Annotated in this window: 52 protein-coding genes, 1 pseudogene and 1 CRISPR repeat array (2 of these 54 running past the window's edge); of the genes and pseudogenes, 26 read left to right on the plus strand and 27 right to left on the minus strand. The window is 34.7% G+C overall.

Annotation, left to right across the window (positions count from 1 at the left end; genetic code table 11):
* A pseudogene (locus GYM75_RS07495) lies at window positions 1–2071 on the minus strand (Tex family protein) (its annotated part extends 98 nt beyond the left edge of the window); the annotation flags it as partial.
* 44 nt (window positions 2072–2115) lie between these two features.
* Here GYM75_RS07495 and greB point away from each other — a divergent pair.
* From greB to GYM75_RS07510, 3 genes are all read left to right on the plus strand, one after another.
* Window positions 2116–2598 carry a transcription elongation factor GreB gene (gene greB / locus GYM75_RS07500; RefSeq protein WP_220215358.1) on the plus strand — a complete coding sequence of 161 codons (483 nt, stop codon included), beginning with the start codon at window positions 2116–2118 and terminating at the stop codon, window positions 2596–2598.
* Between the two features lie 44 nt (window positions 2599–2642).
* Window positions 2643–3209 (plus strand): hypothetical protein, encoded by a 567-nt coding sequence (locus GYM75_RS07505; protein ID WP_220215359.1) that lies wholly within the window; start codon window positions 2643–2645, stop codon window positions 3207–3209.
* Between the two features lie 96 nt (window positions 3210–3305).
* Window positions 3306–4415: a YcbX family protein gene (locus tag GYM75_RS07510; protein WP_220215360.1), complete on the plus strand. Its 1110-nt coding sequence runs from the start codon at window positions 3306–3308 to the stop codon at window positions 4413–4415.
* 131 nt (window positions 4416–4546) lie between these two features.
* Here the strand turns inward: GYM75_RS07510 and GYM75_RS07515 are convergent, their stop codons facing one another.
* Window positions 4547–5116 carry a cell division protein ZapC gene (locus GYM75_RS07515; RefSeq protein ID WP_220215361.1) on the minus strand — a complete coding sequence of 190 codons (570 nt, stop codon included), beginning with the start codon at window positions 5114–5116 and terminating at the stop codon, window positions 4547–4549.
* 302 nt (window positions 5117–5418) lie between these two features.
* Window positions 5419–6897, minus strand: a complete 1479-nt coding sequence (ilvC, locus tag GYM75_RS07520) for a ketol-acid reductoisomerase (protein WP_220215362.1) — start codon at window positions 6895–6897, stop codon at window positions 5419–5421.
* Window positions 6898–7074: 177 nt separating this feature from the next.
* On the opposite strand from ilvC, the gene GYM75_RS07525 reads away from it, so the two are divergent.
* Genes GYM75_RS07525 through fis form a run of 5 tightly spaced genes read left to right on the plus strand, consistent with a single transcriptional unit; the run spans window position 7075 to window position 10959 of the window.
* Window positions 7075–7311 (plus strand): YhdT family protein, encoded by a 237-nt coding sequence (locus GYM75_RS07525; protein WP_220215363.1) that lies wholly within the window; start codon window positions 7075–7077, stop codon window positions 7309–7311.
* 7 nt (window positions 7312–7318) lie between these two features.
* Window positions 7319–8770, plus strand: coding sequence for a sodium/pantothenate symporter (gene panF, locus GYM75_RS07530; protein WP_220215364.1), 1452 nt, complete (start codon window positions 7319–7321; stop codon window positions 8768–8770).
* Window positions 8745–9611 (plus strand): 50S ribosomal protein L11 methyltransferase, encoded by an 867-nt coding sequence (gene prmA / locus GYM75_RS07535; protein WP_220215365.1) that lies wholly within the window; start codon window positions 8745–8747, stop codon window positions 9609–9611. Before panF ends, prmA begins: the two co-directional genes overlap by 26 nt.
* 36 nt (window positions 9612–9647) lie before the next feature.
* Window positions 9648–10655, plus strand: a complete 1008-nt coding sequence (gene dusB / locus GYM75_RS07540) for a tRNA dihydrouridine synthase DusB (protein WP_220215366.1) — start codon at window positions 9648–9650, stop codon at window positions 10653–10655.
* Window positions 10656–10662: 7 nt separating this feature from the next.
* Window positions 10663–10959, plus strand: a complete 297-nt coding sequence (gene fis / locus GYM75_RS07545) for a DNA-binding transcriptional regulator Fis (protein WP_025315996.1) — start codon at window positions 10663–10665, stop codon at window positions 10957–10959.
* 120 nt (window positions 10960–11079) lie between these two features.
* On the opposite strand, the gene rbsR is transcribed toward fis, so the two are convergent.
* Genes rbsR through rbsD form a run of 6 tightly spaced genes read right to left on the minus strand, consistent with a single transcriptional unit; the run spans window position 11080 to window position 16897 of the window.
* Window positions 11080–12063, minus strand: coding sequence for a ribose operon transcriptional repressor RbsR (gene rbsR, locus GYM75_RS07550; protein WP_220215367.1), 984 nt, complete (start codon window positions 12061–12063; stop codon window positions 11080–11082).
* A gap of 21 nt (window positions 12064–12084) precedes the next feature.
* Complete coding sequence (rbsK, locus tag GYM75_RS07555) at window positions 12085–13014, minus strand: ribokinase (protein ID WP_220215368.1); 930 nt, start codon at window positions 13012–13014, stop codon at window positions 12085–12087.
* A 55-nt stretch (window positions 13015–13069) separates the two neighbouring features.
* Complete coding sequence (gene rbsB / locus GYM75_RS07560; protein ID WP_220215369.1) at window positions 13070–13957, minus strand: ribose ABC transporter substrate-binding protein RbsB; 888 nt, start codon at window positions 13955–13957, stop codon at window positions 13070–13072.
* A 35-nt stretch (window positions 13958–13992) separates the two neighbouring features.
* Window positions 13993–14943, minus strand: a complete 951-nt coding sequence (rbsC, locus tag GYM75_RS07565; RefSeq protein ID WP_220215370.1) for a ribose ABC transporter permease — start codon at window positions 14941–14943, stop codon at window positions 13993–13995.
* Window positions 14943–16445, minus strand: coding sequence for a ribose ABC transporter ATP-binding protein RbsA (gene rbsA / locus GYM75_RS07570; protein WP_220215371.1), 1503 nt, complete (start codon window positions 16443–16445; stop codon window positions 14943–14945). The genes rbsC and rbsA overlap by 1 nt, the downstream gene beginning before the upstream one ends.
* A gap of 32 nt (window positions 16446–16477) precedes the next feature.
* Window positions 16478–16897 (minus strand): D-ribose pyranase, encoded by a 420-nt coding sequence (rbsD, locus tag GYM75_RS07575; protein WP_220215372.1) that lies wholly within the window; start codon window positions 16895–16897, stop codon window positions 16478–16480.
* 323 nt (window positions 16898–17220) lie between these two features.
* Between rbsD and GYM75_RS07580 the strand changes: the two genes are divergently transcribed.
* Window positions 17221–17964: a YebC/PmpR family DNA-binding transcriptional regulator gene (locus tag GYM75_RS07580; RefSeq protein WP_065557873.1), complete on the plus strand. Its 744-nt coding sequence runs from the start codon at window positions 17221–17223 to the stop codon at window positions 17962–17964.
* On the plus strand, window positions 17964–18452 hold the full coding sequence (ruvC, locus tag GYM75_RS07585) for a crossover junction endodeoxyribonuclease RuvC (RefSeq protein ID WP_220215373.1): 489 nt from the start codon (window positions 17964–17966) through the stop codon (window positions 18450–18452). Before GYM75_RS07580 ends, ruvC begins: the two co-directional genes overlap by 1 nt.
* Window positions 18453–18747: 295 nt before the next feature.
* On the opposite strand, the gene GYM75_RS07590 is transcribed toward ruvC, so the two are convergent.
* Window positions 18748–21960, minus strand: a complete 3213-nt coding sequence (locus tag GYM75_RS07590; protein WP_220215374.1) for an efflux RND transporter permease subunit — start codon at window positions 21958–21960, stop codon at window positions 18748–18750.
* A gap of 19 nt (window positions 21961–21979) precedes the next feature.
* Window positions 21980–23176, minus strand: coding sequence for an efflux RND transporter periplasmic adaptor subunit (locus GYM75_RS07595; RefSeq protein ID WP_220215375.1), 1197 nt, complete (start codon window positions 23174–23176; stop codon window positions 21980–21982).
* Window positions 23177–23565: 389 nt separating this feature from the next.
* Here GYM75_RS07595 and zipA point away from each other — a divergent pair, with 389 nt between their 5' ends.
* The 4 genes from zipA to GYM75_RS07615 all read left to right on the plus strand — a co-directional run bounded on the left by zipA (window position 23566) and on the right by GYM75_RS07615 (window position 27546).
* Complete coding sequence (gene zipA, locus GYM75_RS07600; protein ID WP_370632169.1) at window positions 23566–24504, plus strand: cell division protein ZipA; 939 nt, start codon at window positions 23566–23568, stop codon at window positions 24502–24504.
* A 186-nt stretch (window positions 24505–24690) separates the two neighbouring features.
* Window positions 24691–26769 (plus strand): NAD-dependent DNA ligase LigA, encoded by a 2079-nt coding sequence (gene ligA, locus GYM75_RS07605; RefSeq protein WP_220215377.1) that lies wholly within the window; start codon window positions 24691–24693, stop codon window positions 26767–26769.
* Between the two features lie 63 nt (window positions 26770–26832).
* On the plus strand, window positions 26833–27348 hold the full coding sequence (gene luxS, locus GYM75_RS07610) for an S-ribosylhomocysteine lyase (protein ID WP_220215378.1): 516 nt from the start codon (window positions 26833–26835) through the stop codon (window positions 27346–27348).
* A gap of 9 nt (window positions 27349–27357) precedes the next feature.
* Window positions 27358–27546 (plus strand): 2-hydroxymuconate tautomerase, encoded by a 189-nt coding sequence (locus GYM75_RS07615; RefSeq protein ID WP_220215379.1) that lies wholly within the window; start codon window positions 27358–27360, stop codon window positions 27544–27546.
* 142 nt (window positions 27547–27688) lie between these two features.
* Here GYM75_RS07615 and ribA read toward each other — a convergent pair whose 3' ends face one another.
* On the minus strand, window positions 27689–28294 hold the full coding sequence (gene ribA, locus GYM75_RS07620; protein ID WP_220215380.1) for a GTP cyclohydrolase II: 606 nt from the start codon (window positions 28292–28294) through the stop codon (window positions 27689–27691).
* Between the two features lie 103 nt (window positions 28295–28397).
* Here ribA and GYM75_RS07625 point away from each other — a divergent pair, with 103 nt between their 5' ends.
* The 6 genes from GYM75_RS07625 to GYM75_RS07650 all read left to right on the plus strand — a co-directional run bounded on the left by GYM75_RS07625 (window position 28398) and on the right by GYM75_RS07650 (window position 34229).
* Window positions 28398–29126: a phosphatase PAP2 family protein gene (locus GYM75_RS07625; protein ID WP_220215381.1), complete on the plus strand. Its 729-nt coding sequence runs from the start codon at window positions 28398–28400 to the stop codon at window positions 29124–29126.
* A 127-nt stretch (window positions 29127–29253) separates the two neighbouring features.
* A complete protein-coding gene (locus GYM75_RS07630) occupies window positions 29254–29559 on the plus strand; it encodes a LapA family protein (protein ID WP_220215382.1) in 306 nt (101 codons plus the stop codon).
* A gap of 12 nt (window positions 29560–29571) precedes the next feature.
* A complete protein-coding gene (gene lapB, locus GYM75_RS07635; RefSeq protein ID WP_220215383.1) occupies window positions 29572–30750 on the plus strand; it encodes a lipopolysaccharide assembly protein LapB in 1179 nt (392 codons plus the stop codon).
* Window positions 30751–30762: 12 nt separating this feature from the next.
* Window positions 30763–31545, plus strand: a complete 783-nt coding sequence (locus tag GYM75_RS07640; protein WP_220215384.1) for a YchF/TatD family DNA exonuclease — start codon at window positions 30763–30765, stop codon at window positions 31543–31545.
* A complete protein-coding gene (locus tag GYM75_RS07645; RefSeq protein WP_220215385.1) occupies window positions 31538–32647 on the plus strand; it encodes a cupin domain-containing protein in 1110 nt (369 codons plus the stop codon). Before GYM75_RS07640 ends, GYM75_RS07645 begins: the two co-directional genes overlap by 8 nt.
* Window positions 32648–32987: 340 nt before the next feature.
* Window positions 32988–34229: an MFS transporter gene (locus GYM75_RS07650; protein WP_220215386.1), complete on the plus strand. Its 1242-nt coding sequence runs from the start codon at window positions 32988–32990 to the stop codon at window positions 34227–34229.
* An 85-nt stretch (window positions 34230–34314) separates the two neighbouring features.
* Here the strand turns inward: GYM75_RS07650 and GYM75_RS07655 are convergent, their stop codons facing one another.
* From GYM75_RS07655 to GYM75_RS07670, 4 genes are all read right to left on the minus strand, one after another.
* Window positions 34315–34713: a hypothetical protein gene (locus GYM75_RS07655; protein ID WP_220215387.1), complete on the minus strand. Its 399-nt coding sequence runs from the start codon at window positions 34711–34713 to the stop codon at window positions 34315–34317.
* Between the two features lie 375 nt (window positions 34714–35088).
* Entirely contained in the window at window positions 35089–35619 is a 531-nt protein-coding gene (locus GYM75_RS07660; RefSeq protein WP_220215388.1) for a hypothetical protein, read from the minus strand.
* Window positions 35620–35757: 138 nt separating this feature from the next.
* Window positions 35758–36645, minus strand: a complete 888-nt coding sequence (locus tag GYM75_RS07665; protein WP_065557856.1) for an SDR family oxidoreductase — start codon at window positions 36643–36645, stop codon at window positions 35758–35760.
* Window positions 36646–37030: 385 nt separating this feature from the next.
* Window positions 37031–37492, minus strand: coding sequence for a hypothetical protein (locus GYM75_RS07670; protein ID WP_220215389.1), 462 nt, complete (start codon window positions 37490–37492; stop codon window positions 37031–37033).
* Window positions 37493–37963: 471 nt separating this feature from the next.
* Between GYM75_RS07670 and ilvG the strand changes: the two genes are divergently transcribed.
* The 6 genes from ilvG (at window position 37964) to GYM75_RS07700 (ending at window position 45583) form a co-directional block, all read left to right on the plus strand.
* Entirely contained in the window at window positions 37964–39640 is a 1677-nt protein-coding gene (ilvG, locus tag GYM75_RS07675) for an acetolactate synthase 2 catalytic subunit (protein ID WP_220215390.1), read from the plus strand.
* A gap of 3 nt (window positions 39641–39643) precedes the next feature.
* On the plus strand, window positions 39644–39877 hold the full coding sequence (gene ilvM, locus GYM75_RS07680) for an acetolactate synthase 2 small subunit (RefSeq protein ID WP_220215391.1): 234 nt from the start codon (window positions 39644–39646) through the stop codon (window positions 39875–39877).
* Between the two features lie 166 nt (window positions 39878–40043).
* Window positions 40044–40973 carry a branched-chain amino acid transaminase gene (locus GYM75_RS07685; RefSeq protein ID WP_220215392.1) on the plus strand — a complete coding sequence of 310 codons (930 nt, stop codon included), beginning with the start codon at window positions 40044–40046 and terminating at the stop codon, window positions 40971–40973.
* 137 nt (window positions 40974–41110) lie between these two features.
* Entirely contained in the window at window positions 41111–42961 is a 1851-nt protein-coding gene (gene ilvD / locus GYM75_RS07690; RefSeq protein WP_220215393.1) for a dihydroxy-acid dehydratase, read from the plus strand.
* Between the two features lie 2 nt (window positions 42962–42963).
* Window positions 42964–44502: a threonine ammonia-lyase, biosynthetic gene (gene ilvA, locus GYM75_RS07695; protein WP_220215394.1), complete on the plus strand. Its 1539-nt coding sequence runs from the start codon at window positions 42964–42966 to the stop codon at window positions 44500–44502.
* A 100-nt stretch (window positions 44503–44602) separates the two neighbouring features.
* Complete coding sequence (locus GYM75_RS07700) at window positions 44603–45583, plus strand: Gfo/Idh/MocA family protein (RefSeq protein WP_220215395.1); 981 nt, start codon at window positions 44603–44605, stop codon at window positions 45581–45583.
* Between the two features lie 128 nt (window positions 45584–45711).
* Here the strand turns inward: GYM75_RS07700 and GYM75_RS07705 are convergent, their stop codons facing one another.
* The 11 genes from GYM75_RS07705 to GYM75_RS07755 all read right to left on the minus strand — a co-directional run.
* Entirely contained in the window at window positions 45712–46632 is a 921-nt protein-coding gene (locus GYM75_RS07705) for an L-lactate dehydrogenase (RefSeq protein WP_220215396.1), read from the minus strand.
* A 624-nt stretch (window positions 46633–47256) separates the two neighbouring features.
* The gene (locus GYM75_RS07710; protein ID WP_220215397.1) at window positions 47257–47940 is read right to left on the minus strand and encodes a hypothetical protein; all 684 of its coding nucleotides are present in this window, start codon (window positions 47938–47940) and stop codon (window positions 47257–47259) included.
* A gap of 251 nt (window positions 47941–48191) precedes the next feature.
* Window positions 48192–48769: direct repeats of the CRISPR family, unit length 29 nt; unit sequence CGGTTTATCCCTGTGTATACAGGGAACAC.
* A gap of 1140 nt (window positions 48770–49909) precedes the next feature.
* On the minus strand, window positions 49910–50971 hold the full coding sequence (locus tag GYM75_RS07715) for a hypothetical protein (protein WP_220215398.1): 1062 nt from the start codon (window positions 50969–50971) through the stop codon (window positions 49910–49912).
* A gap of 5 nt (window positions 50972–50976) precedes the next feature.
* A complete protein-coding gene (locus GYM75_RS07720; protein WP_220215399.1) occupies window positions 50977–51186 on the minus strand; it encodes a hypothetical protein in 210 nt (69 codons plus the stop codon).
* Window positions 51187–51451: 265 nt separating this feature from the next.
* Complete coding sequence (locus GYM75_RS07725; protein WP_220215400.1) at window positions 51452–52018, minus strand: hypothetical protein; 567 nt, start codon at window positions 52016–52018, stop codon at window positions 51452–51454.
* A gap of 1 nt (window position 52019) precedes the next feature.
* Window positions 52020–52991 (minus strand): hypothetical protein, encoded by a 972-nt coding sequence (locus GYM75_RS07730; RefSeq protein ID WP_220215401.1) that lies wholly within the window; start codon window positions 52989–52991, stop codon window positions 52020–52022.
* Between the two features lie 3 nt (window positions 52992–52994).
* The gene (locus GYM75_RS07735; RefSeq protein ID WP_220215402.1) at window positions 52995–53600 is read right to left on the minus strand and encodes a hypothetical protein; all 606 of its coding nucleotides are present in this window, start codon (window positions 53598–53600) and stop codon (window positions 52995–52997) included.
* A 145-nt stretch (window positions 53601–53745) separates the two neighbouring features.
* A complete protein-coding gene (locus tag GYM75_RS07740) occupies window positions 53746–54336 on the minus strand; it encodes a hypothetical protein (protein ID WP_220215403.1) in 591 nt (196 codons plus the stop codon).
* A 391-nt stretch (window positions 54337–54727) separates the two neighbouring features.
* Window positions 54728–55420 carry a hypothetical protein gene (locus GYM75_RS07745; protein ID WP_220215404.1) on the minus strand — a complete coding sequence of 231 codons (693 nt, stop codon included), beginning with the start codon at window positions 55418–55420 and terminating at the stop codon, window positions 54728–54730.
* A gap of 182 nt (window positions 55421–55602) precedes the next feature.
* The gene (locus tag GYM75_RS07750) at window positions 55603–56262 is read right to left on the minus strand and encodes a hypothetical protein (protein ID WP_220215405.1); all 660 of its coding nucleotides are present in this window, start codon (window positions 56260–56262) and stop codon (window positions 55603–55605) included.
* 37 nt (window positions 56263–56299) lie between these two features.
* Window positions 56300–57671 carry the 3' portion of a hypothetical protein gene (locus GYM75_RS07755; RefSeq protein ID WP_220215406.1) on the minus strand. It continues 2069 nt past the right edge of the window, so 1372 of the gene's 3441 nt are visible here — the last part of the coding sequence; the start codon falls outside the window, past its right edge; the stop codon is at window positions 56300–56302.

Genomic DNA, 57671 nt, shown 5'->3' on the forward strand with positions numbered 1-57671 from the left:
GATCTTCTACAAACTTATCAGATAAGGCTGATATATGAACTAACCCATCTTGATGAACACCAATATCGACAAACGCACCAAAATTAGTCACGTTAGTTACGGCACCTTCCATAACCATGCCTACTTTCAAATCTTCCATGGTTTCGATATTATCGGCAAATTGAGCTGTTTTAAATTCTGGCCGTGGATCGCGTCCGGGTTTATCAAGTTCTTTGATAATATCAGTCACTGTAGGCACACCAAAATGGTCATCAACATAATCAACTGCTTTGAGTGAGTTTAAATATTTCGAATCACCTAAAATCTCTTTTAACGATTTATGGTTTTTATCTAAAATACGTTCCACAACCGGATAAGCTTCAGGGTGAACGGCTGATGCATCAAGTGGATTATCGCCATCCATAATACGCAAAAAACCAGCACATTGTTCATAGGCTTTAGGCCCTAGGCGTGAAACTTTTAGTAACTGCTTACGGTTAGAAAATTGTCCATTTTCATTACGCCAATTAACAATATTTTGTGCAATAACTTTATTGAGTCCCGCTATGCGAGCTAATAACATCATCGATGCTGTATTTAAATTTACCCCAACCGCATTGACCCCATCTTCTACAACAGCATCCAATTTTTTTGCGAGCTGAGTTTGGCTAACATCATGTTGATACTGACCGACACCAATTGATTTCGGATCAATTTTTACCAGTTCGGCTAGTGGATCTTGCAGACGACGAGCAATCGATACTGCACCACGTATTGATACATCCAAATCAGGAAACTCTTGAGCGGCTAGCTCGGATGCAGAATAGACCGATGCACCTGCTTCACTTACAATGACTTTTTGACCTTTGACTTCAGGATATTTTTTTTGTACATCGAGATAAAAACGTTCGGTTTCACGCGATGCCGTGCCATTACCAATCGCCACTAATTCAACTTGGTATTTAATGCATAGCGCCGCAACAATCATTGCAGCTTTATCCGCTTGCCCAGTATGCGGATAAATTGTTTCAGTTGCGACTAATTTACCCGTTGCGTCAACAACAGCAATTTTTACGCCTGTTCGTAATCCTGGATCCATTCCCATGGTAACTTTCATCCCTGCCGGCGCAGCCATTAACATATCATGCAAGTTAGCGGCAAACACATTGATCGCCTCTTCTTCCGCCTGCTCACGTAAAGTGGTCATCAGTTCGGTTTCCATGTGCATTAAAATTTTAATTCGCCATGTCCAATTAATGACAGCTTTTCGCCATTTATCTGCGGGTTGATCGTTAAAATGAATGCCTAAATGCTCAGTAATAATTTGTTCGCAATAGCTCTCTTTAGGCGTTTCTTCAAATTGCGGATCGGCGTTAAGGGAAAGTTGTAAAAAGCCTTCATTTCGTCCTCTGAACATCGCTAAAGCACGATGAGAAGGCACTTTTGAAATCAGTTCGCTTTGCGCAAAATAATCACGGAATTTTGCCCCTTCTTCCTCTTTACCTGCAACCACTTGTGAAACTAAATGTGCATTATTCCATAGATAATGGCGTACTTTAGCTAGCAATGTCGCATCTTCGGCAAATCGTTCCATTAGGATGTATCGTGCCCCATCCAATGCAGATTTAGTATCGTCAATTCCTTTTTCAGAATTAAAGAATTTTTCCGCTTCGCTATCAGGATCAAGTGATGGATTATCCCATAACGCATCGGCCAATGGTTCAAGTCCTGCTTCAATAGCAATCTGTCCCCGTGTACGGCGTTTAGGTTTATAGGGTAGATAGAGATCTTCAAGTTCAGTTTTACTGAGTGTTTGGATAATTTTTTGACTCAGTTCTGGGGTGAGTTTTCCTTGTTCCTCAATTGACTTTAATATCGTTTGTTTACGATCTTCAAGTTCTCGCAAATAACCTAACCGACTATCTAAAGTACGTAGTTGGGTATCATCTAACCCACCGGTCACTTCTTTACGATAACGCGCAATAAAAGGAACAGTGCTTCCTTCATCTAATAATTGAATAGCAGCTAAAACTTGTTCTGGTTTAACTGTCAATTCACCCGCTATAATATGGCTTATTTGATTATTTATCATGATATCTCTGTATATCTCGTCGATTAACGGAATGTAAACTTATTATGCAAAAAGCTAATTATATAACAAGAGAGGGCTACTTGGCACTCGATCGTGAATTGAAATATTTATGGAAAGAAGAAAGACCTCGTGTTACTCAAGCGGTTTCTGATGCAGCAGCCCTTGGCGATCGTAGTGAAAATGCAGAATATATTTATGGAAAACGACGATTGCGTGAAATTGACAGACGAGTACGATTTTTGACAAAGCGCTTAGAAATATTAACCATTGTCGATCCCGATCCAAGGCAAGAAGGAAAAGTATTTTTTGGTGCTTGGGTAAAACTGGAAGATGAATCCGGTCACGCGCAAATTTACCGTATTGTGGGAGCCGATGAATTTGATCCTAAAAAAAATTGGATTTCCATTAATAGTCCTGTTGCCAGAGCGTTAATTGGTCATAAAGTTGATGATGAAATATCAGTAATGACACCGAATGGAAAAGCTTATTTTTGTATTCTAAAAATTAGCTATACTCAAATAATATAATGTTATATATTGATAATTTAATCGTTAAAAAATAAAGGAATATTATGAAAAGAAAAAGAAGGTTGGTTTCTCAAAGCGTACTTTTTTTATTAATGTTAATGATGGTCGTTTCTTATTATTTTTTTAAACCTAATGATACAAAAACATTATCATCAAATAATGAATTAACGTTAAAATTTGATCATGTTGAATTTGCTAAACTAAATTCTCTCTTTACTATAATGAATAAAGATGGATTTTATATGCAGTCAGACGATGAATTCGGTCCAATTGGCTTCTATGATAAGAATTCTAAGCAATTTTATTCAGTTAATGGATCGGGTCTAAAAAGTTTTAAATTTAAAAGTAATACACCGATTAACGGTCATTACTACCCTGATTTTTCTGTTATCATTTTACCATTTGATTCTAAAACTGAAGCTGAAAAATATAAGAAACTATTGCAGAAACCACTTATTTGTAATCATACCATTGACGAATGTGAATCGATGAAAGAGCCTTATACATTAGTAACTAATGGGCATTTCGTTTTTATACTTTATACCAAAGCCGAAATGTTTAAAGAGTATATAGAAAGATACGCAAAAGTTTTACAACATCTTCCTATGTAATGATTCAATTATTTATAGGTATAATGTCTAGTGTCTATATATTAGGGTGAATTCAGTTTACAATTAAGATCACGATTACTCATCATTGAATTTATTATGATCACTGTCAGTCAATTATTTATCTATCCGATTAAATCGCTTGCAGGTATTCCCCTAAATATGTCAAATGTCATTGAAGGGGGATTCGAATATGATCGTGTATTGATGATTAGTGAACCTGACGGAACATTTATCACCGCAAGACAATTTCCTGAGCTTTTAAAACTAAAAACATCCATTGTTGATAACAATATTCTTGTTTCAACGCCTCATAATGAATCAATCACAATTAAATTTGATGAATTTACTGAAAGTAATGAACCAACTGAAGTTTGGGGTAATCATTTTACCTCTCACATTGCACCTATCAGAATTAATCAATTTTTTAGCCATATTTTACAAAAGGATGTGCAATTACGTTGGATCGGTACCAACTTAACCAGACGGACTAAACGATATCCTCAAACTGCGGTGAGCTTTGCAGATGGCTATCCTTATCTATTATTAAATGAAGCTTCGTTCAATTATTTACAACAAAGATGTTCGGAAAAGCTTGATATTCAGCAGTTTCGTAGCAACATCATCATACAAGGTGCCCTTCCTTTTGCCGAAGATGGCTGGAAAACCATCAAAATCGGCAATGTAATCTTTGATATCGTTAAACCGTGTAGTCGCTGTGTGCTTACCACTTTTAATATTGATACAGCAAAGCCGTTAGCAAATAATGAACCCCTCAATACGCTCCGCTATTTTCGTAGTGATGAGCAAGAGGCAATAGATTTTGGTATGAATATGATTGCGCGTAATTTCGGCTCGATATCAATTGATGATCCTGTCGAGATATTAGAACGACAACCAGCAAAAAAATATATTGAATTTTTTCCTAAAGATAATCAATTAAACCATGAACAATGTAATATTACTTTTGAGGGCAACACATTCAAAGGAAATCAGCAACAAACTATTCTAGAACAACTGGAACAACATAATATTGCTATCCCTTATTCCTGCAGAGTTGGAATCTGTGGTAAATGTGCAGTGGTATTGAAAGCAGGAAAAGTAGCGCCTCTCACTCAATCTGCAATAAAACACAACCACCATATTTTAGCTTGTAGTTGTGTACCTAAAGGTGATATCAACATTGAATTAGTAAAACAATCCAAATAATCATTGATTAAACCTGTTTAAAATGCGTTTTAACTTACACTATGTTGTGAACAACAAAGTCAAATCATCATAGATTAAAATTGAATTTACCTATTACTGATTTAAAATTCGAAAGTTTGGAATAAAATTGTCTAAGAAATGGCTTCTAACTTAAGGTCTGTCAACGAACTCTCATCCATTACATTTTTTTGTATTGGTGCTAGTCTATCATTCATTACTTTAATTGCTTCTGAAAAGTAAAATGTTTTATTCATTGCGACAAAAGTAGGTTGAGCAATAATACACAGTGAAGCATTTTCACCCGCTTCAACAACTAATAAAAAAACCCGTTGCCCCCCCTCTTGCATATTGACTTCAACGATGTCCGCTAATTTAGGACTATATAACATAGGTTGTTGACAAAAATACCAACTTTTTGGCATTTGAGGTTTAATGAAATTGGCAGCAACAATGGCATTAATGGATAATTCAATCTTTTGCGAGTCTGTTAATGCTAATATTTGGCAACTATCATAAAATTGATAATAGGATGTCGCATCACTCACTGAAAATGGAAATTCCTTGAAAACATCGGGAATTAGCATTTTACTGGAATAGCATGAACGAAATAACATATCGTTTGATACTTCAAGCATCAAACTATCATATTGATTATCAAAATACCAACGCCAACAATCTGTTGGTCGAAAAGCAATTTTCATTGATATGTTATCCCTCCATTAAATTAAAAAATTACATAAAAGATAACATAATTTAGGTAAAAAATAAATAAAAAAGTAAAATAAAATTTATTTAATTATTTAATTTTTAAACATTTTAAAGATCTTTATTAAGGATCCAAATGATCTAAGTTAGATCCTTTTTTTGATCTTTAGATCCAAAGTGCTGACATTAAAATTTATCATTTAATATTAATTAAATAGATTTAAGTCCCATATTGATTTTTTGACATAAAAAAAGGTGCAAATAAGCACCTTTTAATATAGCTAATAATGACGGCTTATTAGCTAGCAACATTAATTCTCTTCATATCCGTCATATAACTACGTAATTTTCGACCTATAATCTCAATTGGGTGATGACGAATTTCGTCATTGACATCACGTAATTGCGCATTATCAACGCTACCTTCAGGGATCGCTTTACCAAGATCGCCTGATTGTAACATCGGCATAAATTTTTCTTTTAATAATGGGATGGCGGCATTAGCAAAAAGATAATTACCATATTCAGCAGTATCAGATATTACCACATTCATTTCATATAAACGCTTACGAGCAATCGTATTAGCAATTAAAGGAAGTTCATGTAATGATTCATAATAAGCTGATTCTGGTAAAATACCTGACTCAAGCATGGTTTCAAATGCAAGTTCTACTCCTGCTTTAACCATTGCAACCATCACAACCCCTTGATCAAAGTAGGCTTGCTCATCAATTTTACCTTGATATTCAGCCGCTTTTTCAAAGGCTGTTTCACCCGTTTCTTTACGCCATTTTAATAAGTTCGCATCATCATTTGCCCAGTCTTTCATCATGGTTGCTGAAAACTCACCCGAAATAATATCATCCATATGTTTACGATAAAGATCGGTCATGATCACCTTTAATTCTTTAGCTAACGCATTAGCGCGTAATTTAGCTGGATTCGACAAGCGATCCATCATTAATGTAATACCACCTTGTTTCAATGCTTCAGTAATGGTTTCCCAACCAAACTGTAGCAATTTACACGCATAAGCAGGATCAACACCATCTGCCACAAGTTTATCAAAACAAAGCAATGACCCTGTTTGCAGCATACCGCAAAGGATCGTTTGTTCACCCATAAGATCAGATTTAACTTCAGCAACAAATGAAGACTGTAAAACACCGGCACGATGCCCACCGGTTGCTGCCGCCCATGCTTTAGCGATCGCCAAACCTTCACCTTTTGGATCATTTTCAGGGTGAACGGCGATCAGAGTTGGAACACCAAATCCTCGTTTATACTCTTCACGTACCTCGGTACCCGGACACTTCGGCGCAACCATAACAACTGTGATATCAGGACGAATTTTTTCGCCAACTTCAACAATATTAAAACCATGAGAATAACCTAAAGCGGCTCCCTGTTTCATCAATGGTTGTACAGCTTTTACTACCGCTGAGTGTTGTTTGTCGGGTGTTAAATTAATCACTAAATCAGCAGTAGGAATTAACTCTTCATAACTGCCTACTTTAAACCCATTTTCAGTTGCTTTTTTCCATGAAGGACGCTTTTCTGCAATCGCTTCTTTGCGTAAAGCATAGGCAATATCAAGTCCTGAATCTCGCATATTTAAACCTTGATTCAGACCTTGCGCACCACATCCTACTATTACAATTTTTTTACCCTTTAAAAAATCGGCTTCCGATGCAAATTCATCACGAGCCATAAAACGGCATTGACCAAGTTGGTGTAATTTTTCACGCAAATTCAGAGTATTAAAATAGTTTGACATTAGGATCTCCATTAATTTATTTGTCATAATCGAATTGTCCAACACTATAACTGAATTTAATTATTGCGAAAATTGATATATTTAAAAAATTATATTGCATAAAATGCAATATACTTGCTAAATGTAATGCTTTCTTTTACTCTAAGCCACTATTTAATTATTGATAAATTATTCAATATGGATACACGATATAAGCAAGCAAATAAAGAAGCTAAGCTTTCACTGTTATTAACAATTATTTATCTTCTTGGCTGGATTGTTTGTGCTTACGGCGCTAGCGATAAAACTGGCTTTTTGGGTCTTCCATTATGGTTTGAATTATCCTGCATTATGGTACCTGTCGGGTTCATTTTATTATGCTGGGTCGTTGTAAAATTTCATTTCAAAAACATCTCATTAGAACAAACTAAGTGATCAAAAAATGCATTTAGATATTATATTACCGCTAGTCATCTATCTTATTTTTGTGTTTGCCCTATCTATTTATGCTTATGTTAAACGCAAAAAAGTCAATCAATTTACCGATTACTTTATTGGTAATCGAACAATGGGGGGATTTTTGCTCGCCATGACGCTGGCGGCAACTTACATCAGTGCCAGCTCATTTATTGGTGGCCCTGGTGCTGCTTACAAATTCGGACTGGGTTGGGTTTTGCTGTCTATGATTCAAGTCCCTACTGTCTTGCTATCTCTGGGTATTTTGGGCAAAAAATTTGCCATTTTAGCTCGCAAATATAATGCTATCACGTTAAGTGATATGCTTTATGCGCATTATAAAAGTAAGATAATAGTCTGGTTTGCCAGTATAGCTTTAGTGGTTGCTTTTGTCGGTGCAATGACTGTTCAGTTTGTCGGTGGTGCTCGATTATTAGAATCATCAGTAGGCTTACCTTATAATGTCGGTCTACTTATTTTCGGTATTGGTACGGTGATATATACCGCATTTGGTGGATTTCGAGCAAGTATCTTAAACGATGCTTTCCAAGGTTTAGTGATGATCATTGGCTCAATATTACTTTTAACCGCCATTATTTATGCTGGCGGTGGATTAACGGCTATTGTTGAGCGTTTAAAAGAAATCGATCCTGCATTATTAACACCACAAGGCCCTGGCAATTTTATGGACTTTCCATTTATGGCATCATTCTGGATTTTAGTCTGTTTTGGTGTGGTTGGTTTACCGCATACAGCGGTGCGTTGTATGGCTTATAAAGACAGTAAAGCAGTACATCGGGGCATCATTATCGGTACGATTGTTGTTACAGTTATTATGTTAACCATGCACCTATCTGGCGCACTTGGGCGAGCAATTATTGATGATTTAAGCGTTCCCGATCAAATTGTCCCAACTTTGATTATTAAAGTGATGTCTCCATTAGCTGCAGGTATCTTTTTGGCTGCGCCTCTGGCTGCAATTATGTCAACTATTAATGCTCAACTGTTACAAGTTTCTTCTGTAATTATAAAAGATCTGTTTTTAAGCATTAAACCTGAAACAAAATGCAGTGATAAAACACTCACTCGAATATCGGTTGTCATTACCTTTATTTTTGGCGCATTGCTCATTTTAGCAGCTTGGAATCCACCTGATATGATAATTTGGTTAAATTTGCTTGCTTTTGGTGGTTTAGAAGCGGTATTTTTATGGCCTTTGGTACTTGGCTTATATTGGAAAAAAGCTAATGCAACTGGCGCATTATATTCTATGTTCGCTGGCGCCATAAGTTATACCCTTTTAGCCGCTTATGACATTAAAATTTATTCTTTCTATCCAATTGTGCCTTCATTAATTATTGGATTGGTTGTTTTTATCATTGCCAATAGATTTGGTAACTTAAGGAAAAATTATGCCTTGGATTCAACTCAAAATTAACACAACAAGTGATCATGCAGAAAAGATAAGTGATCTTTTGGAAGAATCGGGGGCGCTATCTGTTACTTTTCAAGATACCTATGATACGCCCGTATTTGAACCATTACCCGGGGAAACAAAACTGTGGGGTAATACTGATGTTATTGGTTTGTATGATGCTCAAACTGATTTAGACGAATTAAAAGCGATACTAAATCTTGACCAGTATTCTTATAGATTCGAACAATTAGAAGATAAAGATTGGGAACGTGAATGGATGGATAACTTTCACCCAATGCAATTTGGCAAACGCCTATGGATTTGTCCAAGTTGGCGACCAGTTCCTGATCCTAATGCGATCAATGTAATGTTAGATCCCGGCTTAGCTTTTGGAACAGGCACCCACCCTACAACTGCGTTATGCCTTAAATGGCTTGATAGTTTAGACTTAAAAGATAAATTAGTAATTGATTACGGTTGTGGTTCTGGGATTCTTGCCATTGCTGCACTAAAACTGGGTGCCAAACGTGTCATTGGCATTGATATTGATCCTCAAGCTATTCAAGCTAGCCGAGATAATGCTGAACGTAATCAAGTAAGCAATGATCTTGAGCTTTATCTGGCTAAAGACATACCGGATAATTTACAAGCCGATATTTTAGTGGCAAATATTTTAGCTGGTCCTTTAAAAGAGCTTGAACCCAATATCAATAATTTAATTAAAGCGAATGGATTACTTGGGTTGTCAGGTATTTTAACTTCTCAATCTCAAAGCGTTTATTGTGCTTATCAAGACCATTTTGTTCTTGATCCTGTTGCTGAACAAGAAGAGTGGTGTCGAATCACAGGCAAAAAAAAGTAAAAAAATGACACTACCCCCTTTTAACTTCGAGAAAAAATGCGTAATATAGCCGACCTTAATTTACTAAGCATTGGTAAAGTTACATTAAGAAATAATTTAATCGCTGCGCCAATGGCTGGAATTAGTGATAGACCATTTCGAAATCTATGCTATCAGTTTGGTGCTGGCATGACTATTTCCGAAATGTTTTTAGCTAATTCAGATGTTTGGCAAACAAAAAAATCAGCTTTGAGGATGGTTTCAACTGATGATATGGGCGTTCGAGCAATTCAACTCGTGGGTTCAGATCCAGATGAAATGGCTAAAGCAGCGGAATTTAATGTTAAGCATGGTGCAGAATTGATTGATATCAACATGGGATGCCCTGCTAAAAAAGTCAACAAAAAAATAGCTGGTTCTGCATTAATGCAGTATCCAGAGCTGATTAAAATGATTTTGCAAAAAGTTGTTGGTGCTGTTGATGTGCCAGTAACATTAAAAATGCGGACTGGATGGGATAAAAATCATAGAAATTGCATTGAAATCGCACAAATTGCGCAGGATTGCGGAATAAAGGCGATTACTATTCATGGGCGTACACGTGAATGCCTATTTGAAGGTAAAGCAGAGTATCATTCAATAAAAGCAGTAAAGGAACAGGTAACTATCCCAGTCATTGCTAATGGTGATATTTGTACCCCTGAACAGGTAAAAGATGTTTTTCAATATACGCAAGCTGATGGTATAATGATCGGCCGAGCGGCACAAGGGCGACCTTGGATATTTGAAGAAATTGCATTCTATCTAACACATGGAAAGTTACAAAAAGAAAAGACAGTTGATGAAGTTGAGCAAATCGTATTAACGCACCTTGATGAACTTTATCAATTTTACGGAGAATACAAAGGATTACGGATTGCCAGAAAGCATGTAAATTGGTATACCAAGAATTATGCTGATAGCGATCAATTTAGGCGCTTATTTAGTGTACTTAGCACCACAAGTGAGCAAGTTAAAACACTAAAAGCATTTTTTAGTCAAATTAGAAACAACAAAAAGAGTTAAGAATACTATGTCAGAACAACGCGTTACAGCTGCAGCACTAAAATTTACAACTGTAAACTCTCAAGACCAAATAACACAAAAACCTTTGCGAGATTCTGTCAAGCAAGCTTTAAAAAACTATTTATCACAACTTAATGGTGAAGATCCTAATGATCTATATGAATTAGTGTTAGCTGAAGTTGAACACCCATTCCTTGATATGGTTATGCAATATACACGTGGAAATCAAACTCGAGCGGCTAATATGCTCGGTATTAACCGTGGTACACTACGTAAAAAATTAAAACAATATGGTATGAGTTAATCAATAACACATTATGTTTTGTTTTAAGTTTGAAAAACGCCTACTTTGCTAGGCGTTTTTTGGTTTTTAAATGAAGATATATTCTTTAAATCATTACATGTTTGAATATCTACAATTAAGTTAAGCAGATTGTCGTTTAATTAATTTAGGTTTTAATTTTATGGTTTGTGGCGATTGTGATGGATTAAGAAAACGATTTAATAACATTTCCACAGCTAATTGTCCAAGTTCTTTTTTGGGTTGATGAATCGTTGTTAACGGTGGAGTCATATACTGGGCAATTTCAATATCATCATAACCAATGATAGCAATATCTTTACCCACTTCTAATCCATTTTGGTATAGTGCCTGATAAGCACCTATAGCCATAGCATCATTACTACAAAATACAGCTTGAGGCAAAATAGGCAGATTTAACAAATTCTGCATTGCTGTTACCCCTGATGCAAATTGAAAATCACCTTGAACTTCATAGCCCTCAATAATAGGCAAATTAGCTTCTTTTAATGCGGTACGATATCCTTGTAAACGAAATTGTGCCTGCGTATTATTTAATGGGCCTGTTATACAAGCTATGCGTTGATAGTTTTGATCGACCAAGTATTGCATAGCGATGGTCGCCCCATAAAAAGAGTTATCTTGAATTGTATCGCAAACATCATTAAAAGGAGACCAATCCATCATTACCATAGGTAATTTGGGATAACGATCAAAAATCTGTTGGGGTATAGATTGTGTTTCGGTACACATAGCGAGTAGACCATCAACACGCTTTTGCAATAGATGTTCAAAATTATCGAGCATCCTTTGATGATCCCCTTCCGTATTACATAATATTAAATTATAACCTCGTTCATAACAGCTATTTTCAACCCCTTTTACAACTTCTGAATAAAAGGGGTTACTGCTTGTTGTTATTAGCATGCCAACGGTGTAAGTTTTATTACTTTTTAGACTTCTGGCAATTGCTGATGGAATATAATTGAGTTGTTTAATCGCCAACTCAACTTTTTCACGAATACTAGGACTTACATAACGATCGTTATTAATAACATGAGACACCGTTGATGTTGAAACTTTTGCAAGATTTGCAATATCTTTCATCGTAGCCAATTTTTCTTACTCTTATAAGTTCTGTAGTCTAAGAAAATTATCAACTTCTTCACGAGTAGGCACAGATGTTTGTGCACCAGCTTTCGTCACTGACAATGCGCCTGCTGCATGAGCATACTTGACAGCTTGGTTAAGTGTTTTTCCTTCCAAAAGAGCAGTCACAAGCATACCATTAAAAGTATCACCAGCACCAATGGTATCAATAGCTTTTACTTGAAATCCAGTAATTAATTCTCCATTACCAGCACAACTAACCCAAGCACCTTTATCACCTAGGGTAATAATTACTATTTTAACACCTTTATTATGCAAAAAAGACGATGCTTTCTGCGCATCAAGAATTGTTAAAACTTTTATGCCTGTTAAATATTCAGTTTCTGTTTCATTTGGCGTAATAATGTCTATATTTTTTAGCAAATCATCTGATAGTTGCTTTGCTGGTGCAGGATTTAAAATAACTTGTGTATGATGCTGTTTTGCTAATTTTGCCGCATGTTCAATTGTTTCTAACGGGGTTTCTAATTGCATTAATATTGCGTCGGCATTGATAATATCATCCGCAAAATTCAGCAAATATTCTGGCGTCACTGCATTATTTGCACCTGAATAGATAGCTATTTGATTTTCGCCTTCTCCATTAACTAAGATTAAAGCAACACCTGTGTTTTCACCATCTATCGTTGTAACAGAATGCGTATTAATATGATCTTCCTTTAACTGTAACTTAACTTTTCTTCCTAAATCATCATTGCCAACAGCAGCAATAAATTGTACGTTTGCACCTAAACGACCTGCAGCAACAGCTTGATTAGCCCCTTTACCACCAAATGAGATCTGGTAAGCGGAACCTGTTAAAGTTTCACCTGGTTGTGGAAATGTAGGGACATTTAAAATATGGTCAACGTTAACGCTACCCAGAACAATTAATTTTTTATCAATCATCGATTTCTTTCCTATTAAAATAAAAATAGAACGCAAAAATGCGTTCTTTAAAAATTTATTTAGTAATAAGCTTTAATTCTACTGGAATTTTTTCATCAACTTTTTCACCTTTTAATACTTTATCAGCAACTTCTATCCCAATTGCTCCAATTTTTTCTGGTTGTTGAGCTACTGTTGCTGCTAGTTTACCTTTTTCTACTGATTTAATACCGTCATCTGTACCATCAAATCCTATAACAAGGATATCATCTCGCCCTGCTGTTTTGATTGCACGTACTGCACCTAATGCCATTTCATCATTTTCAGCAAATACCGCTTGTACTGACGGATAAGCACTTAACAGATTCTGCATAACATTCATACCTTTAGCACGATCAAAATCTGCAGGTTGTGCCGTCAATAATGTAAAATTATTTTGTTGTTGTGACTTTATAAAACCTTCACCTCGTTCGCGTGAGGCAGATGTACCCACAATTCCTTGTAATTGAATCACTTTTGCAGTGGCACCTAATTTTTCAAAAATAAAATCACCAGCCATTTTACCGCCTGCAATATTATCTGAAGCAATATGACTTATCACCTTGCCTTTAATTGATGCTCTATCTAATGTGATAACAGGTATCCCTGCTTTATTCGCAGCAAGTACAGCATTACCAACCGCTTCAGAATCTGTTGGGTTGATTAAAATCACTTTTGCATTTTTAACGATTGTATCTTCGACATTTGCAAGCTCTTTTGCTGGATTGTTTTGTGAATCTAATACAACTAGGTCATAACCTAATTCATTAGCTTTTTTAACCGCACCGTCTTTTAATGTGACAAAAAAAGGATTATTAAGTGTCGAAACGACTAAAACCATATTTTCTTTTGCCAGAGTTTGGCATGCTAAAGTAAAACTCAACACAACACCACTAACAGTGGTAATAATTTTTTTCAATTTCATAACTTTCTCCATGGATAATTTAATTATTAAAAAACTTATTTATTGGTTCGTTTATCTATTAATACTGCCAATAAAATAACCACACCTTTTACTATCATTTGATAATAGGAATCGACATTTAACATATTTAATCCATTATTTAAGAAACCCAAAATTAATGCGCCAATCAATGTACCAATGATTTTTCCTCGACCACCTGACATGCTTGTACCACCTAAAACAACGGCGGCGATTGCGTCCATTTCATAACCTGTACCTGCGTTTGGTTGGGCAGATGATAATCTTGCAACCTCTATCGTACTGGCAAGTGCACAAAGTAAACCACTCATTGCATAGACTATAATTTTGACTTTATCAACATTGATACCTGATAATCGTGTTGCCGCCTCGTTGCCACCTAAAGCGTAGATATAACGTCCTAAACGGGTATATTTTAGTAAGTACCACACAGATGCAAACACAATTATCATTATCCAAATAGGAACTGGCATTCCCAAAACTCGTCCACTTGCAAACCATTCAAAGCATTCAGAGTTATCATTGCTTCCTGTAGAAATTGGACTTCCTTTGGTATATACATTAGTCACACCACGTAAAATAAGCATCATGACTAAAGTAGCGATAAAAGCTTGTAATTGACCTTTGGCGATAATAAAACCCGAAAAAGCACCAAATAATGCACCTAAAGCCAAAGACACTGCTATAGCGATAAAAGGAGATATATCCATACCAATTATCGACGCTGTGATTGCACCAGCTAAAGCAAAAATGGAACCCACTGCTAGATCGATACCAGAAGTTAAAATAACTAATGTCATCCCAACTGCAATAATCGCATTAACCGACGTTTGCTGTAAAATATTGAAAAAATTGGTTAAGGTAAAAAAATTATCACTTAAACATGAAACTATGATGATTAAAACAAGTAAAGTAATCAGTGACTTTTGCTCAACGAGTATATTTTTGAGTGTTTTATTTTGCAGCATCAACTCTCTCCTGTATTTTTTCCAACGGCAGCAGCCATAAGTTTTTCTTGTGTTGCTTCACAAATAGAAAAGTCACCTGTTACTTTTCCTTCGTAGATAACTAAAATACGGTCACTCATTCCAAGGACTTCTGGCATATCAGATGAAACAAGAATGACACTTAAACCCTGTTGTTTAAATTGATTAATTAATTGATAAATCTCTTTTTTAGCACCAACATCTACACCTCGAGTTGGCTCATCCAAAATTAATATACTAGGGCGAGTCATTAAACCTTTGGCAATAGCAACTTTCTGCTGATTACCACCGGATAAAAAGTTAATGATCTGTTTTGTAGAAGGGGTTTTGATATTAAACAATTTAATGAAATTACTTACGGCCTGCTGTTCATCTTTTAAACTTAATTTCTTGAATGGAGTAATAAAATGATTAAGGGCATTTAGGGACATATTATCTTTAACAGACATACCCAATATTAAGCCATCTTTTTTACGATCCTCAGAGATATAAACAATACCGTGAGTTAATCCATCTTTTGGAGAACACGTTTTAATAGGTTTACCATTCAACACGATACTTCCCGATTTTGCAGGATTAGCACCATATATCATTTTCATTAACTCTGTTCTACCTGCCCCCATCAAACCAGAAATACCAAGTATTTCGCCTTCATGGAGACAAAAACTTACATCATTGACGCCAAAGCCGGTTAAATGTTTAACCTCTAGCGTGACCTTTCCTCGCTTCCTATCAATACGAGGATATTGCTCTTCAAGCTTTCGACCAACCATCATTTCTATAAGGATATCTTCATTTAATTGATCAATGGATTTTTCGCCAACAAATTGACCGTCTCGTAATACCGTTACTTGATCACAAATTTCAAAGATTTCTTTTAAACGATGTGAAATATAAACTACACCGCAATTTTGTTTTTTAAGTTTTCGGATAACTTCAAATAATGACGCGGTCTCAGTATCTGTAAGCGCATCGGTTGGTTCATCCATAATAATTACTTTGGAATTAAAGCTAAGCACTTTGGCTATTTCAACCATTTGTTGCTCGCCTATGGATAAATCACTTACTAAACGTCGACTATCGTAATTTAGATGAAGTTCTGCCAGTAATTTATCTGCTTCTTGATATGTCTTCTTCCAATCAATACAACCCAATTTATTTGTAAATTCACGGCCTAAAAATATATTTTCGGCAATGTTGAGTTCAGGTATCAAGTTTAATTCCTGATGAATAATACCAATTCCCGCTTCTTGAGAAGATTTAGGACCTTTAAAGTTAACTTTATTACCTAAATAAACAATTTCCCCTTCATCTTTTTGATAAATTCCGGTAATGATTTTCATTAACGTCGATTTACCTGCACCATTTTCACCGATAAGAGCCATAACCTGCCCTGCCCGAACCGATAAATCAGCACCAGCTAATGCTTTTACGCCGGGAAAAGATTTGTGAATATTGGTCAGCTGTAATAGATTTTCGTTCATAAATCTCTCATTACGTTGTTGGATTAACAGGATTAGAAAATTACGCCCGACTGCAAAATGATGTTAGCAAATGGTGAGCATTCACCCGTTCTGATAACCGCTTTACAGTGATGAGTCTGAACTTTTAACATTTCATGTGTAATGTAGGCCGTCTCAATCGTATTTTTCTGAAGTTGCTCAAACTTTTCAATCTGTTTTAACACTTGTCTGTGCAAATCAGGATTTCGATAAATAATTTCTTCAGCAAGTATCACTTTTTCAATCTGCATATCTTTAGACAACGATTCAAAAACTTGCATGAATGATGGTATTCCATAAGTTAATGCCAAATCGATTCGTTGAATATTATTTGGAATGGGTAAACCCGCATCACCTATTGCGATTTGATCGGAATGCCCCATTTTTGACAAAATCTGAAGTATCTCAGAATTAAGCAATTGACCTTTGTACATAGTAGAATCCTTGAATAGTTACCTAGTAATGGTTATCGAAACGTTTCGACTGGCCATCATCTATTGAATAAATTTTTATAGCAACAAATAAAATCTAAAGTTGTGATCTTGATCAAAGTTAATTAATTAATCTATTTTGGTACAAAATAACATCAAAACAGAAGCGTGACCAAAAAATTGAATTAAATGAAATATAAACCTTTATATTCAATTTTTGGTTTTAGATAATCATAAATAAAAATGAATAGTACATAGATAATGAACTTTCACTAAAAGTTTGTTAAAATGTGGCGATTTTTAAATTATCTAACCTGGAGAATTCTATGGCAGGTCATAGTAAATGGGCCAATACCAAACATCGTAAAGCGGCACAAGATGCTAAACGCGGTAAAATTTTTACTAAAATTATTCGAGAGCTTGTAACAGCAGCCAAACTAGGTGGTGGCGATCCAGCGTCAAATCCTCGTTTACGTGCTGCAATGGATAAAGCACTATCAAATAATATGACTCGTGATACCATGAATCGTGCTATTGCGCGTGGTGTCGGTGGTGAAGATGATAGTGATATGGAAACAATCATTTACGAAGGCTATGGCCCTGCTGGCACTGCCGTTATGGTTGAATGTTTAAGTGACAATCGTAATCGTACGGTTTCAGAAGTTCGTCATGCTTTCACCAAAACTGGTGGTAATTTAGGTACCGATGGTTCAGTATCTTACTTGTTTACCAAAAAAGGCGTTATTTCTTATCCTACAGGTACAGATGAAGACAAAGTAATGGATGCAGCTTTAGAAGCTGGAGCTGATGATGTTGTCACTTATGATGATGGTGCAATTGATGTCTTTACCACACCAGAATCATTTGGTGAAGTAAAAGATGCACTTGATGCAGCAGGTCTAGTTGCTGAATCGGCTGAAGTATCAATGATTCCTGCGACCAAAGTGGATCTTGATATTGATTCTGCACCAAAATTATTACGTTTGATCGACATGCTTGAAGATTGTGATGATGTTCAAGAAGTTTACCATAACGGTGAAGTTTCGGACGAAGTCGCTGCTGCACTTTAATGTCTATCATTCTTGGCATAGATCCTGGTTCTCGTTTGACGGGTTACGGTGTAATTCGTCAAACAGGACGACAATTAACCTATCTTGGTAGTGGTTGTATTCGTACAGCCGTCGATGATTTACCAACTCGATTAAAACGCATTTATGCAGGTGTGAGCGAAATCATCTTACAATTCCAACCCAATATGTTCGCTATCGAACAAGTCTTTATGGCTCGCAATGCTGATTCCGCATTAAAGTTAGGTCAAGCCAGAGGCTCAGCTATTGTTGCAGCAGTTAATAATGATTTACCTGTTTTTGAATATGCGGCTCGTTTAGTAAAACAAAGTGTAGTAGGTACTGGGGCTGCCGATAAAAAACAAGTTCAGCATATGGTAAAACTCTTGTTAAAATTACCCGCTAGTCCACAAGCTGATGCTGCTGATGCATTAGCTATCGCTATTACTCATGCCCATATGAGTCGACATTTAGTCAAATCTGTAAAATAAATTTAATTATCCTACATTGCCCTTGCAAAATAGTGCGATCAGCTAACCTAAATAATAACGAATACGCCTTAACATCAATAGTAAAGCGATAATACTATTTATTCATTGGATTAATTTTTACACCTAAATGTTTAAAATCAGATGACATTTTCATGAGTATAAGATTAAAAATTCAATAAAAAAGCACGATAAAATCGTGCTTTTTTATTGGTCACCTTATTAATAAGATTTCGACTTTACTATTTAATGCACATCCTAGCTAGCGCTAAGATATGCATTTCAATCTGTCAACTTACTACTTTTGATCAGTGTTGTGCGAAAAATTACTTGGTAAAACAACCTTATTTTTATGTTTAGTAAACATTTTGGTAATAAATAAGAAGAATAATGGTACATAAAATATCGCTAAGAATGTCGCTGTTAACATACCACCAATTACCCCTGTACCTACCGCGTTTTGGCTTGCTGAACCTGCACCGCTATTTAACGCTAAAGGTAATACCCCTAAAATAAAGGCAAACGATGTCATTAAAATTGGGCGTAAACGTAATCGACAAGCTTCAAGTGTTGCATCAATCAGCGATTTACCTTCTTTTTCTAAAGCATCTTTCGCAAATTCAACAATCAAGATAGCATTTTTCGCTGACAGCCCCATTGTGGTTAATAGACCGACAATAAAGTAAATATCATTATCAAGTCCTCTAAACATTGTTGCAATCACCGTTCCTAAAATACCAAGTGGAATTACGAATAATATTGAAATTGGTACACTCCAACTTTCATACAATGCAGCTAATGCCAAGAACACGACAATAATAGAGATTATATAAAGTGTCGTCGTTTGTGATCCTGTTTGACGTTCTTGATAAGAAATATCTGTCCAGTCAAATGTAAAGCCTTTTGGTAAGTCTTTTGATAGCTGTTCCATAATTGCCATAGCTTGACCAGAACTTAAGCCCGGCGCAGCAGATCCACTAATTCCCATTGCAGCAACTCCATCATAACGAACAAGCGATGGTGAACCATAACTTTTCGAAGTGGTTGCAAATGCATCATAAGGAACCATTTGACCTTTTTGATTTTTTACATGCCAATAACTAAAATCATCAGGCAACATTCGATAAGCCGCTTCAGATTGAAGATACACTTTTTTGACTCGGTTATTATAGACAAAGTCATCGATATAAGCAGAACCTAATGCAGTAGATAACACTGTATTAACGCTACTGACTGAAACACCAAGCGCTTGAGCTGTTTCGAAATCCACATTAATTTTATACTGAGGAACATCTAACATACTGCCCGGACGCACTTGTTGAAGTTCAGGTCTTTTCGATGCTTGTCCTAAGATTTGATAAAAAGCCCCCATTAAAGCTTCATGCCCTTGTCCTGAGGTGTCTTTTAGCATATAGGAGAAACCATTAGCCATCCCTAAAGACGGAACCGCCGGTAGGTTAGCTATAATTACACGACCTTCAGTAATAGTAGATGCAAAGCCCCAACCACTGCCAACTAAAGCATCCACTTTTTGATCAGGGCGTTTACGCTCATCCCAATCTTTTAAGCGAACAAATCCAAGCCCCATATTTTGTCCACGACCGACCATACTAAACCCTGCAACAGTAAAGACTTCTTTAACAGAATCAGCTTTCTTTTCCATATAAAACTGAGTTGTTTTATTCAATACTGACATGGTTTGTTCTAAGGTTGATCCGGGTGGTAATTCGACCATGACAATTAATACACCCTGATCTTCATTAGGTAAAAACCCAGTTGGTAAGCGGTTAAATCCAAATATTAATCCAACAATGATAACGACATAACAAACAAAGGCAATTAAAGGATAACGTATTACTTTAATTACGCCTTTCTCATAAGTATGGAGTCCTTTGTTATAAAATTTATTAAACGCGCCAAAGAATAGTTTGGTTCCTTTATCACACCAGCTAAATGGTGGAATCGAGATTAATTTTTCCCCAAACGTCGATTTTTTGTTTTTACTTTTTGATGGTGCTTTTAAAATCTGAGCACAAAGAGCAGGCGTTAAAACGATTGCCATAATCACAGACAATGACATCGAGGTAACAATGGTAATTGAGAATTGACGATAAATTCCCCCTGCTGCACCACCATAAAATGCCATAGGTACAAACACAGCAGATAATACAACGGCAATACCAATTAAAGCAGAAGTTATCTGTTCCATTGATTTAACCGTTGCATCATACGGGGACAATCCTTCATCATGCATGATACGCTCAACGTTTTCGATAACGACGATAGCATCATCCACCAGTAACCCGATTGCTAACACCATCGCAAACATCGATAACGTATTTATGGTAAATCCACAAATATATAAGATTGCAAACGTTCCTAACAATACAACCGGAACGGTAATGGTTGGTATAAGAGTTGAACGAAGATTTTGCAAAAATATATACATGACGATAACAACTAATACTATTGCTTCAATCAGAGTATGCACAACATTACTGATAGATAATTTAACAAATGGAGTTGTATCGTATGGATAAGCAAATTTAATATCTTCCGGGAAGATTGCCGATAACTCTTCGATTTTTTTATCGACTAATTCAGAGGTATCTAATTGGTTTGCGCCTGTCGCCAAATAAATGGCTAAACCAGCCGATGGTTTACCGTCATAGCGAGAGATAAAATTATAATCGGATGCACCAATTTCAACGTTGGCAACATCTTTCAATAAAATATTAGAACCGTCGGTATTAACCCGAACTAAAATATTTTGAAATTGTTCTGGTGTTTTTAAACGAGATTGAGCCGTTATCGTTGCATTAAGTTCCTGACCTTCAGTTGAAGGTAATGCACCTAATTGACCCGCTGTTACCTGAGCATTTTGTGCTTGAATTGCCGCAATAATCTCTTCAATTGACATATTGAAATAACTGAGTTTATTGGGATCAAGCCAAATACGCATTGCGTATTCTGAACCAAATAAAGTCGTATCCCCAACACCTTGAACACGACGAATCGGATCTTGTACAGTCGAATAAATAAAGTCAGCGATATCTGCCTGCGTCTTTTGAGGGTTCGTTGAGTAAAAACCAATAACTTTTAGGAAGTTAGTGTTATTTTTAGCAACTGAAACACCATTTTTTTGAACACTTTCAGGTAAACGAGACTTAATACTTTCAACTTTATTTAACACCTGCACTTGCGCAAAATCAGGATTCGTTCCCGGCGCAAAAGTCAACGTAGTTTGAACAACACCTTGCGCACTACTGGTTGATTTCATATAGATTAAATTATCTATCCCAGTCAGATTTTGTTCGATTAACTGTGTAACGGTGTTTTCAATTGTTTGAGCATCTGCACCGGGATAAGCTGCTGAAACAGTAACAGCAGGAGGAGCAATATCGGGGTATTGTTCAACTGCTAGCAGTTTTATACATAGCGCTCCACCTAGCATCATCATGATAGCTATTACCCATGCAAAAACAGGTCTATCAATAAAAAACTTAGCCATAATTAAATCTACCCCTGTTTTATTTCACGCTGTTTTTGATGATATTATCTAACTGTTCTTGAGTAAGAGTAGCTGGCTCACCAACAATTTGGCCTTTCATTGGTTTACCCATCTCAACTGCCGTTAAATTAAGTAAACCTGTCGTGATAACTTGTTCACCAATATCAATACCTTTCGTCACCACCCAATAACCATTAATACCGGTATAAACTTGAATATCTTGGCGATATTCAATGGTATTATCAGGTTTAAGGATTTTCGCTGTATATTGGCCTTTGCCATTACTCGTAATACCTTGTTGAGGAACAAGTTTTGCGTTTTTAATATAGCCTAACGTCAATTGAGGCTTGACGAACATACCTGGCAAAATTTTACCTTCTGGATTTGGAAATTCAGATCTAAGGGTAACGGTACCTGTCGTTTCATTCACCGTCATATCAGAAAACTTGATACTTCCCGCTACGTCATATTTTGAACCGTCATTAAAATAAAGTTCAACATTATTACCTTTCGCGGGTTCATAAATCACGTTTTGATCTTGATTATATTTATTGTAACGCGTTGCCGCTTCAGTCATATCAATATAGATAGGATCTAGTTTTTGAACTAATGCTAATGCCGTTGCTTGACCTGCTGAAACTAATGCACCCTCAGTGACACTAGACTTACCGATATAGCCATCAATAGGCGAATACACTTTAGTATAATCTAAATTAACTTTAGCGGTATGTTCAGCTGCTTGAGCAACAAGTACACTGGCTTCTGCCTGCTGAGCATCTGCCGCTGCTTTATCATAATCTTGCTGACTAATTGATTTGGTTTTTAATAAGCCTGCATAACGTTTTAATGTCAGTTGAGCAATACTTGCATTAGCTTTAGCACTTGCAACACTTGCAACAGCACTATCATAATTGGCTTGATAAATAGCAGGATCGATTTGATAAAGTGATTGCCCTGCTTTTACATTTGAACTTTCTTCAAATTCTCGTTTTAAAACGATGCCACTTACTTGAGGTCTAATTTCAGCAATTTGCGAAGCGACAACTCGACCAGGTAAACCAATCTTTAAAGTGTAATTCAATGGCTCAACTTTAAACACCGTAACTTTTGGTATCTGATTATTACCGCCTTGTGATTTGTTATCATCGCAGCTTGACAGTAAAAATAAGCTGGTGAGTGCTACCGGAATAGTGAGTAATAGCTTGTTAAATCTCATATAAAAATGACCTCAATAAACTTAATCGTTATTTGAATAATTATAAAAATTATTTGAAAGTAACCGACGATTTTACAAAACTTATGCATAAATTGTAAGTATCTTTACAGGTAATAGCACAGAGTTCTAAAAACGAGATTACCAGTTGCACTAAAAAAATTTAAATCGATAATTATGATTATTCGCAGAAATAAAGTAATATATGTATATTGATTTATAGAGGGAAAGTATTTTGAACTGAAAACGACATTTCAAACTACTTGGGACTAATAAATATTTTTTAATTTGCAATGGAAAAATATTTATTTTACATTGTGGTACTCCGTAATCATATTCATTCATTTTTTTGAATGATTTGAGTCTTTATTTAATTTAATTTTGAGATGGTTATTATGGATAATTTACGTATTGTTCTGATTGTTATTGCATCCTTGGTCATAATTGCATTATTGATCCATGGATTATGGATAAATAAAAAGGAACGTTCTTCTCTTTTTAATTCAGAGAAGAAAAGGAAAATTACCTCAATTGATGAACAATCTAACGATGTTTATACAGATAACATCGAAGAAGATGTCATATTGATTAAGACTAAAGACAAAAAAACAGATATTCCAGAAATTGATAATATTGACCTGATTGAAAAAGAACACATTCCTCAACAAGAAGATCTATTTAGTAATCAGATTGTTGAAAACTTGCAACTCGATATTACTCCTGAACCAACTATAACTGTTCATCAAGACTCTTTAGAAGAAACATCTTCAGATAGCACATCTGAAATAATCAACGATAAAGTAACGGCGAGTGATAGTAAAAATACTCAATTAGAACAGGAAACTGATTTTGAGGCGACGATATCAGATCAAACCAGTGAACTGCCAAAATCAAATCAAGATAACGAAGAAGATAAAACTGAAATTATTGTTTTAAACGTAACCGGAATAAATGGTAAATTGTTACAAGGCGATGTGTTATTGGCCAGTATCATGCAATCTGGATTTCAATTTGGCGATATGAGAATTTTTCATCGCCATGTCGATCCTGCGGGTAACGGCCCTGTTTTATTTAGTTTAGCCAATATGGTTAATCCAGGGTATTTAGATCCTGAAACAATGCATGAATTTTCGACACCAGGAATATCAATATTCATGGTTGCCCCAACTAAAGGCAACAACCAACAGAATTTCAAATTAATGTTACAAACTGCTCAGCGTATAGCTGATGACGTAAATGGTGTAGTCTTAGATGATTCTCAACACATGCTTACACCTCAAAAAATCGACACTTACAAAGAACGAATTAAGAAAGCTTGTAACGAAATATAATCCATTACTATTTCAATAAGTAAACTCTCTTTCCACCAATAATAATTGGTGGAAAGTACGAGTCACTAATTAAAATTGTTAATTAGCACCAAAATTTTCAAAAAAAAGTAAATCAATTAATATCATTCTTGATTGATGTGTAATGATGTTGCAAAAATCCATATTTTAATTAAAGAGTCTATTATCATGTCATTATCTAATAAAGCAGAAAACTCAAAGAGCCCTACTACAGATTTAGACAAAATCACTGAACAGTTAAATTCATTACGTAATGAAATAAGACATCATGAATATTGTTATTATGTCTTAGATGCGCCTGAAATTCCGGATGCGGAATATGATAGATTGATAAAACAGCTTCAAACTATTGAACAGCAGCATCCCGAATTAATTACCCCTGACTCCCCTACTCAACGGGTTGGCGGTACTCCCTTATCTCAATTTGCCTCGATAAAACACGAAATACCAATGTTATCTTTAGATAATGTTTTTGATGAGACGAGTTTTATAGCCTTCAATAAAAGAGTAAAAGATCGCTTACACTTAAAAGAAAATGAACCGGTAGAATATTGTTGTGAATTAAAATTAGATGGATTAGCGGTAAGTTTACTTTATGAAGATGGTCAATTTGTGCAAGCAGCAACCCGAGGAGACGGCACAACAGGAGAAGACATTACTGCCAACGTCAAAACAATAAAAACCATTCCACTGGTTTTAAGGGGAGAGCAGATACCAAGACGCTTAGAAGTTCGAGGTGAAGTGTTCATGTCACATAAAGGCTTTGCCAAACTCAATGCTGAAGCAGAAAAACGAAACGAAAAAGTCTTTGCAAATCCTCGTAATGCAGCAGCAGGCTCTCTGAGACAATTAGACCCTAAAATTACAGCTAAAAGGCCTTTATCATTTTTCTGTTATGGTCTAGGTGTTACTGAAGGTGCGAGTCTGCCCGAAACGCATTATGACCGTTTAATGCAACTTAAAACTTGGGGATTACCTGTTAGTGATAAAGTTCAGGTGAAAAAAGGTGCGCAAGCTGCTTTAGATTACTTTAAACAAATTGGTGAAGAGCGCATGTCATTGGATTTTGACATAGACGGTGTGGTCATCAAAGTAAACAGTATCGCTTTACAAGAAGAACTTGGTTTTGTTGCCCGTGCGCCTCGTTGGGCAACGGCGTTTAAGTTTCCTGCGCAAGAAGAAATTACCCAATTAAATAAAGTAGACTTTCAAGTCGGCAGAACTGGCGCAATTACGCCTGTTGCAAGACTAGAGCCAGTGTCTGTTGCAGGTGTAATTGTCAGTAATGCAACTTTGCATAACAGTGATGAAATCGCCCGATTAGGTGTCCGAGAAGGTGACTATGTTTCTATACGCCGTGCAGGTGATGTAATTCCCAAAATTGTATCGGTCATATTAGATCGAAGACCAGCCGACACTAAAGCGATTATCTTTCCAACCCACTGCCCGATTTGTGGTTCTTTAATTGTTCGTGATGAAGGGCAAGCCGTATCTCGCTGTGCAGGCGGACTTATTTGCCCTGCGCAACGAAAAGAAGCGCTTAAACATTTTGTATCCCGTCGAGCCATGAATGTGGAAGGAATGGGCGATAGACTAATTGAACAGTTAGTGGATAAAGACTACGTTAAAACACCCGCAGATCTTTATAGACTAACGGTACCGTTACTCTGTTCGTTGGATAAAGTAGGCGATAAATCGGCTAAAAATTTATTAGCTGCGCTCGATACTTCAAAAAATACAACTTTAAGCCGCTTTATTTTTGCGCTTGGTATACCAAATGTCGGTGAAGTTACAGCTGAAAATTTGGCTAACCAATTTGGTAATTTAACGGCAATTGAAAATGCATCATTAGAACAACTACAATTAGTTAATGATATTGGTGTAGTTATTGCTGAAAGCATCATTGATTTTTTCCAAGAACCCCATAACCGAGACGTAATAGCACAATTAACCAGTGATGATATTGGTATTCATTGGCAAGACACCAATCCACAAGCACAATCAATGACAACCGATTCACCTTTTTCGGGTAAAACGATTGTGTTAACCGGGACTCTATCTGTTTTAACACGTGATGAAGCCAAAGATAAATTAAAACAACTTGGCGCCAAAGTGACGGGAAGCGTATCCAAAAATACAGATCTGGTGATTGCCGGTGAATCGGCCGGTTCAAAATTAGAAAAAGCGCAACAACTTGGCATTAAAGTCATTGATGAACAAGAGATGTTAAGTTTGCTTAATGAATAAGATTGTTTGGACTTGTCCAGTTATAGATAATATAACTGGCAACTCAACACCAAGGAGAAATTTATGCCATTATTAGATAGTTTTAAAGTTGATCACACAAAAATGCAAGCCCCTTTTGTCCGTGTTGCAAAAACGATGGTAACCCCAAAAGGCGATAATATCACCGTGTTCGATCTTCGTTTTACTATTCCAAATAAAGCACTACTACCTGAAAAAGGGATTCATACTTTAGAACATCTATTTGCAGGGTTTATGCGCGATCATCTCAACAGTGATACTGTTGAAATTATTGATATCTCGCCTATGGGATGTCGCACAGGATTTTACATGAGCTTAATCGGTCAACCTGATGAATCGCTCGTGGTTGATGCTTGGCTCAAATCCATGCATGATGTCCTCAATGTAACATCACAAAACCAAATACCTGAATTAAACGAATACCAATGTGGCACCTACAAAATGCATTCATTGGATGAAGCCAAGGCTATTGCTGAAAAAATTATTCACTCAGGTATCGGTATTTGTCATAATCAAGATATCGCATTAACGGATGCTCAACTTGCCACAATGAGACACTAGGAGTTTTTTATGCCAAATGTAACCATCGATTTTTTAGAAGGTCGTACTATTGAACAAAAAAGAGAAATGGCTAAACGCGTAACGGACGCGATTGTTCAAACGCTTAATTGTAAGCCTGAAGCGGTACAAATTATTATGCACGAATTATCCAAAGATCAGCTAGCAAATGGTGGTGAGCTGAGAATTGATAAAGAATAATACTTTTTATTTGCTATAAATACTAATAAATCCTGCTTTATATTGAACGACTTGTATATAAAATATTAAAAACCTCAAAAAATCATATTTCGTTTTTGAGGTTCAACTGTGTCAAATCAATTATCAATAACAACAAATGAGTTTAATGATCGCAGTGATGAAGATGAAGCAAATGCCCCATTTTATGGGCTTTGGTTTCTAAATAGTGTTCGTTATTTGGATTCTCACCCACTTCCAAAGGAACTCTTTCTGTAACCTGAATACCAGCTTGTTCCAATACTCTTATCTTTTCAGGATTATTCGTCAGCAAACGAATTTTTGATACACCGAGCAACGCTAGCATATCAGCACAAAGCTTAAAATCACGCTCATCGGCTGCAAATCCTAACTGCTCATTCGCTTCCACTGTATCTAAACCTTGGTCTTGCAGCGCATAAGCTCTAATTTTATTTAATAAGCCAATATTACGCCCTTCTTGTCGATGATAAATCAAAATTCCTTGACCTTCTTTAGCAATTTGTTTTAAAGCCGCTTCTAATTGAAAACCGCAATCACATCGCAAACTGAATAACGCATCACCTGTTAAACATTCAGAATGCACTCTAGTCAAAATAGACTTTGGCTCTGAAATATCACCAAAAACTAATGCGACGTGATCCTTGCCTGTTGCAATTTCTTCAAATCCGACAATAGTGAAACAGCCCCATGGCGTTGGTAGCTTTGCTTGAGCTACATGTTTTAATTGCATTATTATCTCCGTATTAAATAAATAACATAAACAAGAGCCTATTAAAAATAAACCACATCTATGTTAAAATAGACAGCACAATATGCTTTAATTGAGTTTTTAAATGAGGTTTGTTATAAAAAAAACAATAGCCACATTGGCTATTTTTTTAGTCGTACCATTGTTTATTATAGCCATAAATTGGCACTGGCTACCAGATTCATTAGACAATAAAACTGAATATTTTTTTTGGATCACTGAAACAGCTAGTTATCCATGGGCTATAATTACATCAATAATTTTTTTTATATTATTTTGCGCATTACTGACTAAAAGATCAGATCATGTTCTTAAAAAAATAACTTTAATATGGGTGATTCTTGTCAGCGTTTTATTATCAGGACAAATTATTAAATCCATCATAAAATCACAAACGGCAGAACCCAGACCTTATGTTTTATGGATGACAAAAGAGTTCAATATTAGTGATCAGTATTTTTATTCGCTTTCTAAACCAGAGAGAGCAGAAAAGATTCATCAATTACTAAAAGATTCAACGGTGATTCCTCGTTGGTTATCCAAACATTGGCAAAATGAAACGGGATACTCTTTTCCTTCAGGACATACACTTTTTTCTACAACGTTTGCCTTTTTAGCCATTATGCTGTTAAGCTTTAGACGTCACTATTTTGTTATTACATCTGTCATTTTATGGGCTGTTTTAATTGAGCTAAGCCGATTATTACTTGGCATGCACAGTCCGAAGGATTTAATTTTAGCCATAATAATAGCTTGGTGTATTTCATTAATCGGCTATGTTTATGCACGAAAATGGCATATAGTAGATAAATAATATTCATCAATATATAATTTTTAATCAAATTAAAAAAAATTTTGGTTTTTTGCTAATAAAGGACTATCAAAAAGTGCGAGAAAGCAATAAAAATGATTACAAGACGATTAAATAAAAGGTCACAATTATGAAACTAATTATAATGGTTATTATGATAATAGCTGTGTTTGCTCTATCGATAGCATTAGGAGCAGCTAATGAGCAAGTTGTCGAGTTTAATTATTTAATTGCTAAATCAGAGTTCAAATTATCTGCTTTACTTGCCATTTTATTTGGTTCAGGTTTCATCATTGGATGGCTTTTAACTGGTTTTTTCTATTTGAAAATAAAATTAAAGCTCTCATCAAATAAACGTAAATTAGATAAATTACAATCCAAATATGATGAACTGATAATGAATGACAAAAAAAATGAATTAACCAAAATTAATTAAGAAAAGACGATTATGTTTGAACTGTTATTTCTGTTACTTCCTATAGCAGCCGCCTATGGCTGGTATATGGGTGACAGAAATGCAAAACAAAAATACTTTAATGAATCTAATCGGCTATCTCGAGAATATGTAGATGGTTTGAATTTCCTTTTGTCTAATCAGAAAGATAAAGCAGTTGATCTTTTTCTTGATATGTTAAAAGAAGATGAAGGAACACTTGAAGCTCATTTAACTTTAGGAAACTTATTCCGTTCACGAGGTGAAGTAGACAGAGCAATACGAATTCATCAAGCGTTAATGGAAAGTTCATCGTTAACTTTTGAACAACGCCTATTGGCAATACAGCAACTAGGGCGAGATTATATGGTTGCTGGTTTTTATGACCGTGCCGAAGAAATGTTTCTACAATTAATTGACGAAGATGACTTTCAACAATATGCATTACAGCAACTAATTATTATTTATCAATCAACCAGTGAATGGTTAAATGCTATAAATGCCGCCACTAAGTTAGTTAGATTAGGAAACATTAAATACAGAACGGATATTGCTCAATTTTATTGCGAGTTGGCATCTCTTGCTATCGCTGCTGATGATTTAGAGAAAGCTTACAACTTATTACAAAAATCCGCTGCTGCTGATTCTAAGTGTGCAAGAACCTCTTTAATGCTTGGTCGAGTATTAATGGTACAAAATAAAATAGTACAAGCAATTGAATGTTTTAAGCAGATACTTCAACAAGATAAAGCATTCATTGGTGAGGCCTTACCGCTATTAAAAGAATGCTATTTACAAATAAATGAACAAGCGCAGTTTCAACAATTTTTACAACTCTGTGTTGAACAAGATACAGGAAATGTTGCAGAATTAATGCTTGCCGATTTGGTTGAAAAATCTAATGGTTTAGATGCTGCACAAAACTATATGTATCGTGAATTACTCAGGCATCCAAATTTAAAAGGTTTCTATCGCTTAATGAATTATCATGTGGCAGATGCTGAAGAAGGTCGAGCTAAAGAAAGCCTTTTACTTTTACGTAATATGGTAGGCGAGCAGATAAAGTTAGTGCCCAACTACCGTTGTACAAAATGTGGATTTACGGTCAATTCGATTTACTGGCTTTGCCCTGCTTGCCGTTCTTGGTCAACCATTAAACCGGTTAGAGATTTTGAACAACATTCTGAAAAATAAAAAGAGTTTTTTATGTATTTAATTGATTCTCATTGCCATTTAGACAGCTTAGATTTTAGCAATAAATCGATTGACGAAGTATTGCAAGCAGCAATACAGAACGATGTTAAACATTGCTTAAGCGTTGCAACTACACTTTCGGGCTATGAATCGATGAGAGATTTACTGCAACCTTATACTAAACAGTGTTCATTTTCATGTGGTATTCATCCGCTTAATTTAGATGAAGAAAGCTATGATGCTACTCGTTTTGAAATGTTAGCAAACCAAGAAAATGTGATTGCGCTTGGCGAAACCGGACTTGATTATTATTATCAACAAGATAATCTTGAACAGCAACAAGCAAACTTCAAAGAACATATTCGCCTAGGACGCAAACTGAGTAAACCTATCATTGTTCATACACGTAATGCACGTCAAGATACCTTGAAAATATTAAAAGATGAGCATGCCCATTCTGGCGTGTTGCACTGTTTTACCGAAGATATTGATACAGCTAAACAATTATTAGATATCGGTTTTTATATCTCTTTTTCAGGTATTATTACTTTTAAAAATGCTGAGCCATTACGTGAAGTTGCTAGATATGTGCCGCTAGATCGTATTTTAGTCGAAACCGATTCGCCTTATTTAGCACCTGTACCATACCGAGGGAATGAGAATCAGCCTGCTTATGTTCGTGAAGTCGCAGGTTATTTAGCTGCCCTAAAAGGGGTTTCTTTAGACGAGATAGCATTACAAACAACGAATAACTTTTGTCAATTATTTAATTTACAAGGGGCGTTACATGAGTAATAAGTTAACCATCGATTGGGAAGATTTTTTGACCAATTATTGGCAAAAAAAGCCTGTCATTTTACGTGATGCTTTTAAACATTTTGTCGATCCGATCACGCCGGAAGAACTTGCAGGATTAGCAATGGAAGAAGAGATTGACAGCCGGATAGTCACCAATAAAGATGGAAAATGGGATGCACAATTTGGACCTTTCATCGACTTTAACCATTTAGGGGAAAATCATTGGAGTCTGCTGGTACAGGCAGTAGATCACTGGCATGAACAAGCAGCTACATTAGTTGAACCTTTCAAATGCCTGCCACAATGGCAATTTGAAGATCTGATGATTTCTTATGCGACGGATAAGGCAGGCGTGGGGCCTCATATTGACAACTATGATGTATTTATCATTCAAGGTAAAGGATGCCGACGTTGGCAGGTTGGCGACCGCAATGAGCATTATAAACAATTTAGTGCTCATAAAGCGTTACTTCATGTTGAAAGCTATCAACCTATCATTGATGAAGAAATTACGGCGGGCGATATTCTGTATATACCGATAGGCTTCCCACATAATGGGGTTTCAATCGGAGAATCGCTCAGTTATTCTGTTGGTTTTAGAACCCAAACGTCTCAAGAACTATTAAGTGGCTTTGCGGATTATGTTATCGACAACCTACCTAATGGTATATTTTATCAAGATCCCGATTTAACACTGCCCAAAGATTCTTACCGGATACAATCTTATGAATTAGAAAAATTACAAGACCAAATAATTGAACTGGTTAGAACCCCTAAACTCTTTAACGATTGGTTCGGCAAACATATTACAATTCCTATGCATGAATTAAATATTGTGCCAGTTGATCCACCTTATGAATATGATGAATTTGTATCGCTTTTAAAAACTAATAATCTGTGCCGAGTACCGAGCATACGCATTCTAAAAGTAGGTGATTATGGCTATATACATGGTGAAAAAATCCCTTTGCCAATGCCTGTTATTGATCTTTTATGCCAAGAAGACGAACTCTATTATGAACAGTTTGATGAAGAATCGACGCTAAAGGTCATTTTGGATTTAGTTAACAAAGGCTATTGGTATTTTATCGAAGACTAGTCAAGATTATCCGCTGAGAAACACTCAGCGGAAATTAGCGATTTTTCGTTCTTATTTAAAAAAACGATTAATCCAAAAAATCATCAACACCATATTACAACTCTTTACATAAAATAAAATTTTCAACTTTAGATATATCTTTTAATAGGTTTATATATAAAGTAACTTACAAGAAATGATTATTTTCTAGCACATATCCTATTGTAAAGGCTTTTAGCTTGGATTTTTAAAGTTTTTAAGTATATACTTTGCACCGCTTTTAACTTGCCTTATTGAATACGCCAGCAAGCCATTCTAAAGGTAAAGTTTGAATAACTATTCACAATCATTAGAGGTAAATATGAAGACTGCGATAGACACATCTAAACAAGCTGAAAGTGAAACTGGTTCCATTACAACTTATCAAAAAAGAACGCTTTTTGCCTCTACTGTCGGCTACGCATTAGATGGTTTGGATATGATGATTTTAGGGGTCTGCTTTACTCTAATTCAATCTACTTTTAACCTGACCAACACCGATTTAGGAACATTAACCTCAGTAACATTATTAGGTGCAGTACTGGGCGGAATACTTTTTGGCACCTTAGCAGACAAATATGGTCGAGTAAAAGTCTTTTCATGGACTATTATTATATTTTCAGTATTTACCGGACTGTGTGCTATTTCACCAAATTATGAAAGCTTTTTAGTTTTCCGTTTTTTAAGTGGTCTTGGGCTAGGTGGCGAGTTTGGCATTGGCATGACGTTAGTGTCAGAAAGTTGGCCTAAACACAAGCGTTCAAGAGCAACATCGATTGTTGCTTTAGGATTTCAGTTAGGCATTATACTGGCAGCCTTAACGGTAAATTTTATCGGAGAAGCACATGGTTGGCGCTGGGCTTTTGCTGTTGGAGTACTACCTGCACTGTTTGTTGCTTGGACACGCAAAGGATTGAAAGAACCTGAAATTTGGCAATCTTTGAAAGATCAAAACAAAAATAAAATCGCAATAGGCAAACTATTTAAAAATGTCAAAACATCCTCAACAACTGTTGGTTTAACCATTGCTTGTGCCGTACAAAACTTTGGTTTTTATGGCATCATGACATGGATGCCAACCATGATCGCAACCGAACGAGGACTATCATTCAAAAATACCATGTTTTGGACAATATCAACTACCATCGGCATGTCATTGGGCATTTTAATTTTTGGTTGGTTATGTGACAAATTTGGACGTCGACCTTCTTATATTGTCTTTTTATTAGTTTCTGCCATATCCATTTGGTTTTATTTTCAACAAACCGATATGGTCGTTTTAATACTATTTGGTTCAGTGATTGGTTTTTTTGTCAATGGAATGATGGGAGGATATGGTGCACTACTGGCTGAACACTACCCAACAGATGCACGTTCAAGTGCTGAGAACATTATCTTTAATGTTGGACGAGGAATTGCTGGTGTATCACAAGTCTTAATTGCCTACTTAGCCACGGTTTATTCTATAAGCTATGCATTAGCTTTATTGTCTGCTGCTTACTTGTTATCCGCTGCTGCATTTATGTTTTTAATACCAGAAACTAAAGGAAAGGCGTTAGAATAGTTTTTAATTACAGGGCTCAGCCCTGTAATAATAAAACACTTTATCGAAAGCATTTAACCATGCTAACAAAAGCAAACAACTAAATTTATTTTTTACAATCTGCTGGTTTAATAGTTATTGATAAAGTCATTTCGTTATTAATGTAATAATCGCTTTGCATACCATTTGAGAATGCTTTTTTTAATTGAGCAATATCTTTATCATCAGAACAATAAAGCTCAAGAATGTCTTTACGGATCAATTTTTCGGCTTCCGGTGATTTTAAATCTTCTGCATCGATATTTTTAATATCATACTTATATATGAGTAGATCATTGTTTTTGGAAATATCCACTAATGTAGTATTCTCATCATAAACGATAGGGAGTTGTTTTTTGACAAATTTAATTGCAAAATCTTGCTCTGCTTCCTTAGAGTTGATATTATCACAACCCAATAGTTCCAAACCTAATGCCATCAATACTACAATTTTCATATATTTCATGTTATTACCCATTATCAAAAATTAATATTATTTTGTTGTCTCCACTTTCGATAGACGATTAATAGCGAAAGGAAAACAGCGACCAAAACTTATATAGTTTGGAAGCTGATTTTAATAGATTGTTAAAAATACGCAATACTATATATATTTTTATTTATATACCGATATTAAATCTGAAAATCATTTTCATTTAAAATCTACGTAATAACATTATGAGTAATCTTGATAATTAAAACGCATTATTGAGTTAACCCTAATTAATATACTATTTTACCTTTACCATTTTCATTTTTAAAATCAGATTTAGATAAATACATTTATCAATTGCAAAATAAAAAAGGGCTATGATTAGCCCCTTTTTCTAAAAACTAAACTCTACAATTTATCATCACAATCACTTGGTTTAAGACTAAGGATTAATGCATTATCATTATTAATATAGTAATTATGTGTAGCACCTTCAGGGAAAGCGAGTCTTAATGCTTTCTTCATTAGATCTGAGCTACAATAATCGGTAAGTAAATTATTTAATAATGTTTTTTGGGTATTTTCAATTTTTAAATCATCTTTAGTCAGACCTTTAACATCATATTTATAATTAATAGTGTTATTTTCTTTTGATACATCTACCAGTGATGTATTTTGATCAATATTCAATGGTAATGTTTGTTTAATATTTTTAATTACAGCATCTTGTGCAAAATTATAGTTACCTTCTTTCAACTTATTCATAATATCGTTAGTTTCTGATTTTGCTTGTTCGAAATAATCTTGAGTTTTATTACTGATATCAGAACCTGTTTGTTGTACTTTCTGTTTAATATCATCAACAGTCGATTTAGAGTTATCACAATTAACCAAAAAAATACTTAATAATGCAAGCGAGATTACTTTAAAAAATTTCATTTTTTTGCCTTTATTCTAAGTTAAGTTTTTAACACTATTATGAAAGTTCATAATAGAACGTGATTTAAGATGTCTTGCTTAAAATTTTTAGTCATAAAAGAGCCTGAGCAGCTCTTTTATAACGATATAACTATTGGATTAATTTGTATGCTCACCACCCGTTACACCATAAGTTTCTGCCGTGGTATAACTTGACTCTTCTGAAGCCAAATGTACATAAACCCCAGCAAGTTCAACAGGTTGCCCTGCTCTTTTAAGTGGTGTTTCTTTACCAAATTCAGGAATTGCATCACTAAGTTGTCCGCCACAAACCTGTAATGGAGTCCAGACAGGGCCAGGAGCAACACTATTAGCACGAATACCTTTACTCGCTAATTGCTTAGCTAGTGCTTTTGTAAAAGCAATAATGGCCGATTTAGTGGAAGCATAATCTAATAATGTTGGACCAGGTTGGAAGGCTTGAACAGATGAAGTAGTAATAATTGTCGAACCGGGTTTTAAATAACCTAATGCCGCTTTAGTTACCCAAAATAGCGAAAAGACATTAATTTCGAATGTTTTGCGAATTTGCTCTGTAGTCAGATCCATAATATCAGCTACCGCAGTTTGTTTACCTGCAACCAACGTTAAGTTATCTAATCCGCCAAGTTTATGATGAGCTTCATCCACCATTTTTTTACAAAACGCTTCATCACTTAAGTCACCCGGTATCAATACCGCTTTACGTCCGGCAGCTTCAATGACTTTTGCCACATCTTCAGCATCTTTTTGCTCATCAGGATGATAATTGATCGCTACATCCGCACCTTCTTTAGCATAAGCGATTGCTGCTGCACGACCAATACCTGAATCTCCACCTGTGACCAACATTTTAAGACCTTCTAAACGTTGATGACCTTTATAACTTTTTTCACCACAGTCCGGAACCGGATTCATCTCACATTGCAAACCCGGTGCTTTCTGTTTTTGTTTTGGAAATTTCTCATGATAATATTTGGTCGTTGGATTACAGGTTTGTTTACTCATAATTTTCTCCTAAGTTAAACACATACATGTTCATAAACGATAAATAACTTAAATAAAATCAATTAATAATGACAAAACCATATAACTAGATAAAAGTAGAGATAAATCAATTAACTATATTGATAAATACGATGAATAGTGATAAAGACTTAAATATTATTTTTAAATAATCATTAATCTGTTACGAACAGAATCCAAACATAATATTAACTGTGGCTTTCCATAAAAGACGTGGCGATAATACAATTTATCAATCAACAAAACGTAAATTCATAGAATTTGATAAACGATCTCAGTTTAACAAATAAACGTAGATTAAGCCAGCCTATAACAATTGAATTCAATACTGCAATAGCACAATAAACATAATTATTGAATTAATACATTATGATTTTTCTGACTGACAATCATCTGGATTTAGTTCAACAATAACAATCTCTTCATCATTGATAAAATAATGATAATTCGCACCATTTGGAAACACATTTTTCAGTTCTTTCATTTGTGGCACATTTTGACAATAATCATTAAGTAAATTACTGCGTAAAGTATCAAGGGTAGATGTTAATAATAATGCTTGTTTAGGGGTGTTTTTTACTCGGTATTTATAATTGATACTATTATTATCTGCAAAAACATCAAATAGTGTTGTCAACTCATCAATTTCTATAGGCAACTCGTTTTTTACTGCATTAATTTCTAAATTTTGCGAAGTGAGCAAATCATTATTAGGTAAAGATGAAGTTGAACTTTCAGCAGAAGAATGATTTGACACAGGTTTAGCGTTATCACAATTAAGCAGCACAAAACCAATACTTATTAAAACAATTATCTTTAATATGTTCATACATATTTCGCCTTTTATTATTTTAAAAGTGTTTTTTTATATGAAACTAGGTAAATAAGCAGATAAAAACGATTGTTGATTAACATTTATACACTAATCTTTGTAAAATGCCAATTAAAAACTCGTACAACGATAAAATCATTTTAGACATCAATCACCATTATTTTCAAACTTCTTGCAATCGCAAAAACAAGACTTTAAAAAAACACAAAAAAACAGTTGAATTTTTTTCTAAAACGAGTATTTTGTTAAGAATACTTACTCAAAGAAGCAAAAAAAATTTAAATAAAACGTATGAATTTTTCACTTATTATCGTCCTCATCAACATTCTTGTCAGCGTGGTCATTATTCCAGCGCGGGGGCGTTCTTTGAGTTAAAAAAGCTTCATAGTTAACCCAAAACCCCCGCCCCAAAAAGCGGGGGTTTTTTTATGAGCAATGCAAATACCTGAAAAAAAGAGCGAGGAATAAATGTTAGGAACACAGTGGATAGTAAAAACCTTAAAAGAAAAAGGCGTTACCACCGTATTTGGGTATCCTGGTGGACAAATTATGCCTCTGTATGATGCCCTTTATGATGGCGGTATTGAACATGTGTTATGTCGTCACGAACAAGGTGCTGCAATGGCTGCTATAGGTTATGCGAGGGCGACAGGCAAAACAGGGGTATGTATTGCCACATCGGGGCCGGGAGCAACCAATATTATCACGGGACTTGCAGATGCTTTGATTGATTCAGTTCCAATCGTTGCAATAACGGGTCAAGTACCTAATAACTTAATCGGTACCGATGCCTTTCAAGAAGTTGATGTATTAGGTTTGTCATTGGCGTGTACTAAACACAGTTATTTAATTGATGATGCGCATGACTTACCCAATATATTCGAGGAGGCATTTACCTTAGCCAACTCAGGCAGACCGGGACCAATATTGATTGACGTTCCGAAAGATATCCAGCTTGCCAACTTAGATTACCAACAATATTTAACCAACCACACTTCTCAAAGTTATCTCAACAAATCAAAATCCTTTGTTATCTCTTCTGATGATATAAAATTAACTAAAGCGATGATTCAAGATGCCAAAAAACCCATGCTTTATATTGGTGGTGGGGTTGGGCTTTCTGGCGCGATATCAAAATTAAGACAATTTATGGAAATGACTCAAATTCCGAGCGTTTCAACCTTAAAAGGATTAGGGGCTGCTGATATCAATAATCCCTATTATTTAGGATTAATTGGCATGCATGGTTCTAAAGCAGCGAACTTAGCCGTGCAAGAGTGTGATCTATTAATTGCGTTAGGGGTACGATTTGATGACCGTGTTACCGGAAACCTGAATGAATTTGCTCGCCATGCTAAAGTCATTCATATTGATATCGATCAGGCTGAAATTAATAAATTAAAGCAAACGCATTTAGGGTTACAAGGCGATATCAAACAAGTCTTACCTTTAATTCACCAAACCGTATCGATAGAAGATTGGCATAAAAGAATAGACCAATTACGAAAAGCGTATCCAACTCGTTATGATCATCCGGGCGAACCTATCTATGCCCCAGCGTTACTCAAAAGCCTTTCTGAACAAAAAACAGCTACCACAATTGTCACTACCGATGTTGGTCAACATCAAATGTGGACGGCTCAGCACATGCAATTTAACCATCCACAAAACTTTATTACTTCTAGTGGACTTGGCACAATGGGATTTGGTTTACCAGCTGCCATTGGAGCACAACTAGCAAGACCAAATGATTGTGTGATATGCATTTCTGGCGATGGCTCTTTTATGATGAATGTTCAAGAGCTGACCACAATTAAACGCAAAAAATTACCGATTAAGATTGTATTAATTGATAATCAACGTTTGGGCATGGTTAGACAATGGCAAGAACTCTTTTTCAATCAAAGATACAGCGAAACCAATTTATCTGACAATCCTGATTTTTTAATGCTGGCTAAAGCCTTCGATATCGACGGACAAAAAATTACCCAAAAATCAGAAATTCAAAGCGCCATCGATACGCTATTAAATTCAACAGGTGCCTATTTATTACATGTGTGTATCGATGAACTTGAAAACGTATGGCCTCTTGTTCCACCCGGTGCTGCCAATGAAAATATGTTAGATAACAACAGTAAGGAGTAAAGGATGAGTAATAAAGATCAGCATCAATTTACTATCACCGCTTATGATAAATTAGGAACACTTGAGCGTATCTTACGGGTTATACGCCACCGTGGTGGTCACATTAAACAGATGCAAATGCAGACTAAAGATGATCAGATACTATCATTATCTTTAGCATTAACAACAAAGCGCCCTATTTCAGCACTACTTAATCAGATCGACAAATTGGTAGACGTGATATCGATTGAAATATAGTTATTTTAATAATAAATCATGATGAAATAATAAGTTAAATTTATAAAAGTATACACTTTAGCAGTTAAACAAAATCGATAGTATAGTATAATGCTTGACCGTTTATTGTTGAAAGCACCGAGCTATATCTATGCTAAACAAAAGTAAAATTTAAGAGGAAATAAAAATGAGTTCTACAGCAAAATCGGATTATATTTGGTTCAATGGTGAAATGGTTCCATGGGCAGATGCTAAAATTCATATCATGTCTCATGCTTTACATTATGGTACTTCAGTTTTTGAAGGAGTTCGTTGTTATAAAACTCATCAAGGCCCTGCTATTTTCCGTCATAAAGAACACGCACAACGATTATTAAATTCAGCCAAAATATACCGTTTTCCTGTTCCTTACACGATTGAAGAAATCATGGAAGCAACGCGTCAAACTATCAAGAAAAATAACTTAGAAAGTGCCTATATTCGTCCTCTTGTCTTTATTGGTGATGTCGGTATGGGCGTTAATCCGCCTGCTGGTTATAAAACTGATGTCATGATTGCCGCTTTCCCTTGGGGGGCCTATTTAGGTGAAGATGCATTAGATCAAGGAATTGATGCGATGGTTTCTTCATGGAATCGTGTCGCATCCAATACCATTCCGGCAGCCGCAAAAGCGGGGGGTAACTATTTATCATCATTATTAATTGGCTCAGAAGCTCGTGCTAATGGTTTCCAAGAAGGGATTGCCTTAGATGTACATGGTCATCTTTCAGAAGGTGCGGGTGAAAATCTATTTATCATTAAAGACGGTGTACTATTCACTCCTGTATTATCTTGCTCTGCACTTCCTGGTATTACTCGTGATGCCGTATTAACGCTTGCTCGTGATTTGGGTATCGAAGTCCGTGAACAAATTTTATCGCGCGAATCACTCTATTTAGCTGACGAAGTCTTTATGACCGGTACCGCTGCCGAAATTACACCTGTACGAAGCGTTGACCGCATTCAAGTAGGTATTGGACGTTGTGGCCCAATCACTAAACAGATCCAACAAACATTCTTCGGGTTATTTAACGGTAAAACAGAAGATAAATATGGTTGGTTAGATATTATTAAATAATATCTCAAAAAATCCGCTAACTAATACGGCGGATAAATACTTTTTGTAATGTGATGCACATCAAAACATGATGGACTCATCAAAATGATAAACCGATTAAATCGGTCGCAAGTATAATAAGAACTTGGGAGCAACAAATGCCTAGATATCGATCAGCTACCTCCGTTGAAGGCAGAAACATGGCAGGAGCGCGCGCTTTATGGCGTGCTACTGGCGTAAAAAATGAAGATTTTGGTAAACCTATTATCGCCGTCGTAAACTCATTTACTCAGTTTGTACCGGGACATGTCCACCTTAAAGACATAGGACAACTAGTGGCTAAACAGATTGAAGCATCAGGTGGTATTGCTAAAGAGTTTAATACCATTGCAGTAGATGACGGTATTGCAATGGGGCATGGTGGTATGCTTTATTCGTTACCTTCACGTGAACTTATTGCCGATTCTGTAGAATACATGGTCAATGCGCACTGTGCTGATGCGATGATCTGCATCTCCAACTGTGACAAAATCACACCCGGTATGTTAATGGCATCACTCCGTTTAAATATCCCAACGGTTTTTGTCTCTGGTGGCCCTATGGAAGCTGGGAAAACCAAGCTTTCAGATCAAATCATCAAACTTGATCTTGTTGATGCCATGATTCAAAGCGCCAACCCCAATGTCAGTGACGCAGACAGTAAAGCGATTGAAGAATCAGCTTGTCCGACGTGTGGCTCATGTTCCGGCATGTTTACAGCGAATTCAATGAACTGCTTAACCGAAGCTTTAGGGCTTTCGTTACCCGGTAATGGATCCCTCATTGCCACTCACAAGCAACGTGAACAACTCTTTTTAAAAGCGGCCAAACGCATAGTTGAAATTACCAAACGTTATTACGAACATGATGATGAATCTTATCTACCAAGAGCCATCGCCACCAAAGCAGCCTATGAAAATGCCATGTCACTCGATATTGCGATGGGAGGCTCGACCAATACCGTTTTACACTTGCTTGCAACAGCGCAAGAAGGCGAAATTGATTTTACGATGTCAGATATCGATCGACTATCTCGTCAAGTACCGCATCTGTGTAAAGTTGCACCAAGTACAGCAAAATACCACATGGAAGATGTACACAGGGCGGGCGGTGTGGTATCCATCATGTCAGAACTTGACAAAGCAGGACTACTAAATCGCAATGTTCACAATGTGCTTGGACTATCATTACAAGAAACCTTTGCACAATATGACATTACGCAAACCCAAGATGAAGAAGTAAAAAAAATGTATCGCAGTGGGCCGGCTGGCATCCGTACAACGAAAGCATTTTCACAAGATTGTTACTGGGACACACTGGATGACGATCGGGAAAATGGTTGTATTCGTGACAAAGCGCATGCTTATAGCCAAGACGGCGGACTTGCCACACTCTATGGTAATGTTGCCCAAGATGGTGCTATCGTAAAAACGGCCAGTGTTGCCGCTGAAAATCTTGTGTTTAGAGGGCCTGCAAAAGTATTTGAAAGCCAAGAAGATGCAGTTGATGCCATTTTAGGTGGAAAAATAGTTGAAGGTGATGTCGTTGTGATCATCTATGAAGGCCCAAAAGGTGGGCCGGGAATGCAAGAAATGCTCTACCCTACCAGCTATTTAAAATCAATGGGACTTGGTAAAGCTTGTGCACTCATTACTGACGGTAGATTTTCAGGCGGATCATCAGGCTTATCCATTGGACATATTTCACCAGAAGCGGCTAACGGTGGCGTAATTGGTCTGGTACGTGATGGCGATATTATCGATATTGACATTCCTAATCGAAAATTAGTTTTAGATGTGCCTGAAGATGAACTAGAACGTCGTCGGGTGGCAGAGCTTACTCGTGGCGACAAAGCATTTACCCCTCATAATCGTGACCGCTATGTGTCGTTTGCCTTAAAAGCTTACGCAAGTTTAGCGACCAGTGCTGATAAAGGTGCCGTCCGCGATAAAAGTAAACTAGGTGGCTAAAAGTGAAACAACAAACAATACTGACTGGTGCTGATTATTTAAAAGCAACGCTTTGCAGTGCCGTATATGATGTGGCGCAAGTCACACCGCTTGAAAAAATGGATAAACTATCTGCCAGACTAAACAATCAGATATTTGTCAAACGTGAAGATCGTCAGCTAGTGCACAGTTTTAAAATTCGAGGTGCACAAGCGATGATCGCCAGCCTTTCCCCAGAAGAGCGACAATGTGGCGTTATTGCTGCTTCAGCTGGAAACCACGCACAAGGTGTGGCATTTTCAGCTAGCAAATTAGGTATAAAATCGCTCATTGTTATGCCGTTAACGACAGCGGACATCAAAGTAGAAGCAGTAAAAGGATTCGGTGGTGAAGTTTTACTTTATGGTGCGAATTTTGACGAAGCCAAAGCCAAAGCCTTAGAATTAGCCAAAGAACAACGACGCATTTTTATTCCCCCTTTTGATCACCCACTGGTGATTGCCGGACAAGGCAGTATTGCCATGGAACTGTTGCAACAAAATGCCAAACTCGATCGCATATTTGTCCCCGTTGGCGGTGGTGGACTTGCAGCAGGTGTGGCAGTCCTAATTAAACAAATTATGCCATCGATTAAAGTCATTGCAGTTGAACCTGAAGATGCAGCCTGTTTAAAAGCAGCCTTAGATGCTGGTCACCCAGTTGATTTAAATCGAGTAGGTTTATTTGCTGAAGGGGTTGCCGTTAAACGAATCGGTGATGAAACATTCAGACTTTGCCAACAATATATCGATGATATTATTACTGTTGATAGCGATGAAATTTGTGCGGCTGTCAAAGATTTATTTGATGATGTTCGTGCCATTGCTGAACCATCGGGTGCGGTCGCACTGGCGGGACTGAAAAAATACGTTGAAAAACACAATATTCAAGGTGAAAACCTTGCTCATATCTTATCGGGAGCTAATTTAAACTTCCATAATTTACGTTATGTGTCAGAACGCTGTGAATTGGGTGAAAAACGAGAAGTCTTAATCGCCGTGACGATTCCGGAGAAAAAAGGCAGTTTCCTAAAATTTTGTCAGATCTTGGGGGGGCGTTCAGTCACCGAATTTAATTATCGCTATCATGATGAAGAATCGGCATGCATATTTGTAGGTGTTAAAATCACTAAAAATAGTGAAAAAGATGACATCATGCAACAACTCACTTCAGCCGGTTATCCCGTGGTTGACCTGACTGATGATGAAATGGCTAAATTGCATGTTCGCTATATGATTGGTGGCAAGCCTTGTCAGCCAATTCAAGAACAAGTTTACAGTTTTGAATTCCCAGAATCGCAAGGGGCATTACTCAAATTCTTACAAACACTTGGTACTAACTGGAATATCTCAATGTTCCATTACCGAAGCCATGGGACTGATTATGGTCGCGTTCTTGCTGCATTTGAAATTGACCAAACCAATAGCCATGATTTTGGTAAACACTTAACCGAATTAGGTTATGGTTTCCATAACGAAACTGAAAATCCATCGTTAAAACTCTTTTTAACCAATTCGAATTAAATAAAGGAAGACTATTCACTTTTACGGGCATTGATTAAAGTGAATAGTCCTAAATCTTAATCAAATAGTTTAAGCCTTCAAAAAAATAGATAGATTAACCATGATTAAATTAGCAACAATTGGAACCAATTGGATCACTGAAAAATTCATTGATGCGGCATTACAAACTAAACAATATCAATTAACCGCTATCTATTCCCGTGATATCGATAAAGCCGATCAACTGGCAAAAAAATACCAAGTTAATACGATATTTGATAAGCTCACCGAGCTCGCTCAATATGCCAATGTCGACGTTGTTTACATTGCCAGCCCAAACTCACTCCATTTTGAACAAGCCAAATTGATATTGGAAAATAATAAAGATGTAATATGTGAAAAACCATTAACCTCGAATTTAATGGAAACCCAAACATTAATTAATATTGCCAAACAACATAAAAAACTTATTTTTGAGGCACTTAAAACCGTTTATTTGCCCAATTATCAATTAATTCGGGATTATCTTCCAAAGTTAGGAAGAATTCGCAAAGCACTACTTAACTACTGTCAATATTCCAGCCGTTACGAAAGTTATTTGAATGGCAATAATCCCAACACGTTTAATCCCAACTTTTCAAATGGTTCTATAATGGATATTGGAGTTTACCCACTCAATTTTGGACTAGGATTATGGGGATATCCCAATAAAATAAATGCCAGTGCGACAAAACTTGCGTCTGGTGTCGATGCGCATGGCAGTGTTTTACTTAATTATGACGATTTTGAGGTCATCATTTGGCATTCAAAAGTCAGTAACTCTTACCTTCCTAGTGAAATTCAAGGCGAAAATGGATCGCTTATTATTGAAAATCTTGCCACTTGTGAGCGCGTTATTTATCAACCAAGAATCGGTGAAAAAAAAGAAATCACCCTTACACAACACAATAATGATATGTATTACGAAACAGAAGAATTCGCTAAGCTATATCAACAACGCAACGTAGATCATAACGGTTTAGCCTATTCGAAACTATCATCAACAATCTTGACTGAAATCAGAAATCAAACAGGTGTGGTGTTTCCTGCCGATCAACCTTAAAGATCTTTAAAATATACAAAATGAAATAATAAGTTGCCAAACCTTTATAGCAGAACGCTAACTAATATTAGCGTTCTGGGTGATATATCCGTTGACTGAGTATAAAACAACTATCCGACCAAACACGCTTATTTAATATGTGCAATATAACCCTTAATAATCTCGACACTATTTTTAAATAACTGCTTTTCATTATCTGAAAAATCTAACTCAATAATTTTTTTGATACCATGCTGATCTAAAATCGCAGGCACACCTATTGCCACATCTTGATAACCATACTCCCCATGTAAAATACAACTTAATGCTAACGCACGATGGCTGTTAGTGAAAATATGCTGACAAATTTCAGTAATCGTACTGGCGATACCATATTCGGTACAATGCTTAAATTTAGCAATTTCAAAACCTTTATTCTTCGCTTTGCTGCCAATATCATTAAAATCGATTCTATTTTTTTCTAGATGATTAAGGTTAATACCATAAACCGATGAATGCGACCAAACAGGAAATTGTGAATCGCCATGCTCGCCAACAATAAACGCATCGATACTTTGTGGACCAATATCCATTTGTTCCCCCAATAAACGACGTAATCTTACTGTATCAAGCCAAACCCCAGTACCAATTATCCGATGACGAGGTAAACCTGATAATTGCCAAACTTGGTAAGTAATCGCATCACAAGGGTTAGTCGCCACTAAAAAAATCCCTTTAAAACCATTTTTCATCATATCGGGCACAATCGTTGCAACAATTTTTGACGTACCAGCTAGCTCCTCCGCTCGGCTTTTTTGCGCTAATCCCGAAGTAACCGTAATAATCGCAATATCAATATCAGCACAATCATTGGCATCACGTAAACTGACTTTAATCATGTTTTGCCGATAAGCAGCCGCATCTAATAAATCCTGAGCATGTCCATAAGCCCGATCTTTATTTACATCAACCAGTACAATTTCTTCACAAATACCTCGATTAACCAAGGTATAAGCCGTCGTGGATCCCACATTCCCTACTCCAATAATCATGACTTTACGTAGTTTCATAATAAACTCCAATTATTTGAAAAATGAAATAAAATCAATAGAAATACAGATACGAAAGGGTTTGTCATCACAGCGTTAGTATTGCATATTCTTGTGTAAACGGGGAATCGTTTTCTTATGTTAATGGTGTTCATATTGAAGCAGTTTATTGTATTAGAACACTAAATCTAGTTTGGTGTTATTATCTGCCGATTCGGTTTTTTTAGTATATATAGGGAATATAAATTTTTATATAAATCTGATAATTTTGCTTGCGGTTTGTCCCTGTGTATACAGGGAACACGATTTTGTAATTCCTGGGGAGAATTGATAATACGGTTGATCCCTGTGTATACAGGGAACACACACATAGTTCCATTATGTCCGCTACCAATAACGGTTTATCCCTGTGTATACAGGGAACACGCACGTAGTAGTAGATGCGGTTCTATGCTGAGCGGTTTATCCCTGTGTATACAGGAAACACGCCAACTGTTTATTAGATTTTTGAAAAGTTAGCTTGCCTTTAGAGGTTAAGAAAACTATTAATTATAGGTAAAACTGTTTTAGAATCAGTTAAAGACCAATGCTTTTGACCTTCTATTTGTACCTTTCTCAATCTTTTCCAAACCTCCTTAAGGGCTTTTATCTCAAATTAAAATTACTGTATACTTTATATTCAATGAATTGATTGGTTGCTTTTATTATTTCTAATTTTGCGCCTTTATATCTTATTACTTTAGATTCTGATAAATCATATTCAACATTATTTGAAAATGCTGGGCGAGCAAAATCATTATTAAATTCTTTATACCCAATGTTAATCTTATTACCTACTTTGCCATTATAGATTAGTATTTGCTGGAAAGCGTTTTGATAAGTTACGTTTTTCTTTTGGTACGAAAATGAAGCATCACTTTTACATATAGAACCACCGCTAACAGTTACAATACATAAATCATTATCTTTTTTACTAGTTCTAATTCCAACAGGTATATCAGCAAAGGTTGATTTTCCCACTGTTACTCCAGAGTTTAACTCATTTAAACCAAAAAACAGGTATTTTTGATCCTCACCTACTTTAGGATATTCTCCTGCATGAATAGTAAAATCCACTCCCCTGCTAACTACTGTAGTTTGAGGAAAATAAATAACATCCCTTGATGCCACCGTTCCCTGTCTAACCATATCATCACCGATAAAGGTTTTTGTAACAACATTCAAATCGGGATAGCTTATTTGTTTTGTTTCAACTACATAATTATACTTCACAGTGCTACAAGCGGTTAAAACAAAGCCTAATAAACTTAAAAAGATTATCTTTTTCATACCATTCTCCTCAATTTTTGGATAATAGTATGTGATTTAACCAAATAAATCAACGACGATTTAGTTTTCCACAGGGTCGCATTTGTTCATCAATAATTGTTAGTACTGATTGCTCTTCCATCCTATTCGGATATTCCGCTATTACCAACATTTAAGGGCACATGTACAGTTATATTGCCTCCCAGATTTATTAGATGTTTGCAAAAAATCTAGTAAATCAGCGTTAGTACGAGCATCAACAACACACTCACCAGTTTATCCCTGTGTATACAGGGAACACCCGCCCTTTAATAACCGCCTCTGTAAGAAATTCGGTTTATCCCTGTGTATACAGGGAACACGTCGATGTCCCGTAAATATTGTTGAAAAGCGGCGGTTTATCCCTGTGTATACAGGGAACACGAATACGAATCAACGTATTCAGTTAATGTTAGCGGTTTATCCCTGTGTATACAGGGAACACGTACTAAAACAACACTCTATGAGTTGTTCCGACGGTTTATCCCTGTGTATACAGGGAACACTGGGGGGATGAGCTAAATGCATTAAATGCATCCGGTTTATCCCTGTGTATACAGGGAACACTTTTCGCTATAGCCGTGATTAGATAGCATCAGCGGTTTATCCCTGTGTATACAGGGAACACTAAAAGAGAAATTTTTGGCGTTTAGCTCATTGCGGTTTATCCCTGTGTATACAGGGAACACAAAACTACGTTTAACCCTAAACATTTTCCACGCGGTTTATCCCTGTGTATACAGGGAACACAGGTATCCTAGATCTGCATGTTTCCCAAACGCCGGTTTATCCCTGTGTATACAGGGAACACTCTAATTATAACCTATTGTTTATTAATTAAAATAGGGAGTCGTAAAATTCTACCGACTTTTTGTTGCTTTTTTGTGCAGTTTGTTTTGAAACATATTTAAAATTTAATTTTATTTTTATCAAATAGTTACCTGTATTTACAACAAATTTTTATTAGCTCACACTTTTGAACTTTTTATGCGCACGGAGTAATTTTTAATGACTATATCAAATCTTACTCTTCGGTGTTTGATTTTGTCCAATTATTCAATATTGATCTTTCTTTTGCTCACTTACTTTTTTAGATTTTCTCTTAAATATCATAATAATCAAATTACTAGTAAGAAATTATAATAAAAAAAGTTGAGGATTTGATAAAACTATTTTCTTTTTGGATCTTTTTGAATGGTTATTTCTGTATAAAGGAAACTCCTTATCTTATCTTTGCTTATTTTTTGCTCTATTGTTTCTTTTTTCCTGTGTCTACAGGAAACTCTAATTCAACGCATTGATGTTCGTCAATTTGCAAATCGCACAATTTCCACGATCTTCTAGCCTCTCTGTATGCAGCCATTGCGACAGGATTAGCTAGTACCTTCCGTTTTAATTCACTAAACGTAGTGCAGTGTTTTTTAGTCATCTTCAATTATCTCCTTCAATTAAGCTTTAGCCGTTTTTAGTACCTTCATAGGAATCTTATTCAAATGCTTTAACAAAAAAAGCATTGTATATCGATATCATAGGCAAATAGTTTGAGTAATAATATTTTGGGTTTATCCCTATGTATATAGGGAACACTATTATTCATCACACTGTCTATTAACTCCGATCGGTTTATCCCTATGTATATAGGGAACACTCATAAACTCACGGGCACACAGTATTACACCGCGGTTTATCCCTATGTATATAGGGAACACTCTAATTATAACCTATTGTTTATTAAATAAAATATCGACTTGTAAAATTCTACCGACTTTTTGTTGTTTTTTTACGCTGGGTTGAATAACGCAATGTACCCACTAAGATTTGATGTAATTCTTTCATTGCCGGGCTATAATCTTCAAAATCAAGTTTAGCCATTTAATCTACACAACTTTAGTCGATAGTTCACAAACCTAAAATTTTCCTCTGAGGTAGCAAAACTTTAACGATGACATTCTTAATCTTTGTGACATTTTACAATTCTTTGTCTATCACGATATTTACATGAAATCGATTCCAATAACTTGAAGTGCCCACTATTATCTATTTTATAATGTCTCCATTTTTCAATATCTCTTGTTTCGTGATCACCAACATAATTTAATAACCAAACATTCTTAAAATTTTTATCAATATAGTAATACTGTACAAAAGCAGCTGATTCTGAAATTTTTTCTTTAAAAATTGATAATTTATCTATTAATTTATTATTTTTTTCAATATTCAAAAAAATTTCGAAATCAAATTCTCCATGCTGCTTTTTAGTTAAATTGTATCGATATTCTCCTTTTTGATATATCTCTTTCTTTTTGTTAAATAAAGTGTCACTAACTTCACCAAAATATTGACCTAATTCGTTTAAATCGCACTCATTGTAAAAATAAGAATCAGAATAAGATCCATCAGCGGGAAAATCACACTTCTTATTCATATCCTCTACAATTTTTTTATTTGTCAACATAGGATGACCAAACCAACTAAATTCCCGATGTGGTATCTTATAATTAAATCCTCGATAAGTTATGGGCGATTCATTATTTTTTTTCAATTGCTTCGAAAATATTATTAAGTGATCTGACTTAGTTAGAAAAACAAAATAATTATCAATCTTTATTAAATCAGTTAACCCCGCTTTCAAGCATATATTATCGTCATCATTATTAGGAAAGTTTATTGCCTCAAATTGATCTCCTAAAAGGATCCCTTCTTCTGAGAAAATTTTTTTATATTTTTCTACTTTTTCAGGAGTTTTCCAAAAAGATAAAGGTGTAGTAAGATTTGTTGATGTTTCATAGTGGATAAGACAAATTGTATCAACTATAATATTTCCATCAATTAATATTAGTTTAATTCGCGAATAATTTTCTGTTAAAAATTGTCTGTCATAATCTGATTCATTACCAAAAACAGAATTTTTTGAAACTTTATAATAATCCCAAATATCCGGTGATTCATTTGAATGAACAATTCCTATAGAAAAAATAAACAATAAAATCAGTATTAAAAAATTTTTTTTCATTCCCTTTATCCTTTATGATAATCTTCCCTAGCTTTATCAGAAAAATAATCTTCAATCCAACAATTATCGTTAATATCCTTAACCAGCTTCTTATTTATAATTTGAGGCGTTCCCACAGGTAATAAATTAGTATGAGTTAAAGCGTTCAACGAATGTGAACATGCTAAAATAGGTAAAAATAATAAACCATAAAATAAAGACTTTATCTGCATCATAGATAGACCTCGGCTATTTCGTATTGAAATTTATCAAAGTGCATATGATTATTGTGTAAATTAGTACCATTTTCTCCGCCAAGTAAGAAACATATCTTTTATCTGTTATATTAGGGGTAACAACTAATTATTTATTAAAATTAAATTTATGCATCGCAGTATTGGTATTTATTTTTTGAATAATTAGCCTATTATTACCTTTCCTTAGATAGTATTGAAACCTAACCAAATTTTTTATCTTGTATGTCGCTTTGGAACAAAAGTGCTATTGTGTATTTTTCAATAATTCAAATTTTCCAGAATTTTGATTTATTTTATACTTTTTCCAATTTTCTGCTGTTGTTGATTCTAAATCATAAGTAAAATCCAATGTCCATAATTCATAATCTTTTAAATAATATAATTTCTCTGTAGCCAAACTATCATTGGGATCATTTTTATATTCGTAACATATTATAGAATCTACTTTTTCATTATTTTTATAAGACAATAATTCTATTTCTATAAAAAATTGATTGTCATTTTTTATTTTTTTCAATTTCAACTCAACATTATTTTTTAGTTTAGACATTGTTATTTCATCATCACCTAACTTACTAAATTGAAGATAATAATTGTTTTTTATTTTGACGATTGTGCATAGTTCAGATTCACCTTTACAAGTTTTATTAACAGATAATATAAATTTTTTACTTGATACCAATTTTTCTCCTTGTAACTCACTAAAAGATAATAAATCTTTGTTTTGATTTAGTGCATTTACAGAATTAATATTAAACTGAGTGAATATTACAGTTATGAACAATGCTGAAATATAGATTAAATTTTTCATATTATTTTATATCCCTTAATTTTTGATCTATGTCCTCTATTTTTTGATGTAGTTGTTCTGTTAAGCATTTGGTAATCTTATAGGTAAAATTCTGCGTTTCATCCTGATAATTCGGAGGCTGTGAAGTTAAACACACCATATTGATTTCTTTATCTATTATTTCCATAAACTCGTTAGTATGAGGATTATTAGTTTTAAGAAAATTTAATTTTTGAAATAAAATATTATGATAGTAACGATAAGATTCTATACTACAACTAGTTGAGTATTCTTCTTGATAACAAGTTTTTAGTTTATTAATTTGATATTTTGAAGTTTCAAGCGAACCTTCGAGAATTTTAAATTGATCAGGATAAATAATTTGATATTTATAACCTTCGTCAATTAATAATGTTTTAAGCTGAAACTGTAAGCTTTTTTTATCTATTTGGTAATGTTTCCAAAATATTGGTTTTACACTGGTTTCGACATCTTTTACCAATAATACATAAATATCCATATTTGGTGATATATAATAGTATTGATTACTTAACCAATAATAACCTTCAACATCATAAGAACTATTTGCCAATATAATTTTATCTTCAAGATTTCCTTCATGAATAAGAGATAAGTTGAGTTCTTTAACTGGATATATTTTATTATTAACGGTTTTATTATAGATTTTTTTATTAATAGTAAGCTTTAAATCATCAACATCATATATAACAATATTATTTCTAATAACGTCATATAAATTATCAAAATATGAAGCCATTTGATTAATTGGACAATGCTCAAGTATTTCTTCTCGTTCAGTATTTGTAATATGCCAAAAATTATCGGTTTTTTTGCAATCTTTTGCTAATTTAGAGATATCTATCGCGTTAAGAAAAGATTTACCTTTATAGTTCTCAATAACATTAATTTCCTCTCCATAACAGCAAAAACTGATAAAAAATAAAACTATTTTGATAAACAATAAATTTTTCATTACTTAATCCTTTATTGTGTTAAAAAAGCCTGAAGAACTCATTTGATATTTCTTTTCGTTGGTATAAATTTTTTTATCTTTTGGATTTTCATCTAGCTCAAATAGATTTTGTTGTTGATGTTGTTTTATTAATATTTTGCCATCAGGCTTTATTACAAAATCATTCCAATAGGATATTTCGCCATTTTTAATTTTGTACAAAAGTATTGCATCAATCAAATTTCCGTTATTATCATAACTATATAATTGAAAAGTAAAAACTTTTTCATCATTTTCACCTATAGCCATTTGAATAATGCCTTTATATAAAATGTCCTTAAAATAAAAATAGCAATGAGGAAAATAAAAAGTTGTTTTAGTAAGATATTCAAATAATTTTGGCTTAAATGAAAATTCTTTATTGGTAAATCTTAATGGAAATGGCATATTAGGGGAAAGATATAAGCCATATTCTCCCCAATAGTAATATTTTTTTAACTGATTGGAAGAATAGGGTAATTTAATTTTATGATAGTAACGTAAATCACTCTTAAAATTTTCTGACAATGCAATTTTTACATTAAATAATGATAATAGACAGATTATGATAAATCTTTGAATAAATTTCATTATTAAATTTCCTCAATGTTATTCATGCTTAATACAATATCTTAATTAATATTGTATTTTTTATTAGAATATTATTTAATATAGAAGAATAAAGGTGATAAAGAAAATGCCTTTGATTAGTCTAATTTAAACTTTGTCATAATCGTTATTCAAAATTAATATTACCCATATTATCAATTAAATAATAACTTACCTTATGTTGTTCAGTCATAAGCTTGTCTGTTTCTATATCAATGCAATATTCTGATTCTAGTATTTCAAATTTCTTATTTTTATAAATACGTGTTCTTTTATTGATTGAACACTCTGCTTGTGCACCATCCACAACAATCATTTTGCTAATCAGTTGATTACTCTTATCAAAAATCTGTAATTCAAGAGTTGGAAGGTTATAATATGAATCTTGATCATTACGATCCCAATAAGCAAAAAGGAACACATTTAGCTTGTTATCAAGCGGAAGCTTTTTAAATAATATAGCTTCACCTGTGTAAGGTTTTCTATGCTCAACCATGCTTAATAAAGGTGTATTGGGATCATAAAGCGCATTCAATGGATTTTTTTCATCATATATTTGATTATTATCCGCAAAAAAGTCTTTCAAAGAATGATAGGAAGATGTTTTTTTTGAATATCCTTTAAATTCATAAAGGATATTATTAAGATTTTTATCTTCTGCAAAAGAAAAGAACGAGACTAATAAAATGCATATATAGAAAAATGGAAATCTGATCATTTTTAATCCTGTACATTTATAATTAAGTTAAAATCAAAACCGCATATATGTAAATGGTGGTAATGATCATATCCATTTGGCGGAGCTTTCTTCATATGCTTTGTATATTTAAGTAAAGTATTTGATTGTTTCTTATATGTAAAATATTCCGAATACATTAACGACGTTCTAGCCCAACCAAATTTATATAATGCAGTATTAAATTTTTCTTGCTCATCAAAATCAAAAGTTGAATAAGATAGCCATGTTAGCTCACCATTTCTTTTTTCTGATATATACCTTAGGTCTCCTGCAACCCCATTTATATGAGATTGGCTTATAATTGGCTGTACAAATAAGAGATTTATATTCCTAAATTGATATAGCACTTTACTCAATTAAAGCAAGCAGACTATTTATTTTTAAAGTTTTTATTTTTACAAACCAATTTAAGACCGCCATTTTCGAACTGACATTTTATTTCATCCAGCAAATTAAACTTTCCTTTGTTATTAATTTTGTAATGCTGCCACAAAGTCGCAGACGCACCTTCTTCATCTAAAATATGTTCAAGTAGCCAAACATTTAATTGTTTATCGATGAAAAAATCTAATGTCACTTGAATCATATCACCCCCATGATCTTCATTAGAATAAACAATAAGTTGATTTATTATTTTGCTCGATGATTCGATAAACATCGTAATAATAAACTTGGTGGGTGAAATTGCACATTCACCTTCAAGCTGTTTTTCTTCAATTAGACAAATATCTGTATCGGTCGTTTTTTTTAAATAAATATTAAATTGATTGGATTGATATAAATAGACAATTTTATTTTTTTGTAGTTCTTCAAATATATTCCTAACATTCTGAGTTGAAGGAAAGGTCGATAATTTGCATCTTTTATGATAATCTTCCCTAGCTTTATCAGAAAAATAATCTTCAATCCAACAATTATCGTTAATATCCTTAACCAGCTTCTTATTAATAATTTGAGGTTTTCCCACAGGTAATAAATTAGTATGAGTTAAAGCGTTTAATGAATGTGAACAAGCTAAAATAGGTATAAATAATAAACCATAAAATAAAGATTTTATCTGCATTATAAATAGACCTCAGCTATTTCGTATTGAAATTTATCAAAGTGCATATGATTATTGTGTAAATTAGTACCATTTTTTCCGCCAAGAGTGATTAATTTTTTATAGTGAGGAATATACGGTATAAATTTTTCCTTTGATTAAGTTATTAACAATAAAGCTAAAACCAAAAGTTTTGTTGTAAATTAGTTGCATATATTTTTACCCAGTTTATTATCAAAATGACACTCAAATGAATCCTCTAATTTAAATTTTCCATTATTATTTATTGAATATTTTTTCCAAAAATTAACTAATGGTCCATATTCATCAGCACCATAATTTAAAACGTATATAAAATTATCTATATAATATTTTTGGTACTCTACATAAAAACCATCATAGTCATTTTTTTTATAATAAATAGTAAGATTGTCTTGTATTTCATCATTGATTTTTGTAAAAAGCTTTATTTCTTCAATAGTTACACTGTCTAAGCTTTTAGGATCAATTTCTTTCATCTTTTCAAAATAAATATTAATTCCATTTATTGAATGCAAATACACTTTTTCTCTTAATTTCATTTGACTAATCATTTCATCAAAATCATATGTCATCTTCGATAATACGCATCTCTCTCTGCGTTCATTTATTTCTTTTTCTGTCGCACTAAAAGAGTGTTTAATCTTACAAGAATCATCTATTTTTTTTGCAAATTTTTTAATTGATATATGCTCATCTCCCTGATATTTTTCTAATACTTTACTTAGCTGTTTAGAATAGATATCATTATCCTTTGTTTTAGCATCCACCGAATTTAAAATAAGACAAGTAAAAAAGAAAATTATAGTTAAATTAAATCTCATAAATTGTATCCTTATATAATAGTTTCTATTCTTATAATCAAATAGTTATTATCTTCACTTGTGTTTCATCAAAATCACCGGAATGTAAATGAGAATCATGAAGTTCATTATGATGTTCTGCATTAGATAATTTCTTACAATATTGATTTATACCTATCAATCTTTTTATAAAATGAAATTTAGCCATAGCATCTATAATTTTCTGATCTTTATCTACATTTTGAATATAAGTCGTATCCACACTAGTTCCATTAACATGTTCAGAACTTGGAAAGCAAGAAGCTTCGTAAAAGCAACTTCCTGTCGTTATCAATTCAAAACCGACCTCAGCTAGAGCGCCTATAAATCCAGCTAAAGGAGCTGGTCCTGTATATCGCCTTTTAGTATTACTGAATTGATATTTAATTATAATGTTATCTTTCACATAATTAATCTCATCAGGCATTCGAACTATTTCAATTTCTTCATCTAACGCTACATACTTTCGCCACATATTACCTTCTTTTTGAGAATGCCACCCATACTCAGCAATATCGCCATTCTTATATTTAACTCTTTTCTGGGTGTTTCCTTCATTAACGTTCTCTTTATACTCAAGAATATCTTTATCTTTTCGATTTGGTGCAGTTAACATTCTCACACCATTTTTTTTCTTTTTCGTTGTATGCCAATCGACTATACATACTTCATGCTTGTTATTATCTTTATCATGATAGACATATTTATATTTTCGCTCAAAACCAGGGAGTATGTTTTCAGGTATATGCTTTTCGATTTTTCCATCTTGATAGATATGATATGTCACAATTCCCGCTCCAGAAAAATAATCCACCATTGCCACAGGGTGAATAAACCAGGCTTTGCCGTCTTTTGATAGATTAGTTAGTGTCGGTGCATCATTGTTAGTATTGGTTGATTGTGAGGCTTGTTTGTCGGCTACGTCTTTCCACCATAACGAGGGTTTTATTCGTTTCTTTTTTTCAATTTGCCAGACTCTTTTAATATATTCAAGCTCTTCGTCTACTTTATCGAATGCAAATTTTCTTAGATATTCTTTATCTATACCCAAGCCATCTAACAGTTTAGACATAAATTCTTTCTTTTCATCTTTTTCTTCTTCAAACAGCTCATCTATCTCATTCCACTTTGTTAGCGCTTCATCCGCATACCATTCACTTTCATATTTAACTAACAGATGCCCTATACGCTCTGCTGTCCAGCTTCTGCGTAAACCTTCTTTTAAATAATCTTCTGTAAAAGATGGCGGTGTTTTTTTACGCTGGGTTGAATAACGCAATGTACCCACTAAGATTTGATGTAACTCTTTCATTGCCGGGCTGTAATCTTCAAAATCAAGTTTAGCCATTTTATTCTTGACAATTTTAGCCGATAATTGACCAACCTTAGAT

Source organism: Gilliamella sp. ESL0441, assembly GCF_019469185.1.
GTDB lineage: Bacteria > Pseudomonadota > Gammaproteobacteria > Enterobacterales > Orbaceae > Gilliamella.

Bases quoted from the DNA above. Each gene is read 5' to 3' on its own strand.
- rbsK (WP_220215368.1), bottom strand. From the start codon at position 13,014: ATGATTGATAAAAAATTAATTGTTCTGGGTAGCGTTAACGTTGACCAT.
- GYM75_RS07710 (WP_220215397.1), bottom strand. From the start codon at position 47,940: ATGAAAAAGATAATCTTTTTAAGTTTATTAGGCTTTGTTTTAACCGCT.
- prmA (WP_220215365.1), top strand. From the start codon at position 8,745: ATGCCTTGGATTCAACTCAAAATTAACACAACAAGTGATCATGCAGAA.
- ruvC (WP_220215373.1), top strand. From the start codon at position 17,964: ATGTCTATCATTCTTGGCATAGATCCTGGTTCTCGTTTGACGGGTTAC.
- GYM75_RS07745 (WP_220215404.1), bottom strand. From the start codon at position 55,420: ATGCAGATAAAATCTTTATTTTATGGTTTATTATTTATACCTATTTTA.
- GYM75_RS07625 (WP_220215381.1), top strand. From the start codon at position 28,398: ATGAGGTTTGTTATAAAAAAAACAATAGCCACATTGGCTATTTTTTTA.
- panF (WP_220215364.1), top strand. From the start codon at position 7,319: ATGCATTTAGATATTATATTACCGCTAGTCATCTATCTTATTTTTGTG.
- GYM75_RS07705 (WP_220215396.1), bottom strand. From the start codon at position 46,632: ATGAAACTACGTAAAGTCATGATTATTGGAGTAGGGAATGTGGGATCC.
- fis (WP_025315996.1), top strand. From the start codon at position 10,663: ATGTCAGAACAACGCGTTACAGCTGCAGCACTAAAATTTACAACTGTA.
- GYM75_RS07715 (WP_220215398.1), bottom strand. From the start codon at position 50,971: ATGAAAAAAAATTTTTTAATACTGATTTTATTGTTTATTTTTTCTATA.
- GYM75_RS07645 (WP_220215385.1), top strand. From the start codon at position 31,538: ATGAGTAATAAGTTAACCATCGATTGGGAAGATTTTTTGACCAATTAT.
- GYM75_RS07525 (WP_220215363.1), top strand. From the start codon at position 7,075: ATGGATACACGATATAAGCAAGCAAATAAAGAAGCTAAGCTTTCACTG.
- GYM75_RS07720 (WP_220215399.1), bottom strand. From the start codon at position 51,186: ATGATGCAGATAAAGTCTTTATTTTATGGTTTATTATTTTTACCTATT.
- GYM75_RS07640 (WP_220215384.1), top strand. From the start codon at position 30,763: ATGTATTTAATTGATTCTCATTGCCATTTAGACAGCTTAGATTTTAGC.
- ilvC (WP_220215362.1), bottom strand. From the start codon at position 6,897: ATGTCAAACTATTTTAATACTCTGAATTTGCGTGAAAAATTACACCAA.
- GYM75_RS07665 (WP_065557856.1), bottom strand. From the start codon at position 36,645: ATGAGTAAACAAACCTGTAATCCAACGACCAAATATTATCATGAGAAA.
- luxS (WP_220215378.1), top strand. From the start codon at position 26,833: ATGCCATTATTAGATAGTTTTAAAGTTGATCACACAAAAATGCAAGCC.
- GYM75_RS07670 (WP_220215389.1), bottom strand. From the start codon at position 37,492: ATGAACATATTAAAGATAATTGTTTTAATAAGTATTGGTTTTGTGCTG.
- GYM75_RS07505 (WP_220215359.1), top strand. From the start codon at position 2,643: ATGAAAAGAAAAAGAAGGTTGGTTTCTCAAAGCGTACTTTTTTTATTA.
- GYM75_RS07595 (WP_220215375.1), bottom strand. From the start codon at position 23,176: ATGAGATTTAACAAGCTATTACTCACTATTCCGGTAGCACTCACCAGC.
- GYM75_RS07510 (WP_220215360.1), top strand. From the start codon at position 3,306: ATGATCACTGTCAGTCAATTATTTATCTATCCGATTAAATCGCTTGCA.
- GYM75_RS07725 (WP_220215400.1), bottom strand. From the start codon at position 52,018: ATGAAAAATTTAATCTATATTTCAGCATTGTTCATAACTGTAATATTC.
- GYM75_RS07590 (WP_220215374.1), bottom strand. From the start codon at position 21,960: ATGGCTAAGTTTTTTATTGATAGACCTGTTTTTGCATGGGTAATAGCT.
- GYM75_RS07750 (WP_220215405.1), bottom strand. From the start codon at position 56,262: ATGAGATTTAATTTAACTATAATTTTCTTTTTTACTTGTCTTATTTTA.
- ribA (WP_220215380.1), bottom strand. From the start codon at position 28,294: ATGCAATTAAAACATGTAGCTCAAGCAAAGCTACCAACGCCATGGGGC.
- GYM75_RS07630 (WP_220215382.1), top strand. From the start codon at position 29,254: ATGAAACTAATTATAATGGTTATTATGATAATAGCTGTGTTTGCTCTA.
- GYM75_RS07515 (WP_220215361.1), bottom strand. From the start codon at position 5,116: ATGAAAATTGCTTTTCGACCAACAGATTGTTGGCGTTGGTATTTTGAT.
- rbsC (WP_220215370.1), bottom strand. From the start codon at position 14,943: ATGCTGCAAAATAAAACACTCAAAAATATACTCGTTGAGCAAAAGTCA.
- GYM75_RS07685 (WP_220215392.1), top strand. From the start codon at position 40,044: ATGAGTTCTACAGCAAAATCGGATTATATTTGGTTCAATGGTGAAATG.
- GYM75_RS07580 (WP_065557873.1), top strand. From the start codon at position 17,221: ATGGCAGGTCATAGTAAATGGGCCAATACCAAACATCGTAAAGCGGCA.
- rbsD (WP_220215372.1), bottom strand. From the start codon at position 16,897: ATGTACAAAGGTCAATTGCTTAATTCTGAGATACTTCAGATTTTGTCA.
- ilvG (WP_220215390.1), top strand. From the start codon at position 37,964: ATGTTAGGAACACAGTGGATAGTAAAAACCTTAAAAGAAAAAGGCGTT.
- rbsA (WP_220215371.1), bottom strand. From the start codon at position 16,445: ATGAACGAAAATCTATTACAGCTGACCAATATTCACAAATCTTTTCCC.
- lapB (WP_220215383.1), top strand. From the start codon at position 29,572: ATGTTTGAACTGTTATTTCTGTTACTTCCTATAGCAGCCGCCTATGGC.
- ligA (WP_220215377.1), top strand. From the start codon at position 24,691: ATGTCATTATCTAATAAAGCAGAAAACTCAAAGAGCCCTACTACAGAT.
- GYM75_RS07655 (WP_220215387.1), bottom strand. From the start codon at position 34,713: ATGAAATATATGAAAATTGTAGTATTGATGGCATTAGGTTTGGAACTA.
- GYM75_RS07700 (WP_220215395.1), top strand. From the start codon at position 44,603: ATGATTAAATTAGCAACAATTGGAACCAATTGGATCACTGAAAAATTC.
- greB (WP_220215358.1), top strand. From the start codon at position 2,116: ATGCAAAAAGCTAATTATATAACAAGAGAGGGCTACTTGGCACTCGAT.
- GYM75_RS07740 (WP_220215403.1), bottom strand. From the start codon at position 54,336: ATGATCAGATTTCCATTTTTCTATATATGCATTTTATTAGTCTCGTTC.
- ilvD (WP_220215393.1), top strand. From the start codon at position 41,111: ATGCCTAGATATCGATCAGCTACCTCCGTTGAAGGCAGAAACATGGCA.
- ilvM (WP_220215391.1), top strand. From the start codon at position 39,644: ATGAGTAATAAAGATCAGCATCAATTTACTATCACCGCTTATGATAAA.
- GYM75_RS07615 (WP_220215379.1), top strand. From the start codon at position 27,358: ATGCCAAATGTAACCATCGATTTTTTAGAAGGTCGTACTATTGAACAA.
- GYM75_RS07735 (WP_220215402.1), bottom strand. From the start codon at position 53,600: ATGAAATTTATTCAAAGATTTATCATAATCTGTCTATTATCATTATTT.
- dusB (WP_220215366.1), top strand. From the start codon at position 9,648: ATGCGTAATATAGCCGACCTTAATTTACTAAGCATTGGTAAAGTTACA.
- rbsR (WP_220215367.1), bottom strand. From the start codon at position 12,063: ATGAAAGATATTGCAAATCTTGCAAAAGTTTCAACATCAACGGTGTCT.
- GYM75_RS07650 (WP_220215386.1), top strand. From the start codon at position 32,988: ATGAAGACTGCGATAGACACATCTAAACAAGCTGAAAGTGAAACTGGT.
- GYM75_RS07730 (WP_220215401.1), bottom strand. From the start codon at position 52,991: ATGAAAAATTTATTGTTTATCAAAATAGTTTTATTTTTTATCAGTTTT.
- rbsB (WP_220215369.1), bottom strand. From the start codon at position 13,957: ATGAAATTGAAAAAAATTATTACCACTGTTAGTGGTGTTGTGTTGAGT.
- GYM75_RS07660 (WP_220215388.1), bottom strand. From the start codon at position 35,619: ATGAAATTTTTTAAAGTAATCTCGCTTGCATTATTAAGTATTTTTTTG.